Source organism: Brevibacterium antiquum CNRZ 918 (genome assembly GCF_900169145.1).
GTDB lineage: Bacteria > Actinomycetota > Actinomycetes > Actinomycetales > Brevibacteriaceae > Brevibacterium > Brevibacterium koreense.
Map to the genome: position 1 here is coordinate 115344 of NZ_FXZD01000002.1, position 57671 is coordinate 173014.

The 57671-nt window shown below is 61.8% G+C and carries 47 protein-coding genes, 4 tRNA genes and 1 pseudogene (2 of these 52 cut by a window edge); 28 read left to right on the forward strand and 24 right to left on the reverse strand.

What is annotated here, in order from left to right; genetic code table 11:
* A protein-coding gene (locus BANT918_RS03190; RefSeq protein WP_324761548.1) for an N-acetylmuramoyl-L-alanine amidase crosses the window boundary here: on the forward strand, window positions 1-505 show its 3' end. It extends 638 nt beyond the left edge of the window; the window shows 505 of its 1143 coding nt (coding positions 639-1143); the start codon falls outside the window, past its left edge; it ends in the stop codon at window positions 503-505.
* Window positions 506-3350: 2845 nt separating this feature from the next.
* Here BANT918_RS03190 and BANT918_RS03195 read toward each other — a convergent pair.
* The 8 genes from BANT918_RS03195 to rpmH all read right to left on the reverse strand — a co-directional run bounded on the left by BANT918_RS03195 (window position 3351) and on the right by rpmH (window position 9375).
* Window positions 3351-4514, reverse strand: coding sequence for a ParB/RepB/Spo0J family partition protein (locus BANT918_RS03195; RefSeq protein ID WP_233430334.1), 1164 nt, complete (start codon window positions 4512-4514; stop codon window positions 3351-3353).
* A gap of 682 nt (window positions 4515-5196) precedes the next feature.
* A complete protein-coding gene (locus tag BANT918_RS03200; protein WP_101618922.1) occupies window positions 5197-6093 on the reverse strand; it encodes a ParA family protein in 897 nt (298 codons plus the stop codon).
* A gap of 66 nt (window positions 6094-6159) precedes the next feature.
* Window positions 6160-6798 carry a 16S rRNA (guanine(527)-N(7))-methyltransferase RsmG gene (rsmG, locus tag BANT918_RS03205; protein ID WP_233430335.1) on the reverse strand — a complete coding sequence of 213 codons (639 nt, stop codon included), beginning with the start codon at window positions 6796-6798 and terminating at the stop codon, window positions 6160-6162.
* Window positions 6791-7387 carry a protein jag gene (locus BANT918_RS03210; protein ID WP_101618924.1) on the reverse strand — a complete coding sequence of 199 codons (597 nt, stop codon included), beginning with the start codon at window positions 7385-7387 and terminating at the stop codon, window positions 6791-6793. The genes rsmG and BANT918_RS03210 overlap by 8 nt, the downstream gene beginning before the upstream one ends.
* Window positions 7388-7396: 9 nt before the next feature.
* The gene (gene yidC / locus BANT918_RS03215; protein ID WP_101618925.1) at window positions 7397-8359 is read right to left on the reverse strand and encodes a membrane protein insertase YidC; all 963 of its coding nucleotides are present in this window, start codon (window positions 8357-8359) and stop codon (window positions 7397-7399) included.
* A gap of 173 nt (window positions 8360-8532) precedes the next feature.
* Complete coding sequence (gene yidD, locus BANT918_RS03220; protein WP_101618926.1) at window positions 8533-8787, reverse strand: membrane protein insertion efficiency factor YidD; 255 nt, start codon at window positions 8785-8787, stop codon at window positions 8533-8535.
* A gap of 82 nt (window positions 8788-8869) precedes the next feature.
* Window positions 8870-9235, reverse strand: a complete 366-nt coding sequence (gene rnpA, locus BANT918_RS03225) for a ribonuclease P protein component (protein ID WP_101618927.1) — start codon at window positions 9233-9235, stop codon at window positions 8870-8872.
* Window positions 9236-9237: 2 nt separating this feature from the next.
* Window positions 9238-9375, reverse strand: a complete 138-nt coding sequence (rpmH, locus tag BANT918_RS03230) for a 50S ribosomal protein L34 (protein WP_101618928.1) — start codon at window positions 9373-9375, stop codon at window positions 9238-9240.
* Between the two features lie 415 nt (window positions 9376-9790).
* On the opposite strand from rpmH, the gene dnaA reads away from it, so the two are divergent.
* The 12 genes from dnaA (at window position 9791) to BANT918_RS03290 (ending at window position 23921) form a co-directional block, all read left to right on the forward strand.
* Window positions 9791-11425 carry a chromosomal replication initiator protein DnaA gene (gene dnaA, locus BANT918_RS03235; RefSeq protein WP_101618929.1) on the forward strand — a complete coding sequence of 545 codons (1635 nt, stop codon included), beginning with the start codon at window positions 9791-9793 and terminating at the stop codon, window positions 11423-11425.
* A gap of 540 nt (window positions 11426-11965) precedes the next feature.
* Window positions 11966-13105 (forward strand): DNA polymerase III subunit beta, encoded by a 1140-nt coding sequence (dnaN, locus tag BANT918_RS03240; RefSeq protein ID WP_208617987.1) that lies wholly within the window; start codon window positions 11966-11968, stop codon window positions 13103-13105.
* On the forward strand, window positions 13106-14230 hold the full coding sequence (gene recF / locus BANT918_RS03245; RefSeq protein WP_096177555.1) for a DNA replication/repair protein RecF: 1125 nt from the start codon (window positions 13106-13108) through the stop codon (window positions 14228-14230).
* Complete coding sequence (locus BANT918_RS03250) at window positions 14227-14739, forward strand: DUF721 domain-containing protein (RefSeq protein WP_096177554.1); 513 nt, start codon at window positions 14227-14229, stop codon at window positions 14737-14739. The genes recF and BANT918_RS03250 overlap by 4 nt, the downstream gene beginning before the upstream one ends.
* Before the next feature lie 247 nt (window positions 14740-14986).
* A complete protein-coding gene (gyrB, locus tag BANT918_RS03255) occupies window positions 14987-16984 on the forward strand; it encodes a DNA topoisomerase (ATP-hydrolyzing) subunit B (protein ID WP_096161511.1) in 1998 nt (665 codons plus the stop codon).
* A gap of 109 nt (window positions 16985-17093) precedes the next feature.
* Entirely contained in the window at window positions 17094-19652 is a 2559-nt protein-coding gene (gyrA, locus tag BANT918_RS03260; protein ID WP_096146181.1) for a DNA gyrase subunit A, read from the forward strand.
* Complete coding sequence (locus BANT918_RS17640; protein WP_233430336.1) at window positions 19649-20503, forward strand: DUF3566 domain-containing protein; 855 nt, start codon at window positions 19649-19651, stop codon at window positions 20501-20503. The genes gyrA and BANT918_RS17640 overlap by 4 nt, the downstream gene beginning before the upstream one ends.
* Window positions 20504-20720: 217 nt before the next feature.
* A tRNA-Ile gene (locus BANT918_RS03270) sits at window positions 20721-20794 on the forward strand.
* Between the two features lie 151 nt (window positions 20795-20945).
* Window positions 20946-21021, forward strand: a tRNA-Ala gene (locus tag BANT918_RS03275).
* Between the two features lie 312 nt (window positions 21022-21333).
* Window positions 21334-22782 (forward strand): MDR family MFS transporter, encoded by a 1449-nt coding sequence (locus BANT918_RS03280; RefSeq protein WP_101619220.1) that lies wholly within the window; start codon window positions 21334-21336, stop codon window positions 22780-22782.
* 80 nt (window positions 22783-22862) lie between these two features.
* The gene (locus BANT918_RS03285; protein ID WP_208617988.1) at window positions 22863-23645 is read left to right on the forward strand and encodes a potassium channel family protein; all 783 of its coding nucleotides are present in this window, start codon (window positions 22863-22865) and stop codon (window positions 23643-23645) included.
* A gap of 203 nt (window positions 23646-23848) precedes the next feature.
* Window positions 23849-23921, forward strand: a tRNA-Ala gene (locus tag BANT918_RS03290).
* A gap of 103 nt (window positions 23922-24024) precedes the next feature.
* Here the strand turns inward: BANT918_RS03290 and BANT918_RS03295 are convergent.
* Complete coding sequence (locus BANT918_RS03295) at window positions 24025-25398, reverse strand: NAD-dependent succinate-semialdehyde dehydrogenase (protein ID WP_101618930.1); 1374 nt, start codon at window positions 25396-25398, stop codon at window positions 24025-24027.
* 140 nt (window positions 25399-25538) lie between these two features.
* Between BANT918_RS03295 and BANT918_RS03300 the strand changes: the two genes are divergently transcribed.
* The gene (locus tag BANT918_RS03300; RefSeq protein WP_101618931.1) at window positions 25539-26141 is read left to right on the forward strand and encodes a dihydrofolate reductase family protein; all 603 of its coding nucleotides are present in this window, start codon (window positions 25539-25541) and stop codon (window positions 26139-26141) included.
* On the opposite strand, the gene BANT918_RS03305 is transcribed toward BANT918_RS03300, so the two are convergent.
* Together BANT918_RS03305 and BANT918_RS03310 are read right to left on the reverse strand one after the other, a co-directional pair.
* The gene (locus BANT918_RS03305; protein WP_101618932.1) at window positions 26124-27371 is read right to left on the reverse strand and encodes a Cmx/CmrA family chloramphenicol efflux MFS transporter; all 1248 of its coding nucleotides are present in this window, start codon (window positions 27369-27371) and stop codon (window positions 26124-26126) included. The two genes, BANT918_RS03300 and BANT918_RS03305, sit on opposite strands and share 18 nt — an antisense overlap.
* Window positions 27368-28045 (reverse strand): TetR/AcrR family transcriptional regulator, encoded by a 678-nt coding sequence (locus tag BANT918_RS03310; RefSeq protein WP_101618933.1) that lies wholly within the window; start codon window positions 28043-28045, stop codon window positions 27368-27370. The genes BANT918_RS03305 and BANT918_RS03310 overlap by 4 nt, the downstream gene beginning before the upstream one ends.
* 190 nt (window positions 28046-28235) lie before the next feature.
* Here BANT918_RS03310 and BANT918_RS03315 point away from each other — a divergent pair, with 190 nt between their 5' ends.
* Window positions 28236-28445: a DUF5808 domain-containing protein gene (locus BANT918_RS03315; RefSeq protein WP_101618934.1), complete on the forward strand. Its 210-nt coding sequence runs from the start codon at window positions 28236-28238 to the stop codon at window positions 28443-28445.
* A gap of 47 nt (window positions 28446-28492) precedes the next feature.
* Here the strand turns inward: BANT918_RS03315 and BANT918_RS03320 are convergent, their stop codons facing one another.
* Window positions 28493-28858 (reverse strand): DUF488 domain-containing protein, encoded by a 366-nt coding sequence (locus BANT918_RS03320; protein ID WP_101618935.1) that lies wholly within the window; start codon window positions 28856-28858, stop codon window positions 28493-28495.
* A gap of 153 nt (window positions 28859-29011) precedes the next feature.
* On the opposite strand from BANT918_RS03320, the gene BANT918_RS03325 reads away from it, so the two are divergent.
* Both BANT918_RS03325 and BANT918_RS03330 read left to right on the forward strand, forming a co-directional pair.
* On the forward strand, window positions 29012-29767 hold the full coding sequence (locus BANT918_RS03325) for a pyrimidine reductase family protein (protein ID WP_101618936.1): 756 nt from the start codon (window positions 29012-29014) through the stop codon (window positions 29765-29767).
* Window positions 29768-29924: 157 nt separating this feature from the next.
* Window positions 29925-30524 carry a hypothetical protein gene (locus BANT918_RS03330; RefSeq protein ID WP_101618937.1) on the forward strand — a complete coding sequence of 200 codons (600 nt, stop codon included), beginning with the start codon at window positions 29925-29927 and terminating at the stop codon, window positions 30522-30524.
* 161 nt (window positions 30525-30685) lie between these two features.
* On the opposite strand, the gene BANT918_RS03335 is transcribed toward BANT918_RS03330, so the two are convergent.
* On the reverse strand, window positions 30686-34009 hold the full coding sequence (locus tag BANT918_RS03335; protein ID WP_233430337.1) for a S41 family peptidase: 3324 nt from the start codon (window positions 34007-34009) through the stop codon (window positions 30686-30688).
* Window positions 34010-34080: 71 nt separating this feature from the next.
* On the opposite strand from BANT918_RS03335, the gene argS reads away from it, so the two are divergent.
* A complete protein-coding gene (argS, locus tag BANT918_RS03340; protein ID WP_101618939.1) occupies window positions 34081-35805 on the forward strand; it encodes an arginine--tRNA ligase in 1725 nt (574 codons plus the stop codon).
* The gene (locus BANT918_RS03345; protein WP_101618940.1) at window positions 35802-37073 is read left to right on the forward strand and encodes a CynX/NimT family MFS transporter; all 1272 of its coding nucleotides are present in this window, start codon (window positions 35802-35804) and stop codon (window positions 37071-37073) included. The genes argS and BANT918_RS03345 overlap by 4 nt, the downstream gene beginning before the upstream one ends.
* 130 nt (window positions 37074-37203) lie before the next feature.
* Here BANT918_RS03345 and BANT918_RS03350 read toward each other — a convergent pair whose 3' ends face one another.
* The gene (locus BANT918_RS03350; protein ID WP_233430338.1) at window positions 37204-38052 is read right to left on the reverse strand and encodes a hypothetical protein; all 849 of its coding nucleotides are present in this window, start codon (window positions 38050-38052) and stop codon (window positions 37204-37206) included.
* Window positions 38053-38224: 172 nt separating this feature from the next.
* On the opposite strand from BANT918_RS03350, the gene BANT918_RS03355 reads away from it, so the two are divergent.
* Both BANT918_RS03355 and BANT918_RS03360 read left to right on the forward strand, forming a co-directional pair.
* Window positions 38225-38764 carry a peptidylprolyl isomerase gene (locus BANT918_RS03355; protein ID WP_101618942.1) on the forward strand — a complete coding sequence of 180 codons (540 nt, stop codon included), beginning with the start codon at window positions 38225-38227 and terminating at the stop codon, window positions 38762-38764.
* Window positions 38765-38839: 75 nt separating this feature from the next.
* Entirely contained in the window at window positions 38840-39547 is a 708-nt protein-coding gene (locus BANT918_RS03360; protein WP_101618943.1) for a rhomboid family intramembrane serine protease, read from the forward strand.
* A 396-nt stretch (window positions 39548-39943) separates the two neighbouring features.
* On the opposite strand, the gene BANT918_RS03365 is transcribed toward BANT918_RS03360, so the two are convergent.
* Complete coding sequence (locus BANT918_RS03365) at window positions 39944-40708, reverse strand: cell division protein CrgA (protein WP_101618944.1); 765 nt, start codon at window positions 40706-40708, stop codon at window positions 39944-39946.
* Between the two features lie 380 nt (window positions 40709-41088).
* On the opposite strand from BANT918_RS03365, the gene BANT918_RS03370 reads away from it, so the two are divergent.
* The 4 genes from BANT918_RS03370 (at window position 41089) to BANT918_RS03380 (ending at window position 43722) form a co-directional block, all read left to right on the forward strand.
* Window positions 41089-42144, forward strand: coding sequence for a class E sortase (locus BANT918_RS03370; protein ID WP_101618945.1), 1056 nt, complete (start codon window positions 41089-41091; stop codon window positions 42142-42144).
* A 2-nt stretch (window positions 42145-42146) separates the two neighbouring features.
* The gene (locus tag BANT918_RS17315) at window positions 42147-42314 is read left to right on the forward strand and encodes a hypothetical protein (protein ID WP_167389368.1); all 168 of its coding nucleotides are present in this window, start codon (window positions 42147-42149) and stop codon (window positions 42312-42314) included.
* The gene (locus tag BANT918_RS03375; RefSeq protein WP_101618946.1) at window positions 42311-42985 is read left to right on the forward strand and encodes an anthranilate synthase component II; all 675 of its coding nucleotides are present in this window, start codon (window positions 42311-42313) and stop codon (window positions 42983-42985) included. Before BANT918_RS17315 ends, BANT918_RS03375 begins: the two co-directional genes overlap by 4 nt.
* 224 nt (window positions 42986-43209) lie before the next feature.
* A complete protein-coding gene (locus BANT918_RS03380) occupies window positions 43210-43722 on the forward strand; it encodes a GyrI-like domain-containing protein (protein ID WP_101618947.1) in 513 nt (170 codons plus the stop codon).
* Between the two features lie 9 nt (window positions 43723-43731).
* Here BANT918_RS03380 and pknB read toward each other — a convergent pair whose 3' ends face one another.
* The 7 genes from pknB to BANT918_RS03415 form a co-directional block, all read right to left on the reverse strand.
* Complete coding sequence (gene pknB / locus BANT918_RS03385) at window positions 43732-45696, reverse strand: Stk1 family PASTA domain-containing Ser/Thr kinase (RefSeq protein WP_101618948.1); 1965 nt, start codon at window positions 45694-45696, stop codon at window positions 43732-43734.
* A gap of 104 nt (window positions 45697-45800) precedes the next feature.
* Window positions 45801-47624 (reverse strand): protein kinase domain-containing protein, encoded by a 1824-nt coding sequence (locus BANT918_RS03390; protein ID WP_101618949.1) that lies wholly within the window; start codon window positions 47622-47624, stop codon window positions 45801-45803.
* On the reverse strand, window positions 47621-49090 hold the full coding sequence (locus BANT918_RS03395) for a peptidoglycan D,D-transpeptidase FtsI family protein (RefSeq protein ID WP_101618950.1): 1470 nt from the start codon (window positions 49088-49090) through the stop codon (window positions 47621-47623). The genes BANT918_RS03390 and BANT918_RS03395 overlap by 4 nt, the downstream gene beginning before the upstream one ends.
* The gene (locus BANT918_RS03400; RefSeq protein WP_101618951.1) at window positions 49087-50673 is read right to left on the reverse strand and encodes an FtsW/RodA/SpoVE family cell cycle protein; all 1587 of its coding nucleotides are present in this window, start codon (window positions 50671-50673) and stop codon (window positions 49087-49089) included. Before BANT918_RS03400 ends, BANT918_RS03395 begins: the two co-directional genes overlap by 4 nt.
* Window positions 50673-52121, reverse strand: a complete 1449-nt coding sequence (locus BANT918_RS03405; RefSeq protein WP_101618952.1) for a PP2C family protein-serine/threonine phosphatase — start codon at window positions 52119-52121, stop codon at window positions 50673-50675. The genes BANT918_RS03400 and BANT918_RS03405 overlap by 1 nt, the downstream gene beginning before the upstream one ends.
* Entirely contained in the window at window positions 52118-52636 is a 519-nt protein-coding gene (locus BANT918_RS03410; RefSeq protein WP_101618953.1) for an FHA domain-containing protein FhaB/FipA, read from the reverse strand. The genes BANT918_RS03405 and BANT918_RS03410 overlap by 4 nt, the downstream gene beginning before the upstream one ends.
* The gene (locus BANT918_RS03415) at window positions 52633-53508 is read right to left on the reverse strand and encodes an FhaA domain-containing protein (protein ID WP_101618954.1); all 876 of its coding nucleotides are present in this window, start codon (window positions 53506-53508) and stop codon (window positions 52633-52635) included. The genes BANT918_RS03410 and BANT918_RS03415 overlap by 4 nt, the downstream gene beginning before the upstream one ends.
* A 400-nt stretch (window positions 53509-53908) precedes the next feature.
* Here BANT918_RS03415 and BANT918_RS03420 point away from each other — a divergent pair.
* Window positions 53909-53992: transfer RNA gene (locus BANT918_RS03420), tRNA-Leu, on the forward strand.
* 262 nt (window positions 53993-54254) lie between these two features.
* Here BANT918_RS03420 and BANT918_RS17645 read toward each other — a convergent pair.
* Window positions 54255-54368: pseudogene (locus tag BANT918_RS17645) on the reverse strand (cobalt transporter); the annotation flags it as partial.
* Window positions 54369-54370: 2 nt separating this feature from the next.
* A complete protein-coding gene (locus BANT918_RS03430) occupies window positions 54371-54763 on the reverse strand; it encodes a YciI family protein (protein ID WP_101618955.1) in 393 nt (130 codons plus the stop codon).
* 157 nt (window positions 54764-54920) lie between these two features.
* Between BANT918_RS03430 and BANT918_RS03435 the strand changes: the two genes are divergently transcribed.
* Both BANT918_RS03435 and BANT918_RS03440 read left to right on the forward strand, forming a co-directional pair.
* On the forward strand, window positions 54921-56753 hold the full coding sequence (locus BANT918_RS03435; RefSeq protein ID WP_101618956.1) for a bifunctional 3'-5' exonuclease/DNA polymerase: 1833 nt from the start codon (window positions 54921-54923) through the stop codon (window positions 56751-56753).
* Between the two features lie 166 nt (window positions 56754-56919).
* A protein-coding gene (locus BANT918_RS03440) for an NAD(P)-dependent alcohol dehydrogenase (RefSeq protein WP_101618957.1) crosses the window boundary here: on the forward strand, window positions 56920-57671 show its 5' portion. Its footprint extends 334 nt past the window's final position; 752 of the gene's 1086 nt are visible here — the first part of the coding sequence; it begins with the start codon at window positions 56920-56922; its stop codon lies beyond the right edge, outside the window.

A 57671-nucleotide genomic window follows, 5' to 3' on the forward strand; every position in this document is an offset into this window, starting at 1 on the left:
TATTGCAAGCCGACTTGCCGGCCGCCTGGAAGCGGTCGGTGCGGGCGCAATCGTTCTGACAGGGGATGCCGTCGAAGTCAACAAAGCCGACCAGCTGGGTGCTTCTGCCGTGATTACCGTCACTGCCGACATCAACAAGGCCAAAGACGCAAACGGGATCGCAACCTTCTTCTTCGGACACGAGACTCACTCCGATATCAACTCACCGACCGGTGCACGTCTAGCTGAACTCATTCAAAGTGAGCTCGCGGCGCGGACAGGAATGAGGGACTGCAGGAGTCACGCACGCACCTGGTCTTCATTGAAACGTCTCCGCACCCCAAAGGTGCATGTAGTGGCCGGCTACCTGACAAATACAGATGACCTCGATAATCTCGAGGACGCTAACGTGCGAGATGCGATTGCTGATGGAATAGCGGCCGGCCTGCAGAGACTGTACGTTCGCGAAGACTCAGACCCCGAAACCGGAACTCTCAGTCTCGCTGAAATCAAAGCGTACAGCTAGGAACACAGGACCGTCTGCTTCACGTGAAACGCGTGTGCAGTTACGACCGGCACGACATTCCGCTCCCGCAATCCGGAAGCCGGAGGCAGCGGTAGAGACCACACCGTTGTCCAAGCGACCTTGCTCGCCTGTGCAACCACCACCCGCTGGCTTCTGCCAGCAACTTATCTCTGTGGCGTCTCCGCCCAAACAGCGCGCTGCACTGGAACCCGTCCGCATACGCAGCAGCGCGACGCCGTACACAGTTCTAATCGCGCTCGGTGCTCCACACCCGTCCACCGTCAGACACTGATGCAGACAATCAGACGCAGGTGATCCAACCGAAGTCCAAGAACCAACCGTCCAACGGACATCAGTGTGCAACAGACAAGGTACAGCCGCGAAGCGGTGACGTCGGCACCCACCAACGACTATCCGGTGCGCGACCCCACAAAGCTGTGCCCGGTGCATATAAAATGTCAATTCCATCGAAAACACCGTGGCAGAAGATCATGTCGGTGCTCACTCTTGGTTGAATTGCACTATCTGTTTCACGTGAAACAGGCGGAATGCAATCCAATCCACAAATCGATCGACGTCAGGAGACTCCGGGACACCCGATGTGCATCAAATAGAACCACCAGATGAAACGTGACCACTATCTGGCGAAGCGGTAGCCCGTACGTGCCAGACACCCAGACGGACCCGTTCCTCCGCCTACCCGAATAGGGTAGACCAGCAACAATTTCAAGTGCAGCAAGCATCCGCGCGGCGACTTTCAGTTCCACGTGCAACCGGCAGGCGTTTGACGAGTCCGGCGAGGCCGAATCGTCCCGCTGAAGAAGCAGCTCTAAACCCAAGGCGAAGCAGACTTATCACATAGCGTCCACATCGGATGGAATGAATACATCGCACTGGAGAATCAAACACCTGATGATCTGCCAACAGTTTCACGTGAGACATCGTGGCAACCGTGCCGAGATAGCAGATTTCAGAATCACGCCGTGATTCCGGACGTTCGTCGCATATTCAGGAGTGCCTCACAGCATAACCCGGCCCACCGGCTCCAGACTCCATATCGGCTGAGCTACTCAACCCAGCGGATCTGGACGCTCGACCCCAGCAAACCACCCGAATCGCACCCTCAAGATCCTCTAGCCTTTTCACTATTCACAAGCTATTCGGCGCGTTTCACGTGGAACAACTGATGGGCAGTTGCAGTGGCACGAATCAGTAGCCCGCGACGCTCCCGATCCTTGGTGAGTTCGGCCCGCTCCAACTAGCCTCGCATTGCCTAAACACGCGGGTGCCCCGAAAGGTCCTAACTGCGCTACAACGTACGAAAATATCAATAGTACCCCGCACTGTCAGGCGCGTTCTTGATCATGTTTCACGTGAAACGATGCTAAAGGTGCAAGCATTGAATGCGGAGGGGCGGCAAATCGGCGCGGTGGAGCCCACAAAGTTGAGCTAATTGAACGTGAACAAACACAAGTTGACCGCGACAAAGGCACTACGCTCACCGGATCTCACCTTCCCCGGCCAGCGAGGGGATCGGAAGTTGCTGCTCGACGGTTCGGTAGGCGCCGCGCGGTAGCACTTATGCTGTGAAGGGAACGCCACCAGACAATGTGACGACGTCAGCCTCGAGCCGGACTTTCCGTCGGTCAGGCAGCTCTGCGTCCCCCAAAATCAGCATTGGGACGCGACGTACGGGGCCACCTGTGTGCATTATTGCCATCGACCTGTATCGACACGCACTCCTGGTAAAAGGGGTATTCTGATCAGTACATTCCTGGCTGACGAATCGGCCGTTTCACGTGAAACTATCGCCGTTTCACGTGAAACGATTGTCGAGAACAGTCCCGATCGTCATGATCTGGAAAGCGGATGGGAGTCGGAAATGGCTCATAAACCTGCACCCATAACTCTCCACACACGTCGGTAGCCGTGCCGCCTAGCCAATTGCGCTGTATGTGACCATGCGTATGTGACCCATTCAATTCCGTGCGTCTCCGGCGATCGTGGTCGATTCGAATTCAGACTGAAGCGAGACTGAAAGATATCGCTCATTGTGGGGTCGTAGAATTCGGCCTATGAAAGTGAACTTCCTTATGTTTCACGTGAAACGTCGCGAGAGCGATTAGGGATTTGCCCACCACCACGATGAGACAGCTACGCCACGAGGCACTGGGCCGCCCTCATGAAGCTATGCTCGATGGACAATATGGAGAGATACTGTCCTAGTCAGACGACGCCCGAAAGGACAATCCAGATGCAAACCAATGGACACAGTTGATATGTGCCAGTCGCAAGATCGACTGACTGGCACCAGAGCCGGCGAAGGACACCCCATGAGAGGTTCGTTTCACGTGAAACGGAGTACTTCATTCACGGTGCCGGCCAAAGCCGCCCAGTGCAGACAGAGCGAAATCCCTCGCCGAACAATCAGTTCTTCGGCTACTACCCAGGGAAGACACCCTATGTTTATCCCCGGACCAGCGACGCGAGCACCGACAATCTATCCACGGGCGCCCTAGTCCGCAGAAAAACGCAGACACCAGCAAAGGTGTGTGCCTAAAAGTTTCACGTGAAACGGCTAAAGCAGATCGGCAGTACCTATGAATTAGCAACCTACGTCCACGGGCCAGAGACCGCCGAGTACGATAAAGCGCGAATGCAGACTCGCGGCGGCGGAGAGAAGCTTCTCCAAGCAGCGATACGGCCTTCCTGAACGGGGCGGGGACAAACGACACCCAGCTCTTCAGAAGCCTCTCACCCCTTCACCGAGCAGCAAAAGACGTAGGGCGGGTGAGAAGAACTCCCGCCCTTCTCACCCGCCCTACTTCCAGCTACGAGGAAGCAACTACTCAGTCGGTGTCTCCACACCAAGCAAACTCAGTATGCGATCCAGATCGTTCTGATTCGCGAACTCCACGCTCAATTTTCCCTTCTTCTTCCCCACCGTAATGTTGACTTTCGTGTCCAAACGATCACCAAGACGTTCCGCAACCTCAACAAACTGAGGCGCGACCCGAGTCGTTGCACGTGAACCATTCATAGAGTCGCCACGGTTCAGAAGCACCACGGCTTCTTCGGACGCTCGTACGGAAAGCCCCTCAGCGACAATGCGCTGAGCAAGAACTTCCATATGTTCCGGCTCCCGCAGGCCCAAAATCGCCCGAGCGTGTCCTGCTGAAATGACTCCAGCCGCAACACGTCGCTGCACCAGCGGCGGCAAGCGAAGCAAACGAAGGGTATTGGAAATCTGCGGGCGAGAACGTCCGATCCGTTCGGATAGTTCTTCCTGGGTACAGCCGAAGTCTTCGAGCAGCTGACCATAGGCAGCGGCTTCCTCCAGCGGGTTCAGTTCTGCACGGTGCAAGTTCTCAAGAAGTGCATCCCGCAACAGGTCTGTGTCATCAACATAGCGAATGATCGCAGGAATGGTCGACAGACCTGCATCCTTCGTCGCCCGGAGACGACGTTCACCCATGATGAGTTCGAAGCGTTCGGAGTCGCTGGGCTTCTGTCGGACAACGACTGGCTGCAGCACACCGATCTCGCGAATGCTGTGGACAAGTTCGCTGAGCTGGTCTTCATCAAAGAACGTCCGCGGCTGACGAGGGTTGGCATCAATGCGATCGACGTCAATCTCGCCGAATTCTGTATCCGGGATCGAATCCACACCCGCGCGATCGGTATCTTCTCGCGATGGCGAATGGTCATCCTCCCCAGCCGCAGCCAGCTCTGATGAAGTCGTTGAGGGCTTTAATGTGGTATCTACTTCATCTGTAGTTTTCGATGTCTGAGTCGCGGGTTCGCTCGGCGCCTCGTCGAAGACCTCATGGCCCGACCTGTAGACCCCAGGATGCGTCTCCGAAACATCGTCGTCATGTACCGACTCTTCATCTCTTCCAGCTTCAGTCGGGTCACTGAAATCGGCTTCTACACCAGGCTCGGCGGTTTCAACGACACGCGCTTCCAACACGCCGGTGTTGTTGAGCTCCGGATCTGGTGTGACCTCCACAGCGGCAGAGGACGACGCAGAATCGGACTCTGGCGCGGTCGTTCCCTGAGCGGACGCGGCTGTCGGTTTCGAGCTCGCCGCGGCGTCGCTAGTCGCCTTGGTGGAGGACCGTCGGGCCGGCGTCTTTGCCCCTGGCGACTTGGGGCCGGCTGAGGCCCCGGACGTCGATTTAGTGCCGGGCGATTTCTTCGCGTTTGTCGTCGCGCGGCTCGTCGTCGCCGTGGATACAGTCTTAGCTGACGAATCTGCGGCCGGGGTTGCATCGGCCGCTTCCGTCCCAGCCGATTTGGCCCCTGCAGCGGCCTTCTTCGACGCCGCTTGAGAAGCGCCGGTCTTGGGTGAGGTTGCTGCCGCGGCCTTCTTCGTGGAACCGGTTTTCGCGGTCGCACTTTTCACAGCTGCACTCTTCGACGAGGACAGCTCTGAAGCGTCAGCATCCCTCTTGGAGGTCTTCTCTGTCGATGATCCAGAGGCGGATCCATCCTTAGGCTTACGCCGACGTGAGGACTGCATCGAGGCTGCAGGATCCGTGCGAGCGGCCCGAGGTGCCTTCGGCTCCTCTGTGCTCTGGTCGGCCTCTTCAGCTTCGCCACCGGAGAAGAACACGTCGACTGGACGGTCGCTCGACGCCGCATCCGGTATCAAAGCTCCTAGCCCACGACCCAAGCCACGCTTTCTGCGTTCAGCCACGATTTACTCCTCGTTGTGCGATTTCTTCGGCTGCTTCCCGATAGGACAAAGCGCCACTGGAATGGGGATCATACGAAATGACAGTCTGGCCGTAGCTTGGAGCCTCCGAAATGCGCACGGAGCGCGGAATCGCGGAAGACAGGACCTGTTCGGGGAAATGTGTGCGAACATCATCGGCTACCTGTGCGCTGAGATTTGTTCGGCCGTCGTACATCGTCAGCAGGATGGTGGAGATCGCGAGCTTGGGATTCAGATGCTTCTGGATCAACTGAATATTCTTGAGCAGCTGGCTCAATCCCTCAAGGGCATAGTATTCACACTGAATCGGGATCAAGACTTCCCGGGCGGCAACGAACGCATTGACTGTCAGGAGTCCGAGGCTCGGAGGACAGTCCACGATGACGTAGTCGACTCGATTCCCCGCCGCAGCTTCTTCATCGAGATAGAGACTCAGAGATCTCTGCAGGCGCTGTTCTCGCGCGACAAGCGACACCAGCTCGATTTCTGCGCCGGCCAGGTCGATCGTCGCAGGCACACATGTGAGGGTCTCGAAGTCCGGGCATTGGGCGACTGCTTCACGCATGGGCACGTCATCGATGATCACATCGTAGATACTGGTCACTTCGGAATAATGGTCAATGCCCAGAGCGGTACTCGCATTGCCCTGTGGGTCGATGTCGATCAGCAGAACGTTGAGGTTCTGATTCGCCAGCGCGGCAGCGATATTCACAGCAGTAGTGGTTTTCCCGACGCCGCCCTTCTGGTTGGCGATCGTGAAGATCCGGGTAGAGTCCGGTTGTGGAAAACTCGCCTGTGACAGTCGATCGGCGCGACGATTGTCGCGCGCGATTGCAGCACCTATGGGAGACGACTCGTCCATGATCGGCATTCGGCGCACTCCATCATCCATTGGTTTCACAAAGCTATATTCAGCCTAGACCAAATCTACTTCGTACTATTTCTTGACTATCTCGACGACACGGCTGGGGATATCGAGGATTCCACCGTCGACGATGTGAATCTTCGGCTGAGACAGTCGGTACCGTTTCAACAGCTTCTTCGACTTCGCCAATTCAGCCTCGACAGAAGCGCCCTTGAGCGCGAGGATCCGTCCGTCAGGCCCCATCACTTCATGAGTCCATTCGATGAGAGTTGTCATGGCCTTGACCGCTCGCGAGGTCACGACGGTGAACATCTCCTCATCAACAAGTTCTTCGACACGAGCCCGGACGATACGAACGTTGTCCAGCCCCAAATCGTCGACGACCATTTTCAGCCATTCGACCCGCCGTTCCATCGGTTCGATGAGGACGACCTGTGTTTCAGGGCGAAGCAGGGCAATCGGAATTCCTGGCAGTCCAGCGCCACTGCCAACATCGCCGACGACATCACTGTCATCGATGAACTCAGCTACAACAGCACAGTTGAGGATGTGCCTGGTCCAGAGTCGGTCGATCTCACGAGGACCGATCAGTCCCCACTCAATTCCGGTGGTCGCCAAATGCTGGGCATACCGCGTTGCCGCTGGGTAGGCAGCTCCAAAGAAGTCTTCGGTACCTGCTGGGGGAACTTCGAGAGCGGAAATGTCAGTCATGGGCAGGACGGACGAGCACATGCCGGCCGTCACTCTCGCCTTCGGACTCCGACACCAAGCCGGCCTGAGCAACCTGATCGTGGATGATCTTGCGTTCAAAGCTGTTCATCGGTTTGAAGGCGAATTCGTTGCCCGATGCCTTGACATCTTCGATCGCCTGCTGAGCCTTCTTGATGAGCTCGTCACGACGACTATTGCGGAAGCCGTCGATGTCGAGCATCAGCCAGGATCGCTGACCGGTGCTGGTCTGAACAGCCAGCCGGCTGAGCTCCTGCAGAGCGCCGAGGGTCTTGCCATCACGGCCGACCAGCGTCCGCAGGTTGGAATTCTCGTCGTCCTCGCAGACGATCGACAGCTGAGCGCGACCGTCTCCGACATCGATGTCGATGTCGCCGTCGATATCAGCAAGGTCCATCAGTTCTTCGAGGTAGTCCGCTGCGATCTCTCCCTCTTCTTCGAGGAGCTCGGCCCTCGTCGGCTTCGCAGCTTTCTCGGCACCATTGTCTGCGGCACCATTGTCTGCAGCACCTGCGTCGACAGGCTCGTCGACGTTGTCATCAACAGTCGTGTCGACATTCTCTTCAGTCATGGTTCTTCCTCAGCGCTTGTTGTTCTTCTTGCGGTTCTTGCTCACCGGTTGCTGCCGCTGGCGGCTCTGGTTCGGGGTCGGCTCGACAGCTGTGTCGGTGCCGCCCTTGATCTCAGGCTGCTGAACGGGCTTGCCCTTGCGAGCCTTGCGCTCGAGCATCTCCTTCTCCGCCTTGGAGCCAGGGGCTGGCATGTTGCGGATGACCACGTGCTGCTGGCACATCGTCCAGGTGTTCGAGACAAGCCAGTAGAAGAGAACACCGAGCGGGAAGTAGAGGCCACCGAAGCCGAAGACGAGAGGCATCACGTAGAGCAGCATCTTCTGGGACTGCATCATCGGATTCGCCATAGCGGACTCCGACATGTTCTTCGCCATCATCTGCTTCTGAGTGACGAACATCGTCGATGCCATGATGACGATGAGCACACCGGTGAGGAGCTTGACACCGATTCCCGGTGTCTCCAAGAACGTCGCGGACAGGGAGATCCCAAAGACCGTCGACTGCTCGGCCTGTTGAGCCAGGGTCTGGGTGAAGCCACCGATGGCTCCGATCGACCCATCGGCCACCTTCGGCATGTTGTGAATGACTCGGAAGAGGGAAAAGAAGATCGGCATCTGCACGAGGAGTGGCAGACACGAGGCCCACGGGCTGGTCTTATTATCACGGAACAGATTCATCTGCTCCTCTGCCATGGCCTGACGCGAGTACTGATCCTTCTTACCCTTGTACTTGGCCTGCAGGCGCTGAATCTGAGGCTGCAGCAGCTGCATCTTCCGCTGAGACTTGATCTGATAGACGAACAATGGAATCAAGATCGCACGCATCACGAGAGTCAGACCCGCGATCGACAGCACCCAGGTCCATCCGTTCGCGGCTGGAAGGCCGATCGCGGTAAAGATCTCATGAAAGATCGCGAGGACCCAAGCAACTACCCACTGCAGTGGGTAGAGCAGCTTGTCCATCCAGTCCATTCAGTACTCCTCGTTACAACGATTCTTCACGATCGTTAATTTTGCCATTGTTCGCAGGTCTTCGCGACACAGAACTCTCGGTCCTGCTCTCGCACGTGCCGGAGGCGGCAGCCTCCGGGCTCTTCGTGATGCACAGATGCGCTGATCGGCTGCTGCACACAGGGCAAGTGTTGTCAGCGGCCCTCTTCGTCATGTATCGAAACTGAGCGGTTCTGACGGGCTGAACCGGGAACATGGTCCACCCCACCACGGGAAAAGGGATTGCATCGCAGTATTCGCCACCCAGTTAACACCATTCCCTTGAGAATTCCGTGTATCTCGAAAGCCTCCAGTCCGTACATGGAGCAACTGGGATAGTACCGACAGACCTGTCCGTACAGCGGAGACACCGTGACTCGATAAGCTCTGATGAACCACACGAATGGCATGCGCGGTCCGATTCGGATCACCCACCAGACTGTGGGCCAGAATCCGGCTGGTCTGCGAGGCACCTCCGAGGGGTGTTTCAGATCATGTTCGGCGTCCACGGCTCTCTAGCTTCTTCTGCGCCTTGTCCATCAGCATCGTGACCTCGGACTCAAGCACGGCGAAATCTGCTTCGGCCGCCTGGGGCAATGCTCTGACTACGAATAGAGCTCCGGGATCCAGGCTGTCGAGCCGGACCCGCATGATCTCTCGAAGACGACGCTTCACTCGGTTCCGTCGAACCGCGTTTCCAACGGCCTTGGATACGATGAAACCCACGCGTGCAGCGTGGGAATCATCACTAATTATCAGGCTGTGTGCCATCAAATGGTCCGAGCGCACGCGGACGCCAGCTTTGAAGACTCTTCTGAAGTCGTCTCCGCTGCGGATCCGGTGAGCCGCGGTGATCACACTTATGCCGAAACTTCGGCACGTCCCTTACGACGACGTGCGGCCAGGATCGAACGGCCGGCACGAGTGCGCATGCGCAGACGGAAGCCATGCTTCTTGGCACGCTTGCGGTTGTTGGGCTGGAAAGTACGCTTAGTCACTTCAAGTCTCCGATTTCTAGGTTGCGGTCGAACGGCTTTGCGTTCTCACAAAAAACGGCGGTGAGAATCTCGACCGCCGAGCACTCCTGTGCATAAGAGCCAAAAGATATTCAAGATAATCGGATGAAGCCCGGTACACAGGACACTCCATCTTAGCCAAGGTCAAAGTTGCTGGTCAAACTCGATGGCGATGTTTCACGTCACTGTCGCGAACTGTTCGCCGAAATTCATCACCTGCACATCTGCGGTCGTCCACAAGTAACAAGGGTGTAGTTTTCCACATGGTTATCCACCAGTGTGGAGGATTGCTGGGATGACTCGTCAGTTCTCCACAAACTGTGGAAAACTATGTGGAAGTCATGCACAGGTGTGGACCGCACCAAAGAGAAACGACGAAAACGGAGGAAGATTGACGGTGTCGAATTCCAAGAATGAGCTCATCAGCCAATGGCGGACGGTGGTCTCGACCCTGGATCAGGACCCCAGTCTCACCGCCCACCAAAAGGGCTTCCTCTCGCTCGCAGTGCCCAAGGCCCTCGTCGACAACGCACTGGTCCTACTTGCTGTCCGTGATGAGCACACGCGCAGAACCATTGAGACACGACTCCTCGTCCCTCTGACCAAGGAGTTCTCCCACGTTCTTGGTTTCGAGGTGACCTTCGGGTTCGTTGTCGATCCCGAACTCGACGTGCCGATCAGGTTCGAAGATCTCATCGGCGAGCCCACGCCGGGCTCGCCGATCGAAATCGATCCGGAAACATCCACCTCGGCGATGGGATCGGCCGGAGCACCTGCCTATGCGCCGGCACAGGCCTCATTCACTCAGCCTCAGTCACCGGCCCCATATAACCGCGCGCCACATCCGCAGCCGCAGGCACCCAGGTACGACGACGTTGGACCGGCACCCAGCAATGGGGCGCCTGTGGAGAGAACGACGCGAGAGATGAAGATCGCCGAGGCGACCGCCGCCCAGCCCACCCCACCGGTCGAGGTCCCCGGCGTCGCCCAGCTCAACCCGAAGTACACCTTCGACACCTTCGTCATCGGTGCGTCCAACCGCTTCGCCCATGCTGCGGCCTTCGCCGTGGCCGAGGCGCCGGCCAAGGCCTACAACCCGCTGTTCATCTACGGCGATTCGGGACTGGGCAAGACACACCTGCTGCACGCGATCGGCTATTACGCGACACAGCTCTTCCCCGAGATCCGAGTGAAGTACGTCTCGAGCGAAGAGTTCGTCAACGACTTCATCAATACGATCGGTTCGTCGAAGACCTCGAACTCTCTGCGACCTGCGTTCCAGCGTCGCTACCGCGAGGTCGACATCCTGATGATCGATGACATCCAGTTCCTGCAGGGCAAGGATGCGACGGTCGAAGAGTTCTTCCACACATTCAATGCTCTGCACAATGAGGTCAAACAGGTCGTCATCACCTCCGACAAGCCGCCGAAGATGCTCAAGGGCTTCGAAGAGCGTCTGCGCTCACGCTTCGAATGGGGCCTCCTGACAGATGTGCAGCCCCCGGACATGGAGACGCGCTTCGCGATCCTGCGACGGAAAGCGGCTGGCGAACAGCTGGATGTTCCCAATGACGTCCTCGAATACATCGCATCGCGGATCTCCTCTAACATCCGCGAGCTCGAGGGAGCACTCATTCGGGTGACAGCCTTCGCCAACCTCAACGATCAGCAAGTCGACGTCAGTCTGGCCGAGACCGTCCTCAAAGATTTCATCACCCAGGACGACACCCCGACCATCACCGCTGCCGACATCATGGGTCAGACCGCTGCCTACTTCAGCCTCACCCTCGATGACCTGTGTGGCACATCCCGCTCTCGGACCCTGACCACTGCCCGCCAGATCGCAATGTATCTGTGCCGTGAACTCACGGAGCTGTCCCTGCCGAAGATCGGCCAGGCCTTCGGCGGCCGCGATCACACCACCGTGATGCACGCGAACAAAAAGATTCGAACTCAGATGGCTGAACGACGGGCGGTCTACACTCAGGTCACCGAGTTAACAAACCGCATTAAACAGCAACATCGCCTATAGAACACGGTATACACATCTGTGGATAACCATGGGGACAAACCACGTATCCTGGGGATAGAATGGTGGATAACTCCACGTTGTGAGTGGACGGCTGTGAACTACATGGATGTGCTTACCCAAGCGCCCACCGAAGCATGCGTGAGCGTACACAGGGGATCCACACCCTCCGAGGTCGCTCAGCCCTTGATTACTAGGGCGTAACAGTTGGTTGTCCACACACTCCACAGGTGCTAATACTTCTACTCCATGAATTGAAGTTGTAAGAGGGTGACCGCCACCGACTGCATCGGCTTGGTCGGAAGCTCTCGAGTGAGAGCTCGACACAAGCTCAGCGCACTGACAGTTATTCGAACACATGGTTACAGCCGATTCTCGAATGCGAGATCCTTCGGGTCTTGGTCCGAGCGGAACCTGTGGCCGATCATGATGTTGGCAGCCCGATGCCGGGAAGCTGAGATTTCCGATAGGCTGTGTAAAGTTTTCCGAGCAACGTCAAGCCAGTGACTTGAGTACGTCGGGTGGCCACCCCGAAGGAGTAAAGTGAACGCCGAAGCATCTCCCCTGAAGTTCAAAGTCAACCGCGATGTCCTTGCCGATGCGGTGACTTGGGCTACCAAGACCCTCCCCAGCCGTCCTTCCGCGCCGGTGCTCACCGGCATTCTCATCACTGCTGAGGCTGGTGGGACCGTTCGTCTCTCCGTCTTTGACTACGAAGTCTCGTCCCGAGTCGAGATTGCAGCTGATGTTGTCACAGCCGGCACTGTTCTCGTCTCCGGTCGACTCCTTGCCGATATCTCTAAGGCTCTGCCGAACCAGGAAGTCACCCTCGAACAGATTGATTCGAAGGTCGATGTCACCTGCAGCTCGTCTCGGTTCTCGCTGATGACGATGCCTGTCGGCGAATACCCAGCACTGCCTCAGGTCCCCGATGCATCGGGAACCGTCTCAGCTGGTGAATTCCAGAACGCCGTCTCACAGGTCACGATCGCGACATCGAAAGATGACACTCTGCCGATCCTGACCAGTGTTCGTGTTGAGATCGAAGGCGAGAAAGTCACACTTCTGGCCACCGACCGCTACCGGCTCGCTGTTCGTGAATTCACCTGGAACCCCGGTCGTCCCGACGTCTCCGCAGTCGCTCTTCTGCGCGGACGGACACTGTCTGATGTGTCGAAGTCGCTGGGCGGTGATGTCACGATCGGCCTGAGCAATGATGCGGGCAAGGACCTCATCTCCTTCACCTCGGCGGGGCGGGTCACAACCTCACTGCTGGTCGAAGGTGAATACCCCAAGGTACGTTCCCTGTTCCCCGATTCCGTACCGATCCACGCGATCGTCGAAACGGGTGTTCTACGTGAGGCCGTCCGTCGTGTCTCCCTCGTCGCCGAACGAAACACACCACTGCGCTTCGAGGTCAGTGATGGAACGCTCACGCTCCATGCCGGAAGCGGCGACGATGCTCAGGCATCGGAAGCCGTCGAGGCAGTGCTGCAGGGTGACCCGATCACTGTCGGCTTCAACCCGCACTACATCGCCGAAGGTCTGGCCGCCATCGAGAGCCCGTATGTGAACTTCTCGTTCACACAGCCGATGAAACCCGTCATCATCTCGGGTCAGAGAGATCTGGACTCGTCGGCCGACGAGTCGTATCGATACTTGCTCATGCCAACGCGTATCTGAATGTGGATATCCCGACTTTCGCTGCGTAACTACCGGTCATATCCCGAACTCGACCTCGAGTTCGAACCCGGGGTCACCACATTCGTGGCCGACAACGGAACCGGCAAGACCAATATCGTCGAAGCCATCGGGTATCTGGCCCATCTGCGTTCTCATCGAGTTGCCTTCGATGCACCGCTGGTCAATGAGTCCGCGCAGACGGCAACCGTGTCCGCTCTCGTCAACCGCGATCAGCGTCATGCCACGGTGGAAGTCTCGATTCAGTCGAAGGGTGCCAACCGGGCAAGGGTCAACCGCTCCCCGGTGAAGATGAAGGAGATACTCGGACTCGTCTCCTGTGTTGTCTTCGCACCAGAGGATCTCAGCCTTGTCCGGGGCGAACCAGCAGAACGACGGTCGTGGATCGACACCCTGGTTGTGTCCCGCAACCCTCGTTATTCTTCGGTGATCACGGATTTCGAGCGTGCTCTCAAACAGCGCAACGCACTGCTCAAACGTCTGCGGGAGGACCGCGACCCCGGACTCGAAGCTACGTTGGACATCTGGAACATGGCCTATGCGGACTCCGCCTCCGAGCTGGTCTACGGCAGGCAGAGGATCCTCGCCGATATCGTCGAGCCGCTGCAGAAGAACTTCGCCCATATCGCCGCCGATGCTCGACTGGAACGCCAAGGCATCAAGGCTCGATACGATTCACGCATCGACTATTCACAGGCCGGATCCGCTGCCGAATGCCGGGAGTTGCTGTTGGCCGCCCTTGAGCGCAGGCGCACCACAGAGATCGAACGGGGTCTGACCCTGCACGGTCCCGGGCGCGATGATCTGGCGCTGACGATCGGCGATCATCCGGCGAAGGGCTATGCCTCACACGGCGAGACATGGTCGCTGGCGCTGGCGATGCAGCTGGCCGGATGGGATCTGCTGAGTTCCGATGCCGGGTCGATTGCCGAACAGCCAGTCCTCGTCCTCGACGATGTCTTCGCCGAACTCGACACCGGACGTCGGAACCGACTGGCCTCACGGATCACTGCTGCTGAGCAGGTATTCATCACTGCGGCCGTCGACGGAGATCTGCCCGACGGGCTTGAGGGCCGCAGAATCGGTCAGGAGCGTCTGCTCCCATGAGCGGCATCGAGAAGGACACCTCGACTCCGGTCGCAGCACTCGAAGCCCTTGACCGCGTCCGTCGGATGGAAGCGACCGAGGCGAAGTTCGTCCGCAGCCGTCGCAGGTCACGGCTGCGAGGAGAAGCCGTCTACACGTCGGCGGGCAAAGACAAACGTGATCCGGCAGCGATCTCATCGGCACTGGGAAAGCTGATCTCCGCCCGAGGCTGGTCGTCGTCGATCGACATCGGCAAGGTGCTGGGCCGGTGGCCCGATCTGGTGGGAGAACAGGTGGCGATGCACTGCAAACCTGTGGATTTCTCCCCTCCACTGCTGATCATCGCCGCGGACTCAACGACGTGGGCGACTCAGCTTCGAGTCCTCAAGCCCACGATCCTGAGAGCTTTGGAGGCGGGCCTCGGCTCACAGACGATCACGGAGATCGAGATCCGCGGACCACGGGGACGCAGCTTCAAGAAGGGTCGGCGCAGCGTGTCCGGTCGGGGACCACGTGACACCTTCGGCTGAACGCGGGAGTCCATCTGAGATTCGACGATCGGCTGAACTTCGGCAGAGGATTTCTGGAGTCTGTGCGGAGGCCGAGCTGAAAACCATAGAGGGCCTTAAACGGCGATAGCCGGTCCCGTTCGTGCCCGGGGGTACATCTGAGGCTTCAAAATTCCGCAAATGTACCTTAATGGGCCGCTTACGGGCATTTCCGGTCTTGGCGCGGTAGAATAGGTAGCTGTTAGCGCCCACCCGCACTAGGAGTCATATGACGACCGAGGATCTACCCCACTACGATGCCGGGGATATTACGGTACTTGAGGGTCTCGAAGCAGTTCGCAAGCGACCTGGCATGTATATCGGTTCGACTTCGGAACGCGGTCTCCACCACCTGGTTCAGGAAATCGTCGACAACTCCGTCGATGAGGCGATGGCCGGGTACTGCACTCACATCGAGGTGACGATCCTCGCCGACGGCGGAGTCAGAGTCGTCGATGACGGGCGAGGAATGCCGGTGGCGATGCACCCCACTGAGGGCAAGCCCACGGTCGAGGTGATCCTGACCATTCTGCACGCTGGCGGTAAGTTCGGCGGAGGCGGCTATGCTGTGGCCGGCGGTCTGCACGGTGTGGGTTCGACAGTGGTCAATGCGCTGTCCGAACGTCTTGACGTCGAGGTCCGGCGCGATGGCTACGTCTGGAACATGAACTTCGAGAAGGGTGTGCCCACGGGTGAGCTCACCCGTGGCGACGAGACTTCCGAGACCGGCACGATGGTGACCTTCTGGCCGGACTCGACGATCTTCGAGACCACCGACTTCTCTTACGAATACCTGCGTGCCCGCTTCCAGCAGATGGCGTTCCTCAACAAGGGTATGAAGATCAGCCTGACCGATGAACGCCACGTTCAGATCGATGATGACAACGTCCAGATCGACGAGGACGAAGAGGCAGACGCCAAACCGCGTGAGGCCACGTACCACTACGAACACGGTCTGCTCGACTACGTGCAGTACCTGAATGCGACGAAGAAGGCCGATCTCGTCCACCCGGATGTCATCGTCTTCGAATCTGAGGAACCCGGAGAGACACTCTCACTCGAGATCGCCATGCAATGGACGACGTCCTACAGCGAATCGGTCCATACCTATGCCAACGTCATCAACACCCATGAGGGCGGTACGCACGAAGAGGGCTTCCGCACGGCACTGACCTCACTGATCAACAACTACGCTCGTGAACAGAAACTCCTGCGGGAGAAGGACGCGAACCTCACCGGTGACGACATCCGTGAGGGTCTGACCGCAGTCATCTCGGTCAAGCTCGGCGATCCGCAGTTCGAGGGCCAGACGAAGACGAAACTGGGCAACTCAGAGGTCAAGGGCTTCGTCCAGCGTGTTGTCCGCGATGAGCTCGGTCACTGGATGGAGTCCAACCCGGCTCAGGCTAAGGACGTTGTTCGCAAGGGGCTCCAGGCATCCCAGGCGAGACTGGCTGCGCGCAAGGCCCGCGAGGCCACACGGCGCAAGGGACTGCTCGAATCCTCGGGCATGCCCGGCAAGCTCAAGGACTGCCAGTCCAAAGACCCGACGATCTCGGAAGTCTTCATCGTCGAGGGTGACTCTGCCGGCGGTTCGGCAACGCAGGGGCGCAATCCCAATACCCAGGCGATTCTGCCGCTGCGCGGCAAGATCCTCAATGTGGAGAAGGCCCGACTCGACCGGGCTCTGGGCAATAACGAGGTCCAGGCCATGATCACCGCCTTCGGCACGGGCATCGGCGAAGAGTTCGATCTTGACAAGTTGCGTTACCACAAAATCGTGCTCATGGCCGACGCGGACGTCGATGGTCAGCACATCACGACGCTGCTGCTGACCCTGATTTTCCGCTACATGAAGCCGCTCATCGAGCACGGTTACGTCTATCTGGCCACGCCTCCGCTGTATCGGCTCAAGTGGTCGAACGCCCCTCATCAGTTCGCCTACACCGACAATGAACGCGACGGCCTGCTCGAAACCGGACGAGCTTCCGGCAAACGGCTGCCCAAGGACATGGCGATTCAGCGCTACAAGGGTCTGGGCGAGATGAACTACGAGGAGCTGTGGGAGACCACGATGGATCCTGACCACCGGCTGCTCAAGCAGGTGTCGCTCGACGATGCGATCGTGGCGGACGAGATCTTCACGGTGCTCATGGGCGATGACGTGGATTCACGTCGACGTTTCATCCAAGAGAACGCGAAAGACGTTCGCTTCCTCGACATCTGATCCTCACCGTCGGTTCTCGACCACTGTCGAGAGCCGACGGTCATACAGACTCTCACGAACTCATTCACCGCCGTGCTGCGCGGGTTAAGACACAAGGGAAGAGCCCACATTGGCTGACGAAAACGATATCGGAACCGAAATCAACCGTGTCGAACAGGTTGATCTCAATCTGGAGATGCAGAGGTCGTACCTCGATTATGCGATGAGCGTGATCGTCGGCCGCGCCCTGCCGGATGTCCGCGATGGACTCAAGCCCGTCCACCGGCGCGTGCTGTACGCGATGTTCGACGGCGGCTACCGCCCGGACCGCAACTTCTCGAAGTGCTCACGCGTCGTCGGCGACGTCATGGGCCAGTACCACCCGCACGGCGATACGGCGATCTACGATGCGATGGTCCGCCTCGTGCAGCCGTGGACAATGCGCTACCCGCTCGTCGCCGGACAGGGCAACTTCGGCTCACCGGGTGATGACGGCGCTGCCGCCCCGCGTTATACCGAGTGCAAGATGGCTCCTTTGGCCCTTGAGATGGTCAGGGACATCGAAGAGGGCACTGTCGACTTCCAGGACAACTACGATGGCCGCAACCAGGAGCCGACGGTTCTGCCCTCGCGGTTCCCGAACCTGCTGGTCAACGGTTCCTCGGGTATCGCCGTGGGTATGGCCACGAACATCCCGCCGCACAACCTCCGTGAGGTCGCGGCCGGGGCTCAGTGGCTTCTCGCTCACCCCGAAGTCAGCAAGGAAGAGGCACTGGAGGCGCTGCTCGGCATCGTCAAGGGCCCCGACTTCCCAATGGCTGCGACGATCCTGGGCCGCAAGGGCATCGACGACATGTACCGGACCGGCCGCGGTTCGATCACGCAGCGCGCTGTCGTCGAGGTTGAGGAGATCCAGGGACGCACGTGCTTGGTCGTCACGGAACTGCCGCATATGGTCAACCCCGACACCCTGGCCGCGAAGATCGCCTCCTACGTCAAAGACGGCAAGGTCGCCGGCATCGCGGACCTCCGTGACGAGTCCTCGGGACGCACAGGACAGCGTCTGGTCATCGTGCTCAAGCGCGATGCGGTGGCGAAGGTCGTGCTCAACAACCTCTACAAGCACACGTCACTGCAGGAGAACTTCTCAGCGAACATGCTGGCGATCGTCGACAGCGTGCCGCGCACCCTCAGTCTGGACTCGTTCCTGCGCCTGTGGGTCAAGCACCAGATCGAAGTCATCGTCCGACGCACCGAATTCCGTCTGCGCAAGGCCGAGGAGCGCGCGCATATCCTGCGTGGCTACCTCAAGGCACTCGATGCCCTCGACGAGGTCATTGCTCTGATCCGTCGTTCACCCTCTTCCGATGAAGCTCGTACAGGTCTGATGGAGCTCCTCGAGGTCGATGAGATTCAGGCCAATGCCATTCTTGATCTGCAGCTGCGCCGCCTCGCCGCCCTGGAACGCCTGAAGATTCAGGAAGAGGCAGACAAGATCGAGCAGCAGATCGCCGAGTTCAAATACATCCTCGCGACTCCCGCCCGTCAGCGTGAGATCGTGTCGGAAGAACTCGATGAGATCGTCGAACGCTACGGCGACGACCGCCGGACAAAGATCCTGGCCGGATTCGACGGAGATGTGTCGATGGAAGACCTGATCCCGGAAGAAGAGGTCGTCGTCACCATCACCCGCGGCGGATACGCCAAGCGCACCCAGAATCACCTGTACCGGGCACAGCACCGTGGTGGTAAGGGCATCAAGGGCGCAAACCTGCGTGGAGATGACGTCGTCGAGCAGTTCTTCGTCACCTCCACACACAACTGGCTGCTGTTCTTCACGAACACCGGTCGCGTCTACCGGGCCAAGGCCTACGAGCTCCCAGAAGGTTCACGGGATGCCAAGGGTCAGCACGTGGCGAACCTGCTCGCTCTGCAGCCGGGTGAGACGATCGCCAAGGTGCTCTCCATCCGAGACTACGAAGAAGCCGACTTCCTCATCCTGGCCACGCAGTCCGGTGTCGTGAAGAAGACCCGTCTGAGTGAGTACGACTCGAACCGCACAGGCGGCGTCATCGCGATCAACCTCCGTGAGTACAAGGGACAGCCAGACGAGCTGGTCTCCGCACGGATCGTCAGCTCCGAGGACCACCTTCTGATGATTTCCCGCAAGGGAATGTCGATCCGGTTCGCGGCCGACGATGACTCGATTCGCCCCCTGGGCCGAGTCACCGGCGGTGTGACCGGAATGAAGTTCAAGGGCGATGACGAGCTGCTGACCATGGATGTCATCCAGCCAGACACCTTCGTCTTCGTTGTGACAGAGGGTGGCTATGCCAAGCGGACTCCGGTCGATGAATACCGTCTGCAGGGCCGTGGTGGCCTGGGAATCCGGGTTGCCAAGATCACGGAGCAGCGCGGAGACTTGGTGGGCGGACTGATCGTCGATGAGGGAGAAGAAGTCCTCGTCGTCATGGAACGCGGTAAGATCGTACGGTCGAATATCGATGAAGTTCCGGCAAAGGGACGCAACACCATGGGTGTGGTGTTCGCGAAACCGGGCAAGAATGATCGTATTATCGCTGTAACGCGTGGACCCGAGACCGTGGTCGAAGAACTTGACGAAGAAGCTGAGGAACCGGAAGGTGAGGACGTAGAGCCTCAGACCGGCAGCGAGGATGTGGAAGAGTGAGCGAGAACAAACAGCCAGGCTCAGGCAAGATCATACGCACGTCCAGTGGCTCCACCCGCTTGACAGCAGGATCGTCGAAGGACGGGGAGAAGGCTGATCATTCTTCCGGCTCCGATGACCCGGGCGGCTCCGGCGAATCGGCGGGCTCGAATAGATCGGCAAGCTCGGGTGAATCGGGTACTGCACCCGATAGGAACCGAGTCGTTGCTCCCCCTACGCCCAAGGCCTCGCCGAAGCCCAGCAAGGCTCCCTCGGCCGGTCAGTCCTCAGCCGGTTCGGCCTCCGGCCGGCAGCCCTCTGCCGGGACCTCCACCGGTGGCTCGACGCCTTCGAGTCAGGCAACCGGTTCGCAGAACTCAGCGTCCGGAAGTGGTCCGGCCACCTCGGCGATGGGATCAGCGTCCAACACCATTCGCGCCAGCTCCGGCAGCGTGAAAATGGGCGTCAAGAACATGGTCGACAGCGGCAAGGGCAATAAAAAGAAGAAGGGCCCGCGAACGGTTCGCCTCACCGTGTCAGCGGTGGACCCATGGTCGGTCATGAAGATGTCGTTCCTCATGTCTGTGGCCATCGGCATCGCCACCATCGTGGCATTCGTCGTGCTCTGGGTCGTCCTCCAGGCCACGGGCGTCATGAGCGGTCTGGAAACGACGATCTCCGAAGTTGCCGGCGCGGAATCGGCCGAGAAGATCGTCGGGATATTCGGTTTCGGACGAGTTGTGGCCGCCGGCTTCATCATCGCAGTCATCAACATCGTCCTGATGACCGCCCTGTCCACTCTCGGTGCGTTCATCTACAACATCGGATCCCTCATCGCGGGTGGATTCCATCTGACACTGACCGACGACTGAGACCTGCGGCAGCCTCTTTCGGTGCTATGTGCTCCTACCTGCTCCCAGAACCTGGCGGCGGCTCGGAATCCCAGTCTGGGAATTCCGAGCCGCCGTCGGGCGGTTCCGGGGAGGATCGCAGAGTATTATGGGGTCATGTGAGGCGAGTCACTGTCAGCCGATTTGTGTTGGAATGACCCGTTGGGTATCGTTTTACTTCGGGTTCACCCCCTGAAAAGGGCCTATAGCTCAGGCGGTTAGAGCGCTTCGCTGATAACGAAGAGGTCCCTGGTTCAAGTCCAGGTAGGCCCACATCCTTTCGAGGAGGATCATGAAGAAGTGGATTCTCAGTGGTCTCACGCTTGTGGGACTCGGAGTTTTCTTCCGGTGGCGGCACGGTAATCTCAGTGCCCAAGCCGAATGGTCCGAACACACCGACTCGGTGTGAAGGTGAATCCCGTTTGGGGGTATGGCGCAATTGGTAGCGCACCTGCTTTGCAAGCAGGGGGTTAGGGGTTCGAGTCCCCTTACCTCCACCAGATGACGAAGGCTCCGGACCGAATCGGTCCGGAGCCTTCGTTGTGAAGAACTTCCCTCGTGCCCCGCACTCTCTCCACTTCCGGTCTCTTTTCGCTCTCTGTTCGGAATAAGTCCGCCCTCATCATTGTTGCCTGCTACATCCGCGAATGTCGTTCGCAGTTTCCGAACTCGCACTCGCCTTCCGGGGCAGATGGCTGCAGAAGCCAGTTCGGCCCTTGATCACATCACTCGATCGGAGTTCCTCTTTGTCCAGCGACACTTCGCCCTCCCGTACCAACGACGCGCAGGCTGACGCCATCGATCCTGCCGGGATGCGGGTGATCTGGCTGCTTCTGGTGGCTGCCTTCGTTGCGATCCTCAACGAAACGACGATGGCCATCGCGATCCCAGAGCTCAACGTTGCCCTCGGTATCCCTCCGGAACTCGGTCAGTGGTTGACCAGCGCGTTCATGCTCACCATGGCCGTCGTGATTCCCACCACCGGTTTCCTCCTGCAGCGCTTCACCACCCGTCAGATCTTCCTGGCGGCAATGATTCTGTTCTCCGCTGGCACCCTGATCTGTCTCGTGGCTCCGGGCTTCACCGTCCTACTCGTCGGACGCGTCGTCCAGGCTGCGGGCACCGGCATCATGATGCCCCTGCTGATGACAACGATCATGAATGTCGTCCCTGCCCACTCGCGCGGTCGGATGATGGGTCGGGTCGGCCTTGTCATCTCGCTCGCTCCCGCAATCGGTCCGACGATGTCGGGCATCGTGCTCGACTCCCTGGGATGGCGTTGGCTGTTCGCCATCGTCCTCCCCATCGCGCTCATCGCCCTCGGCCTCGGCGCTAAGTGGATGACCAACCTCGGCGAGAGCACCCATGCTCCGATCGACTACGTCTCCGTCGTGCTCTCGGTCTTCGCCTTCGGTGGCATCGTCTTCGGCCTCAGCCAGTTCGGCGGAGGACATGGCGGCGATGCAGGTGGAGGCTCTTCAACCGGCTTCGCGTGGACTGCGATCGCCGCCGGGCTTGTCCTCCTTGCCCTCTTCGCCTGGCGACAGCTGATCCTGCAGAAGGAAGATCGGGCGCTGCTGGACCTGCGCGTCTTCTCCGCGAAGAACTATGTCATCGCAGTCGTCATCATGGCCGTCGTCTCGCTGGCCATGTTCGGTACCTTCTCCCTGCTTCCGCTGTACCTGCAGAACGTCGCTGGACTCAACGCCACCCAGTCGGGTCTCGTCCTGCTGCCGGGATCGATCCTCATGGGCGTCCTCGCTCCTGTCATGGGCCGCATCTACGACGCACGAGGACCCAAGACTCTCCTGGTCCCAGGATCGATCATGATCGCCGCATCGATGTTCTCCTACTCCATGGTCGGCATCGGCACGCCCACGTGGGTGCTCGTCGTCATCCAGACCGTCATGTCGCTGGGACTGGCCGCGTCGTTCACGCCCCTGTTCTCCGCCTCGCTGGGGTCACTGGACCGGAAACTGTACTCACACGGATCTGCGGCGCTGAACACCATGCAGCAGGTGGCAGGAGCTGCCGGAACCGCGCTTCTCATCTCCATCTACTCCTCTGCCCTGCACTCGGGTGAGGCGGCAGGACGCTCCGTCGCGGAGTCAGGTTCGCCGGGAGCGCACAATGCGTTCCTGTTGGCCGCAGTCATCGCCCTGGTGCCCGTGGTGCTGTCGTTCTTCATCAAGAAGCCCGAAGATCAGGAAGACGCCCCCGCCGAGGAGGTCCCCCTGGTTCCGGAGACACCTGCCACATAATCTGAGGATGAGTTGACCCAAGGTTCCTGCCCATCTGCACGTGTGGCGCTGTGGCAACGACCTGAACTAGAGTCATCGGCGTGAATTCGAAACGCTGGCAGCACATCATGGAATGGCCACTCGTGGTCGCCGCGCTCACCTTCCTCGGTGCCTACAGCTGGCAGGTGATCGGAGCGCCCACCGGCATATATGCCCAACTCGCTATGGCCTTGGTCATCATCACGTGGCTCGTCTTCGTCATCGACTACGTGGTCAACCTCTGGCTCGCCGAGGATCGCTGGGCCTGGTTTCGTCACCATCTCTTCGATCTCGCAGTCATCGCCCTGCCGTTGCTGCGGCCCCTGCGAGTCCTGCGGGCCATCACGGTCCTGCACATCCTCAACCGCACCGTCGGCACCGCTGTGCGCGGGAAGATCCTCATCTACACCGCTTCGGCGTCAGCACTGCTCGTCTACGCCGCTGCACTCGCCGTCCTCGACGCCGAACGCGGAACCGAATCGGCGATCAATTCCTTCCCCGATGCGATCTGGTGGGCCTTCGTCACCGTGACCACCGTCGGCTACGGGGACATGGCGCCGATGAGCGGGTTGGGCCGGATGCTCGCTGTGTGCCTCATGCTGGGTGGGATTGCTCTGCTCGGCGTCGTCACCGGCACGCTGGCCTCCTGGATCGTCGAGAAGGTATCGACGGATGCGGAGGAGAACCAATCAGCCACCGTCGCCCACATCCATGCCCTCGAGGAGTCGATCGCGGCACTGACACTCCAGGTCGAAACCATCGGCGGGCAGGCGCAGACAGGATCGGAATCGCTGAGGCACACCGGTGATCGATTCGAGGACTCGACATATAGCGACCCTGCGTAAGAATCTTCGGTGATTGCTCGGGCCACGGGTGATTGTCTGAAAACGAGGGGTTTACGAAGATTGCCGACACCGGCCCCGAGGTCGGGGTGCCAAGCGCGTGTAGATGGGCCTGGAGGGGTCTTCGCAGGTCGTTGCCGTTGCTTGTGGACCACAGCCGATTTCGCACGCACCGTTCAAGCGGGTAATATCGGCCTGTGCTCTGAGGGGGTATGGCGCAATTGGTAGCGCACCTGCTTTGCAAGCAGGGGGTTAGGGGTTCGAGTCCCCTTACCTCCACTCGAGAAGCTATTGAGACAGCACTCGTAAAAGAAGATCCCGCCGACAGCGATATGGACGCTGTCGGCGGGATCTTTGTCTATTCAGATTCGAGGATCGGTCCTCAGGCGTGAACGCGGATCAGGTGTTCGTTTGTGAACGCCTGGAATGCCCACTGGGCGTTCTCGCGACCGTAACCCGAGCGGTTGATGCCGCCGAACGGGTATTCGGGACCGGACTCCATGTGGGAGTTGATCAGCGTCATGCCGGCGTTGATCTTGGCGCCGAACTGCTGACCCTTCTCGAGGTCATCGGTCCACACCGAGCTCATGAGACCGTATTCGGTGTCATTGGCCAGACGCAGCGCATCCTCTTCGTCCTTGGCCCGGTAGACCATGACCGCGGGCCCGAAGAGCTCGTTGCAGCCGAGATCGGACTTCGGATCGATGTCAGAGATCACTGCAGGGGACATGAACCAGCCCGGACGGTCGAGCTTCTTACCACCGGTGTGCAGTGTGGCACCATCGGCCACGGCCTTTTCGATCATGGCCAGGATGTCATCGCGAGCACCCTCGGAGGAGACCGGGCCCATGCCGACATCGGGGTCATCAAAGGTCGAGACCTTCGTTGCCTCGGCGGCCTTGACGGCCTCGGCGAGGAACTCGTCGTAGAGATCGTCGACGACGATCATGCGCTTCGGTGAGGTGCAGACCTGACCGGCGTTGGCCAGACGCAGACCGACGAGCTTCTTGGCCAGTGTGGGCACATCCTTCGAGTCGAGGACCACGGCAGGATCGTTGCCACCGAGCTCGAGAACGGCGCGCTTGTAGTACTTCGCGGCGATGGAGGCCACGGAAGCACCCGCGCCCTCGGAGCCGGTGAGCGAGAAGCCCTTGACGCGGAAGTCCTTGAGGACCTCCTCGGCGTGAGAGCTGTCGAGGTAGATGTTCTGGTAGACGCCCTTGGGCAGACCCGCCTCGGTGAGGAGATCCTCGAAGTACTGTGAGGACTTCGGGCAGATCGACGCCTGCTTCATGATGATCGCATTGCCGACCATGAGGTTGGGCAGCACGAAACGCGCGATCTGGTTGTACGGGAAGTTCCACGGCATGATCCCCAGCAGCACACCCAGCGGCTGGTGGCGGACGTAGCTGCTGGCAGCACCCGCTGCGGCGAGGTGTGTGGGAGCCAAATGAGTGTCGGCATTGTCGGCCATCCACCGTGCCGTGCGAGCGACCTTGTCGACCTCGCCGAGGCCCTGCTTCTTGACCTTGCCCATCTCACGGCCGATGATGTCGGTCATTTCGTCGGCATTGGCATCGACGAGGTCAGCGAACTTGTGCAGGATCGCGCCGCGCTCGTGCAACGGCGTCTCCTTCCACACAAGATGAGCATCGTGGGCACGGTCGATGTAGCCGGGGATGTCTTCCTTGGCGACGGAGGCGAACTCCTCCTCGACCTCACCGGTATTGGCATTTGTGACTGCGAACTTGCTCATGAAACGTCCTCTCGCGCGTAGGAATCGACTTTGTAGTCTCAACAAGAAGAATGACGTGCGCATTCCACAAGGGCAAGTCGGTCTCAAACTCGCTCTGGCTCGCAGAGACTAAAGTGACTCAGAAACGCCGAGGAGCAACGATGTCCCACCAACGCAAACTGTGCTATTTCGTCGCAGTCTCCATCGATGGTTTCATCGCCGGCCCGGATGGAGGCGATCCGAGCAGTTGGTGGCCGATCACCGATGACTACATCGACTTCATTCGCACGGAGTATCCGGAGACCTTGCCGGGCCCCGCCAGGGAGGCGCTGGGCGTGACGGGACGCGGACACCATTTCGATACGGTCGTCGAGGGCCGAGGATCCTTTGCGATCGGTCTTGCCGCCGGACTACCGGATGCCTACCCGCATCTGCGTCATCTCGTGGTCTCTGCCTCGCTCGATTCGGTCCCCGGCTCCGCTGTCGAAATCGTCAGAGACGATCCCGTGCAGCGGATTCGGGAGCTCAAAGGTGAGCCGGGGAAGGATATCTGGCTCATCGGCGGAGGGACGCTGGCTTCGAGCCTGCGTGCTGAGATCGACGAACTCATCATCAAACTCGGTCCCATCACCCTCGGAGCGGGTGTGCCGCTCTGGGGCGTTGAGTCCGACTTCGACAAAGAGATCTGGACGACTACCGAGGTGCGAGCCTTTCCCGGTGGAATGACCCTGCTGCGCTACGCCCGCTCAGGCGATGGCGTCTGAGGACTGTTCGAACCTCGCGACACCGATACGAGCACTCCAGACTCGTTCGACCCGGATCGCAACCGCGACGAGGACCAGGGAGGCCAGGGCGAGGAGGATCGCGACGACGACGGGGGCCTTGAACCCCCAGCCGAGTGCGATGACGCCGGCGCCGAGTGCTGGCCCGATGGCATTGCCGACGTTGAACGCCGAGGTGTTCACGCTGGCGGCCAGTGTCGGTGCCTGAGTGGCGATCTGGAATACGCGGGCGTTGAGCGCCCCCGCGATCGAGAAGCCGCTGGCGCCGATGAGGACGATCATGACGATCGCCGCCCAGCCGGTGTCGGCCACCAGCCACAGGGCGAAGAGACTGAGCGCCAAGGCCGCGAGGCTGCCGATGATATTGCCGAAGATGTTCTTATCGGCGAAGCGTCCGCCCACGACGACTCCGATGAAGGCACCGATGCCGAAGGCTGCCAAAACTCCGGGGACGAGGTCGTGGGAGAGCCCCGCCACCTGAGTGAGCAGGGGCGAAAAGTAGGAGAAGGCGGCGAAGACCGACGCCTGGAACAGCGCGGTCGTTGCCAGAGCCAACCAGATTCGCGGTCCCTTGAATGCCGCGAGCTCCGCCTTGAGAAGAGTGGGCAGATGCTGGTTCGACCCGGTTTCCTCGTCAGCCGGGTTGCGAACAGTGAGCCCGATGAGGACGGCGGCGAGAGCAGTGACGACTGCGACGGCCCAGAATGTCGCCCGCCATCCGTACTGCGTGCCCACCCAGGTGCCCACGGGAACGCCCACGAGGTTCGCAACGGTCAGGCCGCCGACGAGGCTGGCCAGGGCACGACCCTGCACCTTCGCGGGGGCAATGCGCGTCGTATGGACAGCGGCCACGGCCCAGAACCCGCCGCAGGCGATGGCCGCCAGGACACGGGTGACCATGAGGATCGAATAGCTCGGCGACAGCGCGGCCAGGATGTGCAGGGCGGAGAATGCAATGATCGAGATGATCATCGTCGCCCGACGCGGCAGCCTGAGCGTCAGCAGCGCCATTGCCGGTGCTCCGCCGATCATTCCCACAGCGAATCCGGTGATGAGCAGGCCAGCCTGTGGGATGCCGACCTGCAGATCGGCACTGATGGGCTCGAGGATCCCAGCGATCATGAACTCGCTGGTGCCGAGGCAGAAGATCACCGCTGCCAGGAGGTAGACCTGAGCCGGGACACGCACTCGTGCTTGAGTCGAAGTCGTCACTGTGCGCTGCTTTCGGTTGCGATGAGGTGTCCGGGAGAATTGCGGCCATATGTGTGGGATGCCGTGTGGTCGTGAAGTGCCCTGAGCCCCTTGCGTGTGCACAGTCCTTCGACGAACGCGGTCGCCTGAGACTGGACGCTGTCGGCGGGCATCACCCGAGCGGCGATCCTCAGCCCGGCGAGCACACTGCTGAGGAGCTGTGCATGCACCTTCGCATCCAGCTCGGAGCGGATGTGGCCCTCGACCTGCCCGCGTTCCAGGACGAACCGATACGACTCCAACCAGGCCTGGTGATCGGGATCGAGGATCGCGCACACCGCATCGACCTCACGGCCGAGTTCGGCCGCAGTGTTCGCCGACAGGCACCCGACCCGTGCCTCGTCCTCGCACTGTTTGGCCAGTTCCCCGCCGAGGCGGTGCATGATGAGCCTCGGGGCCGGTGCTGTTCCTGTGCGCAGCTCCTCCCGGGCCGAGATTCCTCTCGCGGTGTAGTCACGCAGGGCCCGCAGGAAGAGCGAATCGAGGCTGTCAAAGGTGTTGTAGAAGCTTGAGCGGCCGATGTTCGCACGCTCGCAGACCAGGCCGACGTCGGTGCCCGTATAACCATGCTCGCTGAAGACGGCAATGGCGGCGTTGATCACCGCCTGCTCGTCGAAGTTCTTCCTCCTGCCCATGGAAAGAGATTAAATTGTTTTGGACACAACTGTCCAATTAGTGCTCGGAGCATCATCGGATGAATGCTGACACCGTCTGTCAACAGCCGCCGGGCATCAACAGCAGGTGTAACGTGGCGGCAAGGAACAATGGCCCCATTGCGGGCGAGAGGACCGCGGCGAGATATCCGCGGCGAAGAAGGGAACACGCATGAGCCCAGTGAGCAAAGAGCGCCGAAAACAGCTTCGCGACGATGATGCGAACTGGAAGCTCGGAATCTTCTACTTCTGCCCCCAGGACCCATCGTTCCTGATACCGAAGCGCTTCGGCATCGGCTGGTCGCTCAACTACGGCAGCCCCTGGTCGCTGCTGTTCCTCATCATCGTCATCGCTCTCCTGGTGTGGGGCATCTTCTTCTGAGCCAGATCAGCCGCGTGGGTCACGGCCCCGTCGGGTCGAACGGGCGGCTACTTCTTGTCCAGAACCTTCTTGAGTACTGTCGCGTCGCTGATGTCGTCGCGCTTTGACGCGGTCAGGAGAGTGAGTTTGCCCTTCTTTGCGTAGTCCTTCAGCTGTTTCAGGGCCTCGGCGTGGTCATCGTCCTTGAGCTCCTCCCGGTAGCGCCGGGAGAACTCCTGAAACTTATCGGGATCGTGTGAATACCACTTGCGCAGATCGGTCGAGGGAGCGAGATCCTTCAGCCAATCATCGAGTTCAGCCTTGTCCTTGCTGACCCCGCGCGGCCAGATGCGGTCGACGAGGATGCGAGTGCCGTCGCTGTTGACCGGATCATCGTAGATCCGACGAACCTGGACCTGATGCTTCTCTGACATGTTCGTCCTCCTCGATCTGCGGTGCTGCTGTGGTCCTGATTTCAGTCTATGACAGTAGAAGTCAGAGGCAAGGCGAGAATACTCGGACCCCTTCGTGACCCGTTCGAGCGTAGACTTAACGCCTGTACACCAGTGTGCTGATGCGAGGTGGCGATGACTGAGATTCCGAGGATCAATCGGCTCTTCCCCGACCAGGCGAAGGGCGTGAAACTGTCCCAGGCCCTGGCGTTTCCCTGCGATGCTGACCAGTGGGTGCGTGCAGTGTTCGTGGCCTCGGTCGATGGAGCTGCGACCATCGCCGGTCACGCCGGAGGTCTGGGCAATGACATCGACAAGCAGCTGTTCGCCCTCAACCGGGCAATGGCAGACGTCATCCTCGTCGGTGCCGGCACTGTCAGGACCGAGGTCTATGGTCCCGCCGAGGACGATCCGCAATGGCGGCAGCTGCGCGAGAACCGCAGCCCCACACCACCCATGGCGGTGGTCTCAGCCAGCTTGGACCTCGATTTCTCAGCCCCGCTGTTCACCGAGGCTCCCCAGTCTGCCCGGACCATCCTCATCACCTGCGCAGACGCACCAGCTCAGGCACGTGCACAGGCTGCTGAAGTCGCCGAGGTGATCGTGGCCGGTCAATCCTCCGTTGACTTGAGCGCGGCGATCGCTGAACTCCGTTCACGTGGATTCGCCCGGATCGTGTGCGAGGGTGGGCCCCAGCTGTTCACCGATCTGCTCGAGGCGGGAGGCATCGACGAACTGTGTCTGACCCGAAGCCCGAGTTTGGTCGCCGGGACCGAGACGAGGATCCTGCACGGCGCCCGATTCGATCCACCGGTCGAACTCGAGCTGAAGACCCTCTACGGCACCGACGACGGCTTTCTCTATCTGCTCTACCGTCCGGCAGGGTCGTAGGGACGAGCCGTAAGGACGAGCCGTGGGGATGAGTCGTAGGGACGAGCCGTGTCGGGGTGCAAGAATGTGATTATAGAACCGAGCCCTGTGATCCCGCGGTCGCGCACGATCGCATGATCGGTGGCCGTAGTACCCGTGCACACTCGACAGGACAGTGATGACTCAAGCTCGCGAGACCAGACCGCAGCCGGCTGCCGGTGCGGAGGTCGGCTCCCTGATAGGTGGAGCATTCGGCCTGGTGTTCCTCATCGTCAACAGTGCATCGTTCTCTACCCTCGGCCGCATCCTCGTCCTCGTCATGGGAATCGCGGCCTTCGCCGCCATCGCCTTCTTCGCACTGCGTTCCCTGGGCCGGATGAAGCGCGCTCAGGTCTCCTCAGCGAATTCAGCCAAGGGGCAGGATGAAGTTTCGCCTGGCAGGGCCGTGCCCTTCGGACGCAGCTACTGGATCATCGTCGGGGTCGAAGCGCTCGCCCTCTTCGGCGGCACGCGCCTGTTGAGTGGCCTCGGACATCCCGAACTCGGCGTGGCCTGGGTGGCATTCGTCGTGGGCACCCACTTCTATGCTCTCGGCCACGTGTTCAAACTCAATCGGTTCCACATTCTCGCTACGGTCGTCACCCTGTGCGGAATAGCCGGATTCATCGCCTTCTTCGCCTCGATCCCAGCGTTCATCCCGATCTTGGGTGGAATCATTCCCGGATTCGTCCTCCTGGCCTTCGGCCTCTGGGCGCTCGTCGCAGTCGACGATCGTTGAGACGCCGCTGCGCGAGTGCCGGATGAGCGCCCCTACACGAGCGTCATAGTGGACTTGCGTTCGAAATCTCGGGCGAAATCGAATGCGAGTCCACTATGACGAGCAGATCGCGCCGGAGGCAGAACCGCGTGGGCTCCGTCGCCGGTACTCCTTGGCCGGTACTAGTCCGTCGGGGCACCTGGGGCCTGGACCTGCGGCGATGACTGCACTCGCGGGGCCGGGAAGTCCGGGGGTGTGGCCGCGGGTGCATCCTCCAGACCAGCGAGCACCTCGGCGATGGCACGGTCGAGCTGCAGATCGTCGTCGCTGAACAGCTGCGAGGGATCGTGCTCGACCTCGATGTCCGGCTCGACACCGTAGTTCTCCACATCCCAGCCCTTGCCCTCGAGCCAGAAGGCATAACGAGGCTGCGTCACGCCGGTGCCGTCGACTAAGTCGTAGCGACCGTCGATGCCGACGACTCCGCCCCAGGTGCGGACTCCGATGACAGGGCCGAGTCCCTTGGCCTGCACGCGGGCATTGATGATGTCACCGTCGGAGCCCGAAAACTCGTTCGCGAGGAAGGCCACCGGACCACGGCGGGTATCCTCCGGGTCGGGAAGCATGGTGTCGTAGCTCCTGGACGCGTTCCAGGCGATGACCCTGTCCGCGAAGCGTTCGGCGACCAGGGCACTCGTGTGACCACCTCGGTTGAACCGGACATCGGCGATAACGCCCTCGGCGGACATCGCCTGCCGCAGGTCACGATGCAGCTGAGCCCAACCACCGGCCATCATGTCGGGGACGTGGACATAGCCGACTCGGCCACCGGACTTCTCCGCCACGTACTCACGCCGGGAGCGGACCCAGTCCTGGTAGCGCAGCTTCTCCTCATTCGCCAGAGGAATGATCGCGACCACACGATCCTTGCGTCCTCGCCGCAGGGTGAGCTCCACGATCGAGTCCGCCGTTCCCACCAGGTGGGCTGCCGGGCCGCGGACCTCGTCGACGGACTGACCGCCCACAGCAACGATGAGATCACCTTCGCAGGCTCCGACACCGGCCTGGCGCAGTGGTGACCTGGCGGCTGGGTCACTGCTCTCACCGGGCAGGATGCGGGCAATCTGCCAGCCCTGCCCAGTTCGTTCCAGATCCGCACCCAAGAAGCCCAGCTTCTTCGACTGATCACCGGGTGGGCTGGACGGCAGGACATAGGCATGCGAAGTGTTGAGCTCGCCCACGGTCTCCCACAGAATGTCGACGAGGTCGTCATGCGTCAGCGCCTTCGCAGCAACTCGGCGCCAGCGCAGGGTCACACCTTCCCAGTTCACCCCGTTCATGTCCGCACGCCAATAGTGGTCGCGCATGATACGGGAGTTCTCCTCGAACATCTGCAGCCATTCAGCCCGCTGATCGAGCTCGAACCGCAGACGCGTGAGGTCCACTGAGACCGTATCGTCATCATCGGCTTCGACCTTGCGAGTGGCCGGTCGCACCGCGACGTCGCCATCGTTGGTCACGATGATGAGCTTGCCGTCACCGGTCACCGAATAGTCATCGGCCTTGTCGACGACGGTGGAGACCTTGCGTTTGGCGAAGTCGAAGTACTGGACCATTTCGCCCGGTTTCTCGCCGGCGTCGCCGGAGTGCTTGTCGCCGAGCTCACCGTCTTCGGCATCACCGGTGCGCATCCACAGGACGCCGCCCTCGGCAGCCTTCAGATTGTGGAAGACACCAGAAGAGACCGGGAACGCCACGATCCTCTCTTCTGCTCCCGCAAGGTCGACCTCCGTGGTGACGACGGTCTTCTCAGCTTTCGCCTTGTCCGCCTTCGAAGTCTCATCGGTGACCTCGCTGATCGCCCATCCGCTGGCACTCGGCCCGAAGGGTGCGGGCTCGGTTGAACTCAGCGGCAGCAGCCATGGCCTGGTCACACCGTTGAACGACAGGTCGAAGGAATGCTGATTGTAGGAGGGATCGAAGGTCCGGTCCGAGAGGAACGCAAGGTATTTGCCATCGGCTGTGAATGCCGGTGAGAAGTCATTGAACTTCCCACTCGTCAGCGCCTGACCCTCACGGTCTGACTTGGTGTCGACGAGCATCAGCCGTTCCAACAGCTCTTCGCCCTGGGTCGGCTGCGACCACACGAGGTAGCGTCCGTCCGGAGAGAAGCGAGGGGTCCTGGCCTCCCCGAAGCCCGAATGCCCGACGAGTCGGGTTCTGCCATTTCCGACCTCGACGAGGCGGATGCTGCCGTCATGGGAGATCGTGGCCAAGGTCTTCCCCGCCGGATCGGAGGCCATGTCGAGGACACGTCCCAGGGCTCCGGCCCCGATTCGCCGAGGCGGCTTGTCAGCGGAGACCGCCCGCACCTCGATCGAGTCCTCGCCCTCGACATCGGTGATGTACGCGGCGAGCCCGGTCTGCCCGAGGACGACGGGTTCACGGGTGCGGATCGAAGAATCCGCGCACAGTGCCCGTGCAGGACCTTCGCGATGGGTCAGCCAGAAGGTCTTTCCGCGCCATTCCACCACCGAGGCGTTGCCGCCGTGATCTGGGACGATACTCAAAGTGCTGGAGGTGGGATCGACATGAAGCGGCTGCACTCCGGTTCCGGGAAGCACCACGTTCAGGGTTCTGATCTGCGCGTCGAGGCTGTCGAGGATGCGGATCTCCCCGTGGCTGTGCCACACGATGCGGGTTCCATCGGTCGTGGCATCGCGGACATAGCCCTCGGCCTCGGTCTGGAATGTCAGCTGCCGAGGTTCACCGGCCGCAGCCTGATCCGATCCGCTTGACCCGGTCTGTGTCGCCAGGCCGTCCCAGATCCACAAATTGGCCTGCTCATGCGCATGATCCGGGAAGGAAGCGGCACGGTCCGAAGCGAAGACCAGCGAGTCACCGACCCAGATCGGATCGGTCAGCGATGCCTCTTCCTCACGCAGCAGACGCTGCCACTGGGCACCAGTTCCCGAGGCGTCGGCGACACGATCGAGCCACAGCCTGGGCGCGGTGCCGCCGCGGTAGCGCTTCCAATGTGCGGGCGGACGACTGAACGGTGTGGACAGAGCGGTGACACCTGAGTGGTGCCGGTCCAACCCCGAGGCCCGACCCAGCGACAGGCGTTCGACGACGCCGTCGAGGTCAACGGACTTCACAATATGATTGCGGACCTCGAACTCACCGGCATTGGACCCGATGAGAATGTGACGCTCATCGGCCCACCCGAGCATCGTCGTCGTCGTTCCACCCAACCAGCTCAGCCGTCGCAGGGACCCGGAGGCCACCTCGGCGAGCATGAGTTCAGGGTGCCCATCACGGAAGGACACATAGGCGATATGCGTTCCGTCCGGCGAGATCCGCGGACTGCGGACAGGGACATGATCTGAGGTCAGGCGCCATGCGCGCCCGCCGGCTGAAGGGACGATCCAGACGTCGTCGTCGGCGGTGAAGGTGATGAGATCACCGTGGATGTGCGGGTAGCGGAGGTAAGAATACTGAGTCACGTGACCCACATTACAAGCTTGGGCGCCGAGGTGACGCGGCCCATGCGGCCCCTGACCAATAGAATGGTGACATGCCATCTTTGACTTCGCTTCTCAACGATCGTTTCGCACTCGCCCTCGAACAGTCCTTCGGCGAGGATTTCACGCGGCGCGATCCCGTGATCAGGAGCAGCCAGTTCGCCGATTTCCAGGCCAACGTGGCGTTGCCCCTGGCGAAGGAGCTGAAGTCCAAACCCCGCGACATCGCGACCACGATCGTGGACAACCTCGACCTCGCCGGCATCTGTGAGATCCCCGAGATCTCCGGTCCCGGCTTCATCAACCTCACCTTCACCCCCGAATTTCTGGCAACCACGCTGAACCAGACAAACGCAGCCGAGGTCGAGTCCGAGACGGCCGGAGCGCGGATCGTCATCGACTATTCGGCGCCCAACGTCGCCAAGGAGATGCACGTCGGCCACCTGCGGACCACCGTCGTCGGCGACGCACTCGCTCGCACGCACGAACTCTTCGGCAACACCGTCGTGCGCCAGAACCACATCGGCGACTGGGGCACTCCGTTCGGCATGCTGATCGAACACCTCCTCGACGTCGGCATCGAATCGGAGACGGCCCAGGACATCTCAGCCAACCCGAATGCCTTCTACCAGGCCGCTCGTGCGAAGTTCGACAGCGACGCCGACTTCGCCACCCGGGCACGTGCCCGGGTGGTCGCGCTGCAGGGCGGGGACAAGCAGACTCTCGAACTCTGGGAGCGCCTCGTCGGGTTCTCACGGATCTACTTCAACCACATCTACTCGCTCCTCGACGTCACCCTGCGTGATGACGACCTGGCCGGTGAGAGCATCTACAACAATGACCTCGCCGCAGTCTGCCAGGATCTCGAGGACAAAGGCCTGGCACGCATCAGCGACGGCGCCCTGTGCGTCTTCCCCGAGGGCTTCACCGGCCGTGAGGGTGAACCGCTGCCGCTGATCATCCGCAAATCCGACGGCGGCTACGGCTACGCCACGACCGACCTCGCGGCCGTGCGCCACCGCGTACGCAACCTCCATGCCGACCGCGCCCTCTACGTCGTCGGCAGCCCGCAGTCCATGCACTTCGAGATGGTCTTCGCCATCGCCCGGGCCGCCGGCTGGCTGCCCGAGGACGTCAAGACCGAGCATGTGAAGATCGGCAACGTCCTCGGCGACGACGGCAAGATCCTGCGCACGCGCTCCGGGGCGCCCCTGCGTCTGGCCGAACTCCTCGAGGAGGCCATCGCCCGTGCCCGGGCCACGTTGCGGGAGTCGAACGCCGAGTTCAGCGCCGAGGAAGAAGCTGTCGTCGCGAAGATCGTGGGCATCGGCGCGGTCAAGTACGCCGACCTCTCCGTCGCCCACGACACGAGCTACACCTTCGACCTCGACCGCATGCTCGCCCCCATCGGCAACACCGCCCCGTACCTGCAGTACGCCGGCGCTCGGATCCGTTCGATCCTGCGCAAGGCGGACTCGGATGCGTTCACGGCTGCGCCGATCCACCTCGGCGAGGCGGCCGAACGTGACTTGGGCCTGGCGCTGCTCGGGTTCTCCGATGTCCTCGCCGAGGTCGTCGCGGCCTCCACGCCGCACCGCCTGTGCACGTATCTGTTCGACCTGGCCCAGTCGTTCACCTCGTTCTACGAGCAGTGTCCGGTTCTCATCGCCGAATCCGCCGAGGTCCGCGACTCCCGGCTGCGCCTGAGCCAGACCGTCCTCGAGGTGCTCGAGGCTGGCCTCGGAGTTCTCGGCATCCGCGTGCCCGAGCGTATGTGAACCAGCCGGACCCGTCCGTCGCCCGGCGGATGCTGCCCTGGGTGGTCGTGGGCATCGTCGTTCTGGCGATCAACCTGCGGGCACCGATCATCGCTCCGACGGCCGTCCTCGGTGACATTCAGGACGACACCGGGCTGAGCGCGGCTGGGGTGGGGCTCCTCACGGGCCTGCCGGTGCTGCTGTTCGCCCTCGTCACCCCTATCGCAGGTAAGACCATCGGTCGCTTCGGCGCTGAGGCGGCCGTGTTGTCGTGCCTCACCGGCGTCCTGCTCGGAACTGTGCTCCGCTCCCTGGGTCCGTCCTGGCTCGTGCTGGTGGGGACTGGAATCATCGGAATCGCCATCACACTGGGCAATATCGCGGTGCCGGTGATCATCCGGCGCGAGGTCCCCTGGAACCAGGTGTCGATGGTGACTGGCCTGTATTCGGCCACCATGAACGTCGGGTCCATGATCACACTGCTCGGCACGGGTCCCATGGCCGCAGCCTTCGGGTGGCGGTGGGCCGTTGCCATCTGGGGCGGTATGGCCGTGGTCGGACTCGTCTATTGGCTGTTCATGATCCGGCTGCGGATCCGCCGCAGTGCGATCGCCGCGGCGTCTGCTGAAACGTCACCGACACCTGAGCCCGCTGAGACGCGTCGTCCATGGCGTGAGGCACCTCCCGAGTTCCGTGCCATCATCGCACTGTTGGTGATCACGTTCAGCGGACAGTCGATCGCCTACTACACGACCACAACGTGGCTGCCCTCGATCCTCTCCGACACGGGAGGGCTGGGCTCGGCAGCGTCAGGCGGAACTGCCTCCCTGTTCCAGGTCGCTGCCATTCTCGGAGCATTCGGTGTGCCCCTGCTGGCTGCCCGAACCAAGCCCTGGGTGCCCGTGGCGATCATCGCGGCACTGTGGATCTCACTGCCCGCGGGACTGCTGCTCGCCCCGAGCTCATACGTGCTGTGGGCGATCACCGGCGGAGTCGCCCAAGGTGGCGGATTCACCGCAATCTTCTCCATCATCGCCCGCACCGCCGGCAGCGACCGGGAAACCGCATCGGCCTCGGCTCGGGTGCAGGGCGGCGGCTACCTCGCCGCCACGCTGGCGCCTCCGTTCGCGGGCTGGCTGGGCAATGTCACCGATGGGTGGACTGCTCCGATTCTCCTCATCCTCGCAGCCACGCTTGCCTTCACGATCTCGGGACTGTCGGCGGTCCGCATCTCCGGTCGTTTCCGGGGCGGCGGGCCAGCCAACAGGCGTGAGGTTCTGGATGAATGACGAACGGCTCCCGCTGCGCAGGTTCTCACTTCTCCAAGTGAGTGGATCTGCGCAGCGGGAGCCGTTCAATCTGTCTGGTTCGAACGATTGACCGGTCAGTGGACCAAGTCAGTCGACGTTCCAGGCCAGATCAGTGCTTGGCGTTCTTGTCTTCCACCGTTTCCTCGGCTGACTTCGAATCCTCCGCAGGCTTGACGATGGTGGCCGGCGCAGCCTGAGTTCCCTTAGCCTCGGTCGCAGGCTTCGAAGTCGGTGCTGTTGTGGCGGCAGCCTCGGCAGTCTTCGATTCGGGCACTGCTGTCTGCGAGACCTCGGGTGCTGTTCCCTGACGAGAAGCGGGGGTCGAGCCCACCGGGCGAGCATCGTCGGGACGGTTGTTGGGCAGCGGTGTCGACCATGGGTCTTCGACCGGCTGCGCCTTCTTCCACACGTAGTAGCCGATTCCGGCTGCCGAACCGATGACCAGGGTCCACACGACTGCGGTCTTGCCACCACCGGACTTGCGTGCGGTGTCCTTCTGGATCCGCTTTCCGGCATTCGTGAGGGCCTTGCGAGCCTTCTTCACGGCCTTCTTGTCGCCGGTCAGGCGCACAGCGAGATCGTCGACCAGCTGAGGGGTCTCAACGGCTGCGAGCGAGTTGGCGGCGTTGGACGCAAACTTGCCGGCACGCTCGGTGGCCTCGGGACGGTAGGCATCGAGCCTGTCCGCCCAGGCATGAACCTGGTCATTCGCCTTGTCTGCGAATGCTTCGACCTGAGGGCGGGCCTTGACGGCGAGACTTTCGGCCCGATCGGCCAGTGCTTCAACCTGCGGTCGAGCCTTCTCTGCAAGGGCCTCGACCTGAGGGCGGGCCTTGTCAGCGGCTTCGCGGAGTTTTGGACTTGCGGCCCCGCTGGCATCGGCCAGGACTCGGAGTGACGTCTTCTTCGCGGAATCGAGCTTCGAAGTGAACGGATCTCGAGCTGACTTCTTCGACATGAACATTCCCAATCCTCTTTGTCGGGGTCAATTGATCAGTCTCAGTCTAAGGCCTAGTTGCAAGCCGCCGGACATCAGGCCGTCATGAAATTGCCTGCAGAAACGCTGACAGAGTCCGCAAACCGAGCCAGGGGAATCTGCGGAAGCCGCGGGAGCGTGGAAGAATGGCCCCATGACTACAGCTTCTACGCACACAGCAGTCCTGCACACCAACCACGGTGACATCACCATCAACCTCTTCGGCAACCACGCGCCGAAGACTGTTGCCAACTTCGTGGAGCTGGCCAAGGGTGAGCGCGAATTCACCGATCCTGCCACCGGCGAACCCACCAAGCGCCCCTTCTATGACGGCCTCAACTTCCACCGCATCATCTCGGACTTCATGATCCAGGGCGGCTGCCCGCTGGGCACCGGCACCGGCGGCCCCGGCTACACCTTCGATGATGAGATCCACCCGGAACTCCAGTTCGATCGCAAGTACCTGTTGGCCATGGCCAACGCCGGCAAGCAGATGGGACGCGGCACCAACGGTTCGCAGTTCTTCATCACGACCGCCGAGACCCCATGGCTCAACGGCAAGCACACCATCTTCGGCGAGGCCGCTGACGAAGCCTCGCAGAAGGTCGTCGACGAGATCAACAATGTCCGCACCGCTGCCATGGACAAGCCAGTCGAACCAGTCGTTCTGGAATCGGTCGAAATCAACGGCTGAAACCAATTCGCCGGTGAGTATCAGTACCTGCAGTCTTCGAGGACTGAGACTCACTGAACTGAGTACCATGGTGTGATGGACACACCACAGGAGGGCTCGGCACGGGAGACCGGCCGGGCCCTTTCTGTGTCTCCACCGCTGGTCACGAGCACGATCATGGTCCTCACCGGCTTAGTCTTCCTCGCCCAACTGCTGCCCAGCCTGGATCTCATCCATCGCCTGAGCTTCGTACCCGCACTTGCGTCTGAACAGCCGTGGCGGGTTCTGACGGTGGCACTCGTGCACGAACAGCCGTCACCGTTCCATCTCCTGGCCAACATGATCGGACTGTTCTTCTTCGGATCATTCGTCGAGCGAGCCCTGGGCCGCTGGCGATTCCTCGTCCTCTACCTGCTTGGAACGATCGGCGGATCAGCCATGGTCCTGGTTCTCGCGAAGCCGTTCTCCGTCGATTGGGTGACGAACAACATCGGTGCCTCCGGCGCGGTCTTCGCGATCATCGGCGTGCTGCTGGTGCCGACACAGACGCTCGACCGCAACATCACGGGTGTCGTCCTGTTCGTTGCTCTCAACTTCGGATACGGACTCCTCGTCGCAGGAGTGTCCTGGCAGGCCCACCTCGGCGGGTTGATCACCGGCTTCGTGCTCGGCTGTGGTGCTCTGTTGGTACCGAAGAGACAATCGACGCTGGTATTTGGACTCACGGCCCTCGGGCTGTTGCTGGTGATGCTTGCCGCTGGTGCCTGGCAGATCAACGAGGCCTGGCGAATCGCCGCTGTGTGACGCGTAGCGATCACCCTTGTCTGAGGGGTACACAGCGACTCTCAGAGCTATAGCAGATTTCGATGGAAAATTGTCTTTTTCACACGTTGCATTTTGTTGTCCACAACCTTTATCCACATGGTGGATAACTTACATGGGTGTATTTTCCCAGTTCAAAGGCTCAAAATAAGTTATGCACAGACGACGCTCCCGGCTTGGGTATAACTTCGGCCCTGTGGACAAGTGCGCAGCCGAGGCGGGCGAACCGTCAACAGCGGAGGAACACCTCACCTGCAGGTGACCGCAGTGTGGGCCGCCGCGAACGCCGCCGAAAAACGGGGGTTGCGCCGACTCTCGGGAGCGCACCCGGTGGTCGACGCAACCCCCGCATTTCGGAAATAGCGTGATCTCTGGGGACTACCGCCAGCGTGTGGACATGATCAGCCCCGCGACGAAGAAGGCGAAACCGACGAGGATGTTCCAGTTGCCCCATGCCTCGACCGGGAATGCGCCCTGCGAGACATAGAAGGTCACGAGCCAGATCAGGCCGATGAGCAGGAGGCCGATGAGCACAGGCAGGAACCAGCGAGGGTTCGGCTTGAGCGTCTGCTGACCGGACTGCGAGGTGTATGTGGCGGTCTTGCGGCCTTGGGGGCGCTTGGCCGGATTGCCCGAACGCGAGGTGCGCTTGGCCGAAGAGCCCTGAGCAGCAGACCCCTTCGCGGACGCACCCGTGGCGGCCTCGCTCTTCTTCGTCGGCTTGCTGCCCTTGTCGGACTCGGCCGCCTGGTTGAGCTTCTCGGACTTCTCGGTCTTCTTGGCGTCGGCGGACTGCTTGGCCCCGGCGCTCTTCGACGCGGACTTCTTGCCAGTTCCAGCAGTGGACTTCTTGGCCACCGTGTCGCCCGCGGCCTTGTCGTCGTCGGCAGCCTCGGCATCGGTGTCAGTGTTGCCGTCGGTGCCAGCACCCTCGGCGACCACGTCGGATCTGTCGGAGGAGTCATCCAGGTCGAGGAGATCTCCATCGAGGGGCTCGTGCTTCAGATCCTCTGTCTGTTCGGCCTGCAGATCCTCGACTGCCTCGACATCGTCATTCGGCTGCGCCTTGGTTTCGACATCGGCCTTCGACGAGTTGCGAGAAGTGCGCTGGGGGCGCTGGGTCCGTCCGTTGGACTTGGCCACGAGTACTCCTTATACGGCCGACCATTGCTGAGGTCACCGATTGATGAATAGGGACAATCGGACATCAGTCTACTCGTCACATCCGGCAGTGTTAAAAACTCCAACTACTCGGAGAACGACCTGTTTGTGCAGTTTCATACGATAAAGTGCAATACGGTGTCCCCGCTTGTCCTCTGGGCGAGCCCCGGATTTGAAACAATAGGCACGGTGCAGCAGTGGTGAATAGTCCCTCCTCGGGTAACGAATCAGACGCAGACGCGTCGTCGCGACCCACTATTCGTCCTGCTCAGAGACAGAGTTCCTCACACCACCCGGCCACTGAACGACACCAGTCGCAGGGTGGACTTGGCGGCCGCGAAGTCGGCCCAGCCACGGAACCCATGAGCACCGCGCCCGCTCTTGGCGCAGCTGCGAATCCAGGGACCCGACCACACCCCGGGCCCGGCTCGCATTCAGGGACCGAGCAACCACTTCCCAGCCGACGTGAACTTCGACGCCGCGAGGCCGAAGCCGCTGCCGCCGACGGTGCCCCGACGGCCGTCTACTCCGATGCCCCGCCTGTCTACCCGGATTCCACTCAGCCACAGCCCGTGGCCAACAGCGGAACCGACCCCCGCCTCGGCGCCTCTGGGGGTGCTGCGGCTGCTGACCGCGACGGCGGCCGTCGCAGCCGAGGGCGGAAGCAGAAACCCGAACGTGAGCCGCTGGGCCCCGTTCGCGGCACCATCCGCACCTTCGGCGAACTCTGCATCACGGCCGGAATGGTTCTCATCCTGTTCGTGGTCTGGCAGCTGGTGTGGACCGACTTCGAAGCCAACCGCGACAACGAGGTACTGGCAGACAAGCTCACCGAAGACTGGTCGAACCAGGATCCGAACGAGCTTCCGGACGACCCGGACGAACCCGTCGTGGCAGATCCGGTGGAGAAGAACCACGCGTTCGGCATCTTCTACATTCCGCGCTTCGGCGACGACTACTACCGCACGGCCGCCGAGGGTGTCGATCTCGAACCCGTTCTCAACCGGATGGGTGTGGGCCGATACCCGAATTCGGCGATGCCGGGCGAAGTCGGAAACTTCTCGATCGCCGGCCACCGCGTCACCTACGGCAAGCCGCTCAACCAGATCGCGAAGCTGCGCCCAGGCGATGAGATCGTCGTCCAGACCAAGGACGGCTTCTACACGTACACGTTCCGCAACTTCGACATCATTCTTCCCGATGCCGTCGAGGTGCTCGCTCCGGTCCCCAACGAGCCCACATACAAGGGCAAGGATCGGATCCTCACGATGACGGCCTGCAACCCGATGTTCTCGGCCAGAGAACGTTACATCGCCTACGCCGAGCTCACCGACTGGACCCCGGCCGGCAACGGTGCACCTGAGAACATCAAGGATTCGAAAGCCTACGACAAGGTCAGCAAGAATGGTGGTGCCTGAGAATGTACGGTCTGATCTGGCGGCTGCTTCCGGGAAACTGGTTCGTCAAACTCATCTTCGCCCTCATCCTCATCGCGGCCGTGATCCTGCTGCTCATGCAGTACGTCTTCCCGGTCGTCGCCCCCTACATGCCCTTCAACAACGCAACCGTGACTGATGGTGGCCAATGACAAAGATCCTCGTCGTCGACAACTATGACAGCTTCGTCTACACGCTCGTGTCCTATATTCGTGAGCTCGGAGCGCAGACGCACGTCATCCGCAATGACGATATGTCCGCCGAGGCTGTCGTGGCCCTGGCAGCCGAATACGACGGGATCCTGCTGTCACCAGGCCCGGGCGTGCCGGCTGAATCGGGAGTGTGCCCGAATCTCATCGCCTGGGCGGAGACGTCCGGCATCCCTGTGTTCGGAGTCTGCCTGGGTCATCAGGCGCTGGGCGAGGTCTTCGGCGCCACGGTGACCCACTCGCCGGTGCTCATGCACGGCAAGACCTCTGTCATCACCCACGACAGCCAGGGCATCTTCTTCGGCTGCAAGAATCCGCTGACCGTGACCCGCTACCACTCGCTGGCGATCGTTGACGACACCATCGACCTCGAGAAGTTCATGGTCACCGCCCGTACCGACGATGGTGTCGTCATGGCCATCGAACACCGTGAGCAGCCGTTGTTCGGCGTCCAGTTCCACCCAGAGTCCGTGCTCACCGAATGTGGTTATCTGATGTTGGGCAACTGGCTCGAGGTCTGTGGCATCGACGGCGCCGCCGCGCGGGCCGCTGCGATGTCTCCGATGGCCTCGGCGATCGCGGCGAAATCTGTCCCGCCCGGCAGCCCGGCTTAGGCTGCTGCGACGGCTTGTGCAGGCTCATCGGATCACCGTGCACAGGTTTGTCGGATAGCCGCGCTTAGACTCTTCCTCTGGCCCCGCCCGACGGATTAGGATCGTGACACACCAAAAGATTCAGAACCGTTGGCCATCCCTGAGACACACCGAAGGCCCACAAGGGCGAGTGAAGACTCGCCGAGGTGACTGTGGGCGGGTGGACGGAACCGAGAGGACCACTGATGTCAGAGTCGAGTTTCAACCGGACGGAGCCATACTCCGAACTCACCGTGTTCGAAGCGACCCCGATCCCCACCGCCGTTGTGGAGGCCCGGAATGTCGCCATGGAGGACCTTCCCGCACTCTTCGACGCCACCTTCTCCGGGCTGTTTCCTGCTTTGGCCGAGGCCGAGCAGGAAGTCGCTGGTCCCGCGTTCGCACTCTACACGCGTCAACCCAGCGACACGGTCGACCTGGAGATCGGGCTTCCGCTCGCCTCGGGGCTGAGACAGGCTCTGCCTCTGGGCGAGGACGTCATCGCGATCCCTTCCCAGCTGCCAGGCGGATCGGTCGCGGCCCTGACCCACACCGGTGGGTATGACGGATTGGGTGAGGCTTGGGCGGGGTTGATGAAGACGGCCGTCGACGCCGGACACCACCCGGATCTGCCGTTCTTCGAGGTCTACGTGACCGAGCCGAACCCCGACATGGACCCGGCGGACCTGCGCACCGACCTCTATCTCACCCTGTCCTGAGGGTTCGGCTCAGCTGGCGTCTGAGAAGCCGTTGAACCAGCTGTCTCCGCCGCCGATGACGTTGGCATCGTCCTTGTTGCCGTCCTTGCCGTCCTTGCCGTCCTTGTTGCCGTCTTTTTTGCCGTCCTTATCGTTCTTGCCGTCCTTGCCGCCGTCATCGCTTTTATCGTTGCCGCTGTCGTCGCTGCCACCATCGTCACTCGGTGCGGTGGGCATGCCACCCGGAACCGATGGGATGGTCGGTGACGGTTCTTCCGGCGGCTTCTTGGCCACCTTGACGGTGATCTCCGAGCCCTGCTTGACGTCGCTGCCACCGGTCGAGGACTGTTCGAAGACTTTCTTCTCTTCTTCGTCGGCTGTCTCGACCTCTTCGGTCTTGCACTTGAGCTGATAGTCATCGCCCTCGAGGATCTTGCAGGCTTCCTTCGCGGACTTGCCTGTCACGTCGGGGACCTCGACCATTCCCGAGGACACGACGAGGTCGACGTTCGAGTCCACATCCACCTTGGAGCCATCGCCCGGTTTGGTCTCGATGACGACCCCCTTCTCCACGTCAGGGGAGTTCTGCGAGATGTGTGTTCCAGCTTGCAGCTTGGCGTCATTGAGGATCGTGCGAGCATCCTCCTCCGATTTGCCGGAGACATCCGGGACCTTGACGCTCTCGGGGCCGGAGGAGATGACCAGCTTCACGACGCTGTCCTGCTCTACTCGCTGACCGCCGGGAGGATCGGTCTCAATGGCCTTGCCCTCGTCGACATCCTCGCTGTAAGACTCATCCCGGTCGACTCTCAGGCCCTGTTTGATGAGGGCGGACTCAGCCTCATCGGCATCCAGGTTGGCCACGTCCGCGACCTCGACCTGGATGATGTCCGGTGGTTTGTTGATCTCGTAGACCCACAGAGCGATGGCGGCCAGGGCCAACAGCACGAAGATGCTGCCGATCCAGATCCAGGCCCGGGACCGCCTCGGCGGTGGTGGATCGTCCTGCTTGGCCATGATCGTCGACACGGCACCCGTTTCTGGGTCCACCTCGGAGTCCTGGCCGTACTGCGGGGGACCCATCATGGCCCCGGCCATCGGGTACGCCTGGGTGCGTTCCATGTCGTCGTCGAAGCTGAAGGGGCGAGAGTCACGGGCCGCGAGGACATCCTCACGGAAGATGTAGGCATCCTGGTAGCGCTCGTCGCGATCCTTCAGGAGGGCGTGCAGGAGCAGCCGGTCGACCTCAGGGGGAATATTGGGATTGTAGAAGCTCGGCGGCTTCGGCGTCTCACCCACGTGCTGATAGGCGACCGCCAGCTGCGAATCACCGACGAACGGCGGCCTGCCGACGAGGAGTTCGTAGAGCAGGCAGGCCGTCGAGTACAGGTCGGAACGGGCGTCGACGACCTCACCACGGGCCTGCTCGGGGGACAGATACTGGGCGGTGCCCACGACCGACTGGGTCTGGGTCAGACCGCTGTTGTCCTTGAGCGCGCGGGCGATGCCGAAGTCCATGACCTTGATGTCACCCTCGGGGGTGAGCATGACGTTGGCTGGCTTGATGTCGCGGTGGACGATCCCGTTGCGGTGGGAGTACTCGAGCGGGGCAAGCACACCGGCGACGACGTTGAGGGCTTCGTCGACGGTCAGGGTGCCGTGCTCGTTGAGGACCTCGCGCAGGGTCTGGCCCTCGACGTATTCCATGACGATGAAGGGCACCGAGACGGTGGAGCCACCTGTCTCGACGAAGTCCTCCTCGCCCGAGTCGTAGACGCCGACGATGCCCGGATGGTTCAGCCCTGCCGCGGACTGCGCCTCCCGTTTGAGACGTGTGTGGAACGAGGGATCACGAGCCAGATCGGATCGCAGAAGCTTGATCGCGACGCGCCGGTCCAGTCGGTTGTCGACGCCTTCGTGCACTTCTGCCATGCCCCCACGGCCGAGGAGCGCACGAACTTCGTACCGCCCCGACAGCACCTTGGGTTCATTCATTCTGGTCCTCCGCTTGGTTCACCCACGTCGTGGGAAAGTTCTCCGCATGTCAAGTAGATTGCTAGGCTGCTCAGCGCATCGTGTCAGCCGAAGATCGCCTCGTCCTAATTCGCACCGGCACTCGTGTCTCCGTTGTTGCCGCCGCCTGGATTCGCGCCGCCGGTGCCGGTGTCTGACGATCCGTTGTCCGAACCGGACGAACTCGACTCGCTGTTCGAGTTCGAACCGTTGCCGTCGCCGTTATCGCCGGCGTTGGAACCGCTGCCCGACCCGGAGCTCGAGTCCGAGCCGTCTGAGCCGCTCGATGAGCTGCTGGAATCGTTGCTCGAACCACTGCCGGAATCCGTTGAGGCGCTGTCGTTCGAGCCGCTCTTCTCATCACCGCTGTCGGAGCTGGAACCGTTATCGGAACTCGATCCGTTGTCACCACTGGTCTCAGTGGGGCCCGGGGTGTTCGAAGGCTCCGGCTTCTGCGTTTCTTCTGCCGGACCCGAGGAGATGTAGAGCGTGACGGTGTCGCCCTCTTCGAAGGTGTAGCCGTTGTCGCCTTCGCCCACATCGGCGACCGTGCCCGCAGCACGGGAGGACTCGATGGTCTGGGTATCGGCCTTCAGCCCCTGCTGTTCGAGGTTCTGAGTCGCCGAGGATTCGGAGAGTCCGATGTAGTCACTCGGATCGATCTCGACGGTCTTCGCTGCCTGCGAGGTCGTGGGTGCGCTGGTGCTCGGGTCCGGCTCTGGTTGAGCCTCGCCCCCGCCGAGGAAGAACCAGAGCAGAGAACCGACGGCGATGAGTGCGATGATCGCGAGGATCCAGATGAGGGCCCGGCCCTTCTTCGACTGCTTCTCGGCGAGCTCTCTATCCTCTGCGTTCTCCGCATCGAGTTCGCTGCCATTCGCTGCCGCGGCACCAGCGGCACCTGCCGCCCCGGCACCGGCGACACCTGCGGCAGCGGCACCCGGGTAGACACGAGTCTCAGCATTGGACGCCGTGACCGGCATCGCCTTGGTCGTCGGCACGGGGTCGGGGTTGTTGAAGACCTGGGTCAATGCCTCGGAGGCGGCGCTGCCCAGTCGCATCTGCGGCAGAATCTCCTCGGCACCGGCCACATCGCCCGCGGCCAGCGCATCGGCTGCCCGGGACACGGCCATGGCGTCAGAAGGTCTGCGCTCGGGCTTCTTCTCGAGCAGGCAGTCGACGAAGCGGCGCAGCGGTTCGGACACTGTCTCCGGCAGCGGCGGATGTTGCTGATTGACCTGGGCGATGGCGATCGCGACCTGCGAGTCACCGGTGAACGGACGCTGCCCGGCCAATGCCTCATAGGCGATGACGCCCAGGGCGTAGAGGTCGGATCCGGAGCCCGAACCCTTGCCCGTAGCCTGTTCGGGGGCCAGGTACTGGGCGGTGCCCATGACCTGACCGGTCTTCGTCAGCGGAGCCTGGTCCGTGACCCGGGCGATGCCGAAGTCAGTGATCTTGACCCGGAAATCAGGGGTCACGAGAATGTTGCCGGGTTTGATGTCACGGTGGATGACGCCGACCTTGTGGGCCGCGCCCAAGGCCTGTGCTGACTGGGAGACGATGCTCAGAGTGTCCGTCTCCGACAGCGGCGCACTGCGTTCGATGATCGCCGACAGTGCCTCACCCGGCACATACTCCATGACCAGGTACGGGGAACCGTCTTCGTCACCGTAGTCGAAGACACCGGCGATCCCGGGGTCGGAGGCGCGTCCCATGTTCTGCGCCTCGGCGCGGAACCGGGCGAGGAAGGTGGAGTCGGAGAGGTATTCGTCCTTGAGGATCTTGGCCGCAATCTCACGGCCGAGCACGGAGTCGACGCCCTTCCAGACTTCACCCATGCCGCCAACGGCGATGCGAGAGGTGAGCTTGTATCGGTTTCCCAACAGGGTGCCTTCGACGGGTCTCATCTTTCGACCACCGCTTCCATCATGTTCTTGGCGATCGGTCCTGCGACCGTCGCTCCATAAGCTTCGTTGCCCGCGTTTCCGCCGTTCTCCACGACGACCGCCACTGCGATCTTCGGGTCATCGGCCGGGGCGAATGAGATGAACCAGGCGTGGGGAGCCGCACCGGCGGCGTGCTGTGCGGTACCGGTCTTTGCGGCGACCTTCGTGCCGTCGATCTTGGCCACCGAGGCGGTTCCGTCTTCGACCACGCCTTCCATCATCGTGGTCAGCTCATCGGCGGTCTTCCCCGAGACTGGCCGGGCCTTCTCCGCAGGGCGCATTTTCTTGATGGGCTCAAGAGTGTTCGCGTTCAGGACCCGGTCGACGAGCTGCGGCTTCATCATCTTGCCGCCGTTGGCGATTCCCGCCGTCATCATCGCCATCTGCATCGGCGTGGACTTGACCTCGTACTGACCGATGGAGGAGTACGCAAGCTGCGGGGGATCGAGATCCGTGGGGAAAGTCGACGGGGTGACTTTGAGGGGAATCTCCATCTCCTGGCCGAACCCGAACTTCTTGGCCTGCTCGTTGATCTTGTCCTCGCCGAGGTCCATCCCGAGCGAGGCGAAGGAGGTGTTGCAGGATTCTGCGAGGGATTGGGCCAGGCTGGGATTGCCGCCGTTGCGGCAGGCTCCCGGGTGGGAGTTGCTGATCGTCTTGTCCGTCTGCGGCAGGTCGAGCTCCGCGGGACCGTTGAGGGTCGAATCCGGCTTGTAGCCGCCTGATTCCAGCGCGGCCGCGGCCACGAGGACCTTGAATGTCGAGCCGGGTGGATACAGGTTGCCGCCGATGGCGCGGTTATACGCAGGCTTACCCTCAGCGTTGTTGAGTGTCTCAAAGGCGGACCGCGCCTGATCCGAGTCATGGCTGGCGATGGGGTTGGGATCCCAGCCCGGCGTCGAAGCCATGGCCAGGATCTTTCCGGTCTTGGGGTCGATCGCGACGGCTGCACCGTTCTGGTTGCCCAGTCCATCCCACGCGGCCTGCTGGACCTTCGGGTCGATTGTGAGCTCAACGGCTGCTCCGCGCGGCTGCTCACCGGTGAAGAGGCTGCCGACCTTGTCGTAGAACAGCGCATCGGAGTCCCCGGAGAGGTAGTCCCCGGTCGCACGCTCCATGCCAGAAGCCCCCGAGACGATGGAGTAGTATCCGGTCATCGAGGCGTATGCACGGGGGTTGAGGCCCTCGGAGCCGTACTTGCGCTGGTACTTGTATTTGTCGTCGACGGGTTCGGAGTAGGCGATCTTCTTGCCGTCGACGAGGATCGGGCCCCGGTCGCGAGACAGCTGGTCGAGAATCCTCCGGTTGTTGAGCGGATTGTTGTTCAACGAGTCGGCGGTGACGAACTGAACCCAGCTGGTGGAGCTGAACAGGAGCGCGAACATGACGAACCCGACAATGCTGATGTGTGTCAGTGGTTTCTTCATCGTTCACCTCCGGTCGTGCCCAGATTGGTCGTCGGGTCCTCATCGGACCCAGTTGTCTCAAGATCGGCAGCGCCGAGGTTGGTCGTCGGCGCGTCGTCGCTGGTGGCACGGTCGGTCGCGAGATTGCCGGCCGCGTGCTCGTGTGGCCCCTCGACACGTTTCGTGTCATTGCGATTCCCGGCTGCCCGCGCCGAGGCGGTGGACCGCTCGGAATCCTCCGTGATCCTGAGGACACCGGTGTGGAATTCCTCCACTGGGCGCCGAGCATTGTCGGAGATGCGCAGAAGCAGGCCGATGATCATCCAGTTGGCGACCAGAGACGAGCCGCCTTGGGCGAGGAACGGAGTGGTCAGACCCGTGAGCGGGATGAGGCGGGTGACGCCGCCGACGACGACGAATACCTGCAGGGCGATCGTGAAGCTCAGGCCGGTGGCCAGCAGTGTGCCGAAGCCGTCGCGCAGCTGCTGGGCGGTCTTGATGCCGCGCTGGAAGATGAATAGGTAGCAGAGCAGGATGACGAAGAGCCCGGCCATGCCCAGCTCTTCGCCGAGGCTGGCGTAGATGAAGTCGGACTCCGCATAGGGGACCATATTGGGTCGGCCCTCACCGAGACCGGTTCCGGTCAGGCCGCCGTTGGACATGCCGAACAGGCCTTGGACCAGCTGGTACGACCCACCGGGGGTCTTGTTGTATTCCTCAGAGGTGAGCGCGTTGAGCCAGCCGTCCACGCGTTGTCCGACGTGGTCGAAGAGGAAGTTCGCGGCAACCGCGCCGACGGCGAAGAAGCCGAGGCCGATGATGATCCAGGAGACCTTGCTGGTCGCGACATAGAGCATGGCGACGAACAGCCCGAAGAACAGCAGCGAGGTGCCCAGGTCCTTCTCGAAGACGAGGACGCCGACGCTGGCCACCCAGGCGATGACGATGGGACCGAAGTCGCGCAGACGTGGGAACCGGATACCGAGGATCTTCGGTCCGGCCAGAACCAGCTGGTCACGGTAGGACACGAGGTAGCCGGCGAAGAAAATGGCCAGCAGGATCTTCGCGATCTCACCGGGCTGGAAGGACATTGAGCCGACACCGATCCAGATGCGGGCACCGTTGATCGTCTTGCCCAGGCCCGGAATCAGCGGAAGCATGAGGAAGATCAGCGCAGCGAACCCGGAGACGAAGGTGTACCGGCGCAGCCACCGGTGGTCGCCCAGGAAGATGAGGATGCCGACTGCCAGGGCCACACCCAGCGTCATCCAGATCAACTGCGTCATTCCGCTGTTGAGGTACTCCGATCGACCGAGGTCGACCCGGTAGATCATCGCCAGGCCCAGGCCATTGAGCAGGACCGCGATGGGGACGAGGACGGGGTCGGCGTACTTGGCCTTCCACCACACGACGATGTGGATGATGAGACCCAGTGCGGCCAACCACGCCGCGTACTGGTAGACATTGGCGGGGATCGTGTCCTCGGTGCCGAGGCCCACAAGGGCATAGGCGCTCGTGGACACAGCGATGGCGAGGACGAGGAGGCCGAGTTCAGCCAAGCGATAAGGCCGTGGCCGAGCGACTTGGTTGGGATTCTCGGACATTACTGTGACTCCTCAGTGATGGCATCACTGGGATCGGCCGCTTGGGAACTTGGTGGTGACGGTGCGGGATCGCTGGGGCTCGTGGAGTCCTCGACGTTGCCCGAGACAGTGCCCGATCGGTCGGCTTCCTGACGCAGGTTCTTGATGATGCGATCGGCCTCGTCGCGGGAGTCGGCCTGGATGGAGCTGCGCAGACGGTCCTGCGAAAAGCTGTTGAGCGTGCCGACTTCGATGTCGGTGGTGTCCTCGAGCTGGCTGAGTTCGATGGGTCCCAGAGTCGTGTCGAGGCCCCGATAGAGGGTGACCTTCCCGTCGAGGTTCGTCAGGTAGTAGTGGTTGTTCATGTAGTTATAGGCGAAGAATCCGCCTACGGCGATAGCGACGATGACGATGGCGGCGATGATCCAGCCCAGGTAGGACCGCTTTTCCACCTCGTCGTCGTCAGCGTCGAGGTCATCCTCCTCGGTGGGTTCGTCCCTGTCGGACGTCTCTGTCGTGGTGCGCTGGGCGGTCGGAACCACCTCGGCGGTGGGCTCCTGCCGATCGGAGTCGGACACTGACTGCATGGGCACAGTGTCAGTGTCACCGTTGCCGTAGTGGGGCTGTGTCTGGGTCGTGGCCTCATCGGCGTCGGTGTTCTTGCCGATCGTGGCGTACTTCGGGTTGAGATGGACGGAACCGACGGAGCGCCCCTGCACGGTGTCGACGGTGCCCTCGAGCACGTCGCCGATGACGACGGTGACGTTATCGGCGCCGCCTCCAGCCAGGGCCAGGTCGACGAGCTGAGCGCAGCATTCTTCCGGATCGGAGACCTCGGCGAGGATTCGGGCGATGTCGTCGACATCTGCGAAGCCGGTCAGCCCGTCCGAGCAGAGCATCCAACGATCGCCGACGTGGGCTTCGCGCAGGGTGAGGTCGAGATCAGGGGAGGCCCCGACGTCGCCGAGGACCTTCATGACGACCGAACGCTGTGGGTGGGTCTCCGCCTCGTCAGGGGTGATGCGGCCTTCGTCGACGAGCATCTGGACGAAGGTGTGGTCGTGGGTGACGGTCTGCAGTTCGCCGTCGCGGAGCACGTAGCCGCGGGAGTCGCCTATATGAGCCAAGGCGAAACGATTGCCGGGAGCCCGCAGAAGAGCGGTGACCGTCGTGCCCATGCCGGCGAGCTCGGGCTGTTCGGCGACACCGCGGCAGATGCGGTCATTGGCCTCCAAGATCGAGGTGCGCAGGATCTCCAGAGCGTCCTCGCCGCTGGGTTCACGATCGAGGTCGGCCAGGCGGGCGACAGTGATCGCCGAGGCGACGTCACCGCCTGCGTGACCGCCCATTCCGTCAGCGATGAGCAGGAAATTGGGACCTGCATAGCCGGAATCCTGGTTGTTCTTGCGCACCAGTCCGGTGTGAGACCGGGCAGCTGAACGGAGGGTGATCGTACCGTCGCTCGTCACGATTGGGTCTCCAACGTGGTATGGCCGATGGCGATCTGGGTGCCGATCCGCAGACTGATGGGCGAATGCATGCGCGAGCCGTCGACGAACGTCCCGTTCGTCGAGCCCAGGTCCTCGAGGACCCAGGAGCCGTTGGCGGCCACGATTCGCGCATGGTGACTGGACGCGAAATCGTCACTGATGACGATCGTGTTGTCCGGCGCGCGCCCGAAGGTCACGGGTGCCCCGGAGAGCGTGATCGAGGTCCCGGACAAGGGGCCACCGGTGACGCGGATGGATCCCGGATGAGCCTGTGACCTCGCAGGAGCGGGCGTCGGAGCGGGTGCCGGGGCAGGTCTGCTGGGTGCAGGAGCTGGAGTCGCGTTGCGGGAGGCTCTGCCACCTCGGCGAGATTTCCGGGGGCCCCGCTTGGCTCCGAAGATGTCGCGCTTGAGGACTCCGGCCACACCTAAGACGAAGAGCCAGAGGATGATGAAGAAGGCAAACCGAAAGATGGTGACGGTGAATTCGCTCACTGGGCGTCCCGTTCGATCTCGTGGTAGCGCACCTCTGCGTCTCCAGCCATGAGGACATCACCATCGGAGAGGTTCGCCGAGGTGAGCTTGCGTCCGCGCAGAAGTGTTCCGTTGGTCGACCCGAGGTCGTTGGCGACCGCGTGATCGCGCTCGACGGTGATCTCGAAGTGTCGGCGGGAGACGCCGGGGTCGTCGATGACGTAGTCGGAGCTGGAAGAGGAGCGGCCGAATACGTTCGTACCCTGGTGCAGCTCGTAGTCCTGACCGTGGATGGTCACGCTGGCGCTGATGGTGCGCGACCGTGCTGGTGCTGCCTGTCGCACGGGGGCCGATGCCGGGCGGCTGGTGGCCGCCGGTCGGGCCGGTGCTGGTTCGGGTGTGCGTCTGGGTGGGACCGGACGTGATCCGGAGTTGGCCTGTCCTTCGCCCACGATGTTGTGGGACCGGGACACGGGGTCATAGCCGCCGCGGTTGGCCGGTTGGGCTGCGTGTGAGCCGTCGGGTCGCTGAGTGCTGGAGACGACTCGGTACATTCCGGTGTCGAGGTCTTCTGCCTCGACGAACTCGACGGAGACGGGACCGACGAAGCTGTAGGCCTGCTCGACCGCGTGATCGCCGATGACCTGTCGCAGGTCGGAGCGAAGTTCGTTCTCGAGACCAGAGAGACGGTCGAAATCTGTGGGAGACAGTTCGATGCTGTAGTGGTTTGCCGTCAGTGTTCGTCCGCGTGAGACCACAGCGGCCTTGTTATCGGCTTCGCGTCGCAGCGCGCCGGCCAATTCGACCGGTTCCACCTGTGAGCGGAACGCTTTGGCGAAGGCGCCGTTGACGACATTCTCCAATCCCTTCTCGAAACGATCGAGAATCCCCATGGCACCTCCTCTTCCAGGTGTCGTGCGCGTGACGAACCGTTCGCCACCAGCCCGGACTTATGCGTCCGAACGCGTCTGTCTCGGTGAATCCGTCTGCGGAAAAGGACACCGAGATGGAGACACCAACACCCAATCCTAACGCGGTGAAGCTCTCAACTCACGTCACTGGGTATTTCGGGGCCGAGGTCTTTACGGATTCCCGGCAGTCGTCCAGCTTAGAAGTTGTCGCTGAGTAGTCCATGAGCCTCTCACGAGCGCCGATGTCAACGCAGATGAGTTGTGGGTCATGAAAGACGCACGGTATTCGGGCTCGCGCATGTGAGCGTCGACACGTTTCGGGTGTTTCGGCTGACCTCGGTTTCATTCTTCCCGGCCGCGATGCTAGAGTTTTCTCTTGTTCGCGCGAGTGGCGGAATTGGTAGACGCGCTGGCTTCAGGTGCCAGTGATCGCAAGGTCGTGGGGGTTCAAGTCCCCCCTCGCGCACAGTGAACAACAGCCCTTCACCGGGACCCTTCGGGGTCACGGTGGAGGGCTGTTTCGTGTCTGCCTGCGGTGCTGCTTCGACCGTGAGGGATCGATCGAAGTTTGAGGGCCCTACTTCAGAGCAGGGCTCTGAAACTTCGATCGGTCACCTTCTCGCACAGTCACCTTCTCGCACAGTCACCTTCTCGCAGGGTCACCTTCTCGCAGGGTCACCTTTTCGCACAGTCGCCGGTGAGTGCCGATACCGGTGCGGCGCAGACGGAGCCCATGCCCACCAGAGAATGGTGTTGAGCAGCAATCCTGCCAGGAGGGCGGCAGAGAGATATGTGCGGATCAGGGTCTGTCTGGAATCTGCGACCGCCGACGCGGCGCCGACAGTCACTGACTGGCTTGGGCATGCACCCAGCGTCCGTCTATATAGGAGACTGCCGCCGCTCTGACCTCGACGACCCCGTAGTTCGTGCCGGGGAACTTCTCGGCCCAGGCCAGGGCGCCGTTTCCGCTCTCGACGTCGATGACGAAGACTCCGACCAGCGCCTCCTTCGTCGCTGCGAAGGGCCCGTCCTCGATGACGACCGAGCCACCTCGGCGAGTGACTGTGGTTGTCGCCTGTTGCGGTTCAAACATCTCTGCGGCGATGAAGACTCCTGCGGAATCAAGCGCATCGGCATAGTCGGTCATAAGCTTCTGCATCTCCTCCATCACCTCAGGTGAGGGCTGGGGGTCGCCGCCTTGTGGTTCGGGTGCGTGGAAGATCAGTGAGTAACGCATTGTTGAGCTCCATTCTTCTCAGAAGCGACCGTGTTCTCAGAAGTGACCGTGTTTTGGTCGCTCATCATTGAGACGACCGAGATCACGTCGATTCGACATGTTGAGGACGATTATCGTCGGAATACGCCAGCTGCGCGAGAGTCAGTACTGTTGAGTTATGACCAACCCGCCAGCCGATATACCTGTGTGGTGCGTGATCGGCCGTGCGCCCGATGAGGCCCTCGGCAGCGTTCGGGGCATGGGTTCCACGATCGGCGTCGTCGAGCTCGACGACGCCCGTGAGCGGATCGGCAGCCACCACCTCGGCGCGGACAAGCTGCCAGAATTCGTGCGCTCCCGCGAAGCGCAGGCCCGGCCGAGGTGGGTTTTCAGTGACACTCCGAATTGGTACCCAGCCCTGCTCGCCGCGGGTGTGCAGATCGAACGCTGCTACGACCTGCGACTGACTCACGCGATCCTCATGCGCTCACAACTCGTGACCGACCGCAGCGCGGTCGCGGCCGCCGACGAATGGGACGCGGGTCCCGTGAGCGCCCCGACCGCGCCCGAGGCAGAGGCACTGTTCGAGGTCACCGAACGACGCAGCCACATCAAAACTGTCCCCCACGACATCGAGTCAGCGCTCGCCGAGTTCGCACGTCAGACCACGGCCCTGCAGACTGCCTCTGATCCCGGCCGGCTGCGTCTGCTGCTCGCAGCGGAATCCGCCGGTGGTCTCGTGGCCGCGGAGATGCATGCGGCCGGGGTGCCCTGGGACATCGCCGAACACGACCGGATCCTCGCCGACGAGCTCGGACCCCGTCCGGCGCGGGACGCGAAGCCTGAGAAGATGCTCGCCGTCGCCGAGGAGGTCCGGGCCGCTCTCGATGACCCCAGGGCCAACCTCGACTCCCACGTCAAACTCCTCCATTCCCTGCACGCGGCGGGAATCAACGTCGCCTCGACCTCGAAATGGGAGCTCGAACAGAGCGAGCACCCGGCCATTGCACCCCTGCTGCAGTACAAGAAACAGTCCCGTCTGCTCTCTGCCAACGGATGGCATTGGCTCGATGAGTGGGTCAGCGAGGGCCGGTACCGTCCCGTCTATGTCCCTGGGGGAGTCGTCACGGGGCGCTGGGCGGCCAGCGGCGGTGGTGCCCTCCAGATTCCCCGTCAGCTGCGACCTGCCCTGCGTGCCGATCCCGGCTGGCGGCTGATCTCTGCCGATGTCGCTCAATTGGAGCCACGGGCGCTCGCCGCCATGTCCGGGGACACCGCCATGGCCGAGGCTGGGCGCGGCCGTGACCTGTACTCGGGTCTCGTCGATGAAGGCATCGTCGCGACCCGGCAGGAGGCGAAGATCGCCGTGCTCGGCGCCATGTACGGTTCCACGACGGGAGACAGCGGGAGACTCGTCCCCCGCCTGCGCACGAGCTTTCCCGCCGCCATGGGCCTGGTCGATTCCGCCGCCGAGGTGGGGGCAGAAGGGGGTGTCGTGTCCACGTGGCTGGGCCGGACATCACCGGTGCCAAGCGAGCAGTGGCGCCGTCTCCAGTCCGCGGCGAACCAGTTCGACGCCACCTCACAGGATGAGACCCGTGCCCGTCGCGCCGCCGGTGATCAAGGGCGTTTCACTCGCAACTTCGTCGTCCAAGGGACCGCCGCCGAATGGGCACTGGCCTGGTTGGCCGACCTGAGACTGCGGCTGGCGCGGCTGCCGGGCGTCGCTGACGAGAACCCGGCAGACGATGACCGGAACCCGGGAGTCACCTCGGCGGGGGAGACGGTGGGGAACGTGGCCGAAGCCTCGGGCCCGGTGTTCTCACGACGGGCTCACCTGGTGTTCTTCCTCCACGATGAGGTCATCGTGCACGCGCCGGCCCAGCACGCCGAAGCCGTGGCGACCGCGATCGGGGACGCGGCCGCCTCAGCGGGGAAGCTCCTGTTCGGCAATGCACCGGTCGATTTCCCTCTCGACCTCACGATTTCCGAGCGGGCGGCGAAAGGATAGCGGGCGGCTAAGGGGCAGCAGCCGGTGCAGAAACAGTGCCTGTCGCAGAAATCACGGGTGGCTCCGGAATAAGCGAGGGATAAGCAGTGCTGCATATGAGGTGTCGGCGGCCCCGAAAACGGTGTCGTCGCAGCACTCGGAGTCGTTAGCACACAGAGGAGTTTTCATGACTTTCACCGTCAAGGCACTGCAGAAGACCGGCGCCGACCAGCCGTTTCGCGTAGGCACCATCGAACGTCGCGATCCGCGCCCCGATGACGTGATCATCGACATCAAGGCCGCCGGGATCTGCCACAGCGACATCCACACCATCCGAAACGAATGGGGCGAGGCGAACTTTCCCCTGACCGTCGGTCACGAGATCGCCGGCATCGTCGAAGCCGTCGGCAGTGACGTCACGGACTGGAAGGTCGGTGACCGTGTGGGCGTGGGCTGCATGGTGAATTCCTGCGGCGAGTGCGAAGAGTGCCGCGCCGGTCAGGAGCAGAACTGCCTGGGCGGCAGCGTCGGCACCTACAACTCCACCGACGTCGACGGCACCATCACCCAGGGCGGCTATTCCGAGAAGGTCGTCGTCAACGAGCGCTTCGTCTGCCGTATCCCCGACGGCCTCGACTTCGACGTCGCGGCGCCGCTGCTCTGCGCCGGCATCACCACCTACCAGCCGTTGGCTCGGTGGGGCGCAGGAGAGACCAAGGACGGCGCCCCCAAGCAGGTCGCCGTTCTGGGCCTGGGCGGCCTCGGCCACATGGGCGTCCAGATCGCCGTCGCCATGGGCGCCGAGGTCACCGTCCTCTCGCGCACCCTCAATAAGGAGAAGGCCGCGCTCGATTTGGGTGCGAAGCAGATGCTCGCAACCACCGATGACGACTTCTTCAGCAGCCACCGCGGTGAGTTCGACATCATCCTCAATACGAT

Coding starts and splice junctions, on each gene's coding strand:
- BANT918_RS03295 (WP_101618930.1), bottom strand. CDS start 25,398: ATGAGCAAGTTCGCAGTCACAAATGCCAATACCGGTGAGGTCGAGGAG.
- BANT918_RS03250 (WP_096177554.1), top strand. CDS start 14,227: ATGAGCGGCATCGAGAAGGACACCTCGACTCCGGTCGCAGCACTCGAA.
- pknB (WP_101618948.1), bottom strand. CDS start 45,696: ATGAATGAACCCAAGGTGCTGTCGGGGCGGTACGAAGTTCGTGCGCTC.
- BANT918_RS03395 (WP_101618950.1), bottom strand. CDS start 49,090: ATGAAGAAACCACTGACACACATCAGCATTGTCGGGTTCGTCATGTTC.
- BANT918_RS03330 (WP_101618937.1), top strand. CDS start 29,925: ATGACTCAAGCTCGCGAGACCAGACCGCAGCCGGCTGCCGGTGCGGAG.
- BANT918_RS03325 (WP_101618936.1), top strand. CDS start 29,012: ATGACTGAGATTCCGAGGATCAATCGGCTCTTCCCCGACCAGGCGAAG.
- rsmG (WP_233430335.1), bottom strand. CDS start 6,798: ATGACTGACATTTCCGCTCTCGAAGTTCCCCCAGCAGGTACCGAAGAC.
- BANT918_RS03310 (WP_101618933.1), bottom strand. CDS start 28,045: ATGGGCAGGAGGAAGAACTTCGACGAGCAGGCGGTGATCAACGCCGCC.
- BANT918_RS03200 (WP_101618922.1), bottom strand. CDS start 6,093: ATGCCGATCATGGACGAGTCGTCTCCCATAGGTGCTGCAATCGCGCGC.
- BANT918_RS03375 (WP_101618946.1), top strand. CDS start 42,311: ATGACAAAGATCCTCGTCGTCGACAACTATGACAGCTTCGTCTACACG.
- BANT918_RS03400 (WP_101618951.1), bottom strand. CDS start 50,673: ATGTCCGAGAATCCCAACCAAGTCGCTCGGCCACGGCCTTATCGCTTG.
- BANT918_RS03315 (WP_101618934.1), top strand. CDS start 28,236: ATGAGCCCAGTGAGCAAAGAGCGCCGAAAACAGCTTCGCGACGATGAT.
- gyrB (WP_096161511.1), top strand. CDS start 14,987: ATGACGACCGAGGATCTACCCCACTACGATGCCGGGGATATTACGGTA.
- BANT918_RS03320 (WP_101618935.1), bottom strand. CDS start 28,858: ATGTCAGAGAAGCATCAGGTCCAGGTTCGTCGGATCTACGATGATCCG.
- BANT918_RS03435 (WP_101618956.1), top strand. CDS start 54,921: ATGACCAACCCGCCAGCCGATATACCTGTGTGGTGCGTGATCGGCCGT.
- BANT918_RS03280 (WP_101619220.1), top strand. CDS start 21,334: ATGCGGGTGATCTGGCTGCTTCTGGTGGCTGCCTTCGTTGCGATCCTC.
- BANT918_RS03390 (WP_101618949.1), bottom strand. CDS start 47,624: ATGAGACCCGTCGAAGGCACCCTGTTGGGAAACCGATACAAGCTCACC.
- BANT918_RS03210 (WP_101618924.1), bottom strand. CDS start 7,387: ATGACTGAAGAGAATGTCGACACGACTGTTGATGACAACGTCGACGAG.
- BANT918_RS03380 (WP_101618947.1), top strand. CDS start 43,210: ATGTCAGAGTCGAGTTTCAACCGGACGGAGCCATACTCCGAACTCACC.
- yidD (WP_101618926.1), bottom strand. CDS start 8,787: ATGCCATTCGTGTGGTTCATCAGAGCTTATCGAGTCACGGTGTCTCCG.
- yidC (WP_101618925.1), bottom strand. CDS start 8,359: ATGGACTGGATGGACAAGCTGCTCTACCCACTGCAGTGGGTAGTTGCT.
- recF (WP_096177555.1), top strand. CDS start 13,106: ATGTGGATATCCCGACTTTCGCTGCGTAACTACCGGTCATATCCCGAA.
- BANT918_RS03370 (WP_101618945.1), top strand. CDS start 41,089: ATGAGCACCGCGCCCGCTCTTGGCGCAGCTGCGAATCCAGGGACCCGA.
- BANT918_RS03360 (WP_101618943.1), top strand. CDS start 38,840: ATGGACACACCACAGGAGGGCTCGGCACGGGAGACCGGCCGGGCCCTT.
- BANT918_RS03415 (WP_101618954.1), bottom strand. CDS start 53,508: ATGGGGATTCTCGATCGTTTCGAGAAGGGATTGGAGAATGTCGTCAAC.
- BANT918_RS03350 (WP_233430338.1), bottom strand. CDS start 38,052: ATGTCGAAGAAGTCAGCTCGAGATCCGTTCACTTCGAAGCTCGATTCC.
- BANT918_RS03300 (WP_101618931.1), top strand. CDS start 25,539: ATGTCCCACCAACGCAAACTGTGCTATTTCGTCGCAGTCTCCATCGAT.
- BANT918_RS03355 (WP_101618942.1), top strand. CDS start 38,225: ATGACTACAGCTTCTACGCACACAGCAGTCCTGCACACCAACCACGGT.
- BANT918_RS17315 (WP_167389368.1), top strand. CDS start 42,147: ATGTACGGTCTGATCTGGCGGCTGCTTCCGGGAAACTGGTTCGTCAAA.
- argS (WP_101618939.1), top strand. CDS start 34,081: ATGCCATCTTTGACTTCGCTTCTCAACGATCGTTTCGCACTCGCCCTC.
- BANT918_RS03430 (WP_101618955.1), bottom strand. CDS start 54,763: ATGCGTTACTCACTGATCTTCCACGCACCCGAACCACAAGGCGGCGAC.